The sequence below is a fragment of the Citrobacter sp. Ca225 genome (genome assembly GCF_030337175.1).
Lineage (GTDB): Bacteria > Pseudomonadota > Gammaproteobacteria > Enterobacterales > Enterobacteriaceae > Citrobacter_A > Citrobacter_A amalonaticus.
In genome coordinates, this window is the sequence record NZ_JAOWCD010000102.1 from 100,507 (window position 1) to 151,648 (window position 51,142).

The 51,142-nt window shown below is 53.1% G+C and carries 51 protein-coding genes and 1 pseudogene; 31 read left to right on the forward strand and 21 right to left on the reverse strand.

Annotated elements, in window-relative coordinates:
* Positions 1-105: 105 nt before the first annotated feature.
* Entirely contained in the window at positions 106-342 is a 237-nt protein-coding gene (locus OGW13_RS23595; RefSeq protein ID WP_080343205.1) for a DUF1435 domain-containing protein, read from the reverse strand.
* A gap of 244 nt (positions 343-586) precedes the next feature.
* Here OGW13_RS23595 and OGW13_RS23600 point away from each other — a divergent pair, with 244 nt between their 5' ends.
* On the forward strand, positions 587-1,651 hold the full coding sequence (locus OGW13_RS23600; protein ID WP_042999330.1) for a GGDEF domain-containing protein: 1,065 nt from the start codon (positions 587-589) through the stop codon (positions 1,649-1,651).
* Between the two features lie 112 nt (positions 1,652-1,763).
* Complete coding sequence (gene fhuF, locus OGW13_RS23605; RefSeq protein WP_044253918.1) at positions 1,764-2,552, forward strand: siderophore-iron reductase FhuF; 789 nt, start codon at positions 1,764-1,766, stop codon at positions 2,550-2,552.
* A 28-nt stretch (positions 2,553-2,580) separates the two neighbouring features.
* Here the strand turns inward: fhuF and OGW13_RS23610 are convergent, their stop codons facing one another.
* Positions 2,581-3,927 (reverse strand): PTS sugar transporter subunit IIC, encoded by a 1,347-nt coding sequence (locus OGW13_RS23610; protein WP_042999328.1) that lies wholly within the window; start codon positions 3,925-3,927, stop codon positions 2,581-2,583.
* A 235-nt stretch (positions 3,928-4,162) separates the two neighbouring features.
* Here OGW13_RS23610 and OGW13_RS23615 point away from each other — a divergent pair, with 235 nt between their 5' ends.
* The gene (locus OGW13_RS23615) at positions 4,163-4,621 is read left to right on the forward strand and encodes a YbaK/EbsC family protein (protein WP_287116547.1); all 459 of its coding nucleotides are present in this window, start codon (positions 4,163-4,165) and stop codon (positions 4,619-4,621) included.
* Positions 4,622-4,647: 26 nt separating this feature from the next.
* On the opposite strand, the gene bglJ is transcribed toward OGW13_RS23615, so the two are convergent.
* From bglJ to pobA, 4 genes are all read right to left on the reverse strand, one after another.
* A complete protein-coding gene (bglJ, locus tag OGW13_RS23620; RefSeq protein WP_044253909.1) occupies positions 4,648-5,280 on the reverse strand; it encodes a DNA-binding transcriptional activator BglJ in 633 nt (210 codons plus the stop codon).
* Positions 5,241-5,963, reverse strand: coding sequence for a helix-turn-helix transcriptional regulator (locus OGW13_RS23625; RefSeq protein ID WP_044253906.1), 723 nt, complete (start codon positions 5,961-5,963; stop codon positions 5,241-5,243). The genes bglJ and OGW13_RS23625 overlap by 40 nt, the downstream gene beginning before the upstream one ends.
* Positions 5,964-6,237: 274 nt before the next feature.
* Positions 6,238-7,113 (reverse strand): helix-turn-helix domain-containing protein, encoded by an 876-nt coding sequence (locus OGW13_RS23630; protein WP_287116566.1) that lies wholly within the window; start codon positions 7,111-7,113, stop codon positions 6,238-6,240.
* Positions 7,114-7,125: 12 nt separating this feature from the next.
* Positions 7,126-8,313, reverse strand: a complete 1,188-nt coding sequence (gene pobA / locus OGW13_RS23635; protein WP_042999323.1) for a 4-hydroxybenzoate 3-monooxygenase — start codon at positions 8,311-8,313, stop codon at positions 7,126-7,128.
* A 295-nt stretch (positions 8,314-8,608) separates the two neighbouring features.
* Here pobA and OGW13_RS23640 point away from each other — a divergent pair, with 295 nt between their 5' ends.
* From OGW13_RS23640 to opgB, 6 genes are all read left to right on the forward strand, one after another.
* Positions 8,609-9,385 carry a threonine/serine exporter family protein gene (locus OGW13_RS23640; protein ID WP_042999322.1) on the forward strand — a complete coding sequence of 259 codons (777 nt, stop codon included), beginning with the start codon at positions 8,609-8,611 and terminating at the stop codon, positions 9,383-9,385.
* The gene (locus OGW13_RS23645) at positions 9,376-9,849 is read left to right on the forward strand and encodes a threonine/serine exporter (RefSeq protein WP_042999321.1); all 474 of its coding nucleotides are present in this window, start codon (positions 9,376-9,378) and stop codon (positions 9,847-9,849) included. Before OGW13_RS23640 ends, OGW13_RS23645 begins: the two co-directional genes overlap by 10 nt.
* Before the next feature lie 96 nt (positions 9,850-9,945).
* Positions 9,946-10,485 (forward strand): primosomal protein DnaT, encoded by a 540-nt coding sequence (gene dnaT / locus OGW13_RS23650; protein ID WP_287116549.1) that lies wholly within the window; start codon positions 9,946-9,948, stop codon positions 10,483-10,485.
* A 2-nt stretch (positions 10,486-10,487) separates the two neighbouring features.
* Entirely contained in the window at positions 10,488-11,225 is a 738-nt protein-coding gene (dnaC, locus tag OGW13_RS23655) for a replicative helicase loader DnaC (protein WP_042321989.1), read from the forward strand.
* 60 nt (positions 11,226-11,285) lie between these two features.
* Positions 11,286-11,777 (forward strand): YjjA family protein, encoded by a 492-nt coding sequence (locus OGW13_RS23660; protein WP_042999319.1) that lies wholly within the window; start codon positions 11,286-11,288, stop codon positions 11,775-11,777.
* A 272-nt stretch (positions 11,778-12,049) separates the two neighbouring features.
* Complete coding sequence (opgB, locus tag OGW13_RS23665; protein ID WP_181627879.1) at positions 12,050-14,341, forward strand: phosphatidylglycerol--membrane-oligosaccharide glycerophosphotransferase; 2,292 nt, start codon at positions 12,050-12,052, stop codon at positions 14,339-14,341.
* Positions 14,342-14,398: 57 nt separating this feature from the next.
* Here the strand turns inward: opgB and OGW13_RS23670 are convergent, their stop codons facing one another.
* Positions 14,399-15,421, reverse strand: coding sequence for a zinc-binding alcohol dehydrogenase family protein (locus tag OGW13_RS23670; RefSeq protein ID WP_104446012.1), 1,023 nt, complete (start codon positions 15,419-15,421; stop codon positions 14,399-14,401).
* Positions 15,422-15,560: 139 nt separating this feature from the next.
* Here OGW13_RS23670 and OGW13_RS23675 point away from each other — a divergent pair, with 139 nt between their 5' ends.
* The 5 genes from OGW13_RS23675 to OGW13_RS23695 all read left to right on the forward strand — a co-directional run bounded on the left by OGW13_RS23675 (position 15,561) and on the right by OGW13_RS23695 (position 20,031).
* Positions 15,561-16,466 (forward strand): GntR family transcriptional regulator, encoded by a 906-nt coding sequence (locus OGW13_RS23675; RefSeq protein WP_042999316.1) that lies wholly within the window; start codon positions 15,561-15,563, stop codon positions 16,464-16,466.
* Between the two features lie 171 nt (positions 16,467-16,637).
* Positions 16,638-17,609, forward strand: a complete 972-nt coding sequence (locus OGW13_RS23680; protein ID WP_042999315.1) for a C4-dicarboxylate TRAP transporter substrate-binding protein — start codon at positions 16,638-16,640, stop codon at positions 17,607-17,609.
* 66 nt (positions 17,610-17,675) lie between these two features.
* A complete protein-coding gene (locus OGW13_RS23685) occupies positions 17,676-18,149 on the forward strand; it encodes a TRAP transporter small permease (protein WP_044264459.1) in 474 nt (157 codons plus the stop codon).
* Positions 18,146-19,417, forward strand: a complete 1,272-nt coding sequence (locus tag OGW13_RS23690; protein WP_044253891.1) for a TRAP transporter large permease — start codon at positions 18,146-18,148, stop codon at positions 19,415-19,417. Before OGW13_RS23685 ends, OGW13_RS23690 begins: the two co-directional genes overlap by 4 nt.
* A 98-nt stretch (positions 19,418-19,515) precedes the next feature.
* Complete coding sequence (locus OGW13_RS23695; RefSeq protein WP_044253888.1) at positions 19,516-20,031, forward strand: GNAT family N-acetyltransferase; 516 nt, start codon at positions 19,516-19,518, stop codon at positions 20,029-20,031.
* Here the strand turns inward: OGW13_RS23695 and tsr are convergent.
* The gene (gene tsr / locus OGW13_RS23700) at positions 20,028-21,692 is read right to left on the reverse strand and encodes a methyl-accepting chemotaxis protein (protein ID WP_042999311.1); all 1,665 of its coding nucleotides are present in this window, start codon (positions 21,690-21,692) and stop codon (positions 20,028-20,030) included. The two genes, OGW13_RS23695 and tsr, sit on opposite strands and share 4 nt — an antisense overlap.
* A gap of 165 nt (positions 21,693-21,857) precedes the next feature.
* A complete protein-coding gene (locus OGW13_RS23705; RefSeq protein WP_287116551.1) occupies positions 21,858-22,865 on the reverse strand; it encodes an Ldh family oxidoreductase in 1,008 nt (335 codons plus the stop codon).
* Between the two features lie 296 nt (positions 22,866-23,161).
* Here OGW13_RS23705 and btsT point away from each other — a divergent pair, with 296 nt between their 5' ends.
* The 3 genes from btsT to yjiA all read left to right on the forward strand — a co-directional run bounded on the left by btsT (position 23,162) and on the right by yjiA (position 26,595).
* The gene (gene btsT, locus OGW13_RS23710; protein WP_042321961.1) at positions 23,162-25,312 is read left to right on the forward strand and encodes a pyruvate/proton symporter BtsT; all 2,151 of its coding nucleotides are present in this window, start codon (positions 23,162-23,164) and stop codon (positions 25,310-25,312) included.
* Between the two features lie 107 nt (positions 25,313-25,419).
* Positions 25,420-25,623, forward strand: coding sequence for a YbdD/YjiX family protein (locus tag OGW13_RS23715; RefSeq protein ID WP_024130742.1), 204 nt, complete (start codon positions 25,420-25,422; stop codon positions 25,621-25,623).
* 12 nt (positions 25,624-25,635) lie between these two features.
* A complete protein-coding gene (gene yjiA, locus OGW13_RS23720; protein WP_200015862.1) occupies positions 25,636-26,595 on the forward strand; it encodes a GTPase in 960 nt (319 codons plus the stop codon).
* A gap of 93 nt (positions 26,596-26,688) precedes the next feature.
* Here yjiA and OGW13_RS23725 read toward each other — a convergent pair whose 3' ends face one another.
* The 4 genes and pseudogenes from OGW13_RS23725 to OGW13_RS23740 all read right to left on the reverse strand — a co-directional run bounded on the left by OGW13_RS23725 (position 26,689) and on the right by OGW13_RS23740 (position 29,593).
* Complete coding sequence (locus OGW13_RS23725; protein ID WP_287116556.1) at positions 26,689-27,753, reverse strand: DUF2955 domain-containing protein; 1,065 nt, start codon at positions 27,751-27,753, stop codon at positions 26,689-26,691.
* Positions 27,743-28,809: pseudogene (locus OGW13_RS23730) on the reverse strand (HlyD family secretion protein). The gene OGW13_RS23725 and the pseudogene OGW13_RS23730 overlap by 11 nt, the downstream one beginning before the upstream one ends.
* A 5-nt stretch (positions 28,810-28,814) precedes the next feature.
* On the reverse strand, positions 28,815-29,279 hold the full coding sequence (locus OGW13_RS23735; RefSeq protein WP_042999305.1) for a MarR family winged helix-turn-helix transcriptional regulator: 465 nt from the start codon (positions 29,277-29,279) through the stop codon (positions 28,815-28,817).
* 149 nt (positions 29,280-29,428) lie between these two features.
* Positions 29,429-29,593, reverse strand: a complete 165-nt coding sequence (locus OGW13_RS23740) for a DUF1127 domain-containing protein (RefSeq protein ID WP_071888362.1) — start codon at positions 29,591-29,593, stop codon at positions 29,429-29,431.
* 176 nt (positions 29,594-29,769) lie between these two features.
* Here OGW13_RS23740 and OGW13_RS23745 point away from each other — a divergent pair, with 176 nt between their 5' ends.
* From OGW13_RS23745 to mdtM, 4 genes are all read left to right on the forward strand, one after another.
* A complete protein-coding gene (locus OGW13_RS23745; protein WP_125339156.1) occupies positions 29,770-31,182 on the forward strand; it encodes an aminotransferase-like domain-containing protein in 1,413 nt (470 codons plus the stop codon).
* A 135-nt stretch (positions 31,183-31,317) separates the two neighbouring features.
* On the forward strand, positions 31,318-32,133 hold the full coding sequence (locus OGW13_RS23750; RefSeq protein ID WP_061069590.1) for an AraC family ligand binding domain-containing protein: 816 nt from the start codon (positions 31,318-31,320) through the stop codon (positions 32,131-32,133).
* Positions 32,134-32,181: 48 nt separating this feature from the next.
* Complete coding sequence (locus OGW13_RS23755) at positions 32,182-32,823, forward strand: LysE family translocator (RefSeq protein WP_054176780.1); 642 nt, start codon at positions 32,182-32,184, stop codon at positions 32,821-32,823.
* A gap of 325 nt (positions 32,824-33,148) precedes the next feature.
* On the forward strand, positions 33,149-34,381 hold the full coding sequence (gene mdtM, locus OGW13_RS23760; protein ID WP_162178929.1) for a multidrug efflux MFS transporter MdtM: 1,233 nt from the start codon (positions 33,149-33,151) through the stop codon (positions 34,379-34,381).
* A 30-nt stretch (positions 34,382-34,411) separates the two neighbouring features.
* Here mdtM and metC read toward each other — a convergent pair whose 3' ends face one another.
* Both metC and OGW13_RS23770 read right to left on the reverse strand, forming a co-directional pair.
* Complete coding sequence (gene metC, locus OGW13_RS23765; protein WP_042999301.1) at positions 34,412-35,602, reverse strand: cystathionine beta-lyase; 1,191 nt, start codon at positions 35,600-35,602, stop codon at positions 34,412-34,414.
* Between the two features lie 25 nt (positions 35,603-35,627).
* On the reverse strand, positions 35,628-36,866 hold the full coding sequence (locus OGW13_RS23770; protein ID WP_044253866.1) for a dicarboxylate/amino acid:cation symporter: 1,239 nt from the start codon (positions 36,864-36,866) through the stop codon (positions 35,628-35,630).
* Between the two features lie 224 nt (positions 36,867-37,090).
* Here OGW13_RS23770 and OGW13_RS23775 point away from each other — a divergent pair, with 224 nt between their 5' ends.
* The 8 genes from OGW13_RS23775 to OGW13_RS23810 all read left to right on the forward strand — a co-directional run bounded on the left by OGW13_RS23775 (position 37,091) and on the right by OGW13_RS23810 (position 44,134).
* Entirely contained in the window at positions 37,091-38,017 is a 927-nt protein-coding gene (locus tag OGW13_RS23775) for a LysR family transcriptional regulator (protein WP_044264488.1), read from the forward strand.
* Between the two features lie 50 nt (positions 38,018-38,067).
* Positions 38,068-39,351: a DUF445 domain-containing protein gene (locus OGW13_RS23780; RefSeq protein WP_044326773.1), complete on the forward strand. Its 1,284-nt coding sequence runs from the start codon at positions 38,068-38,070 to the stop codon at positions 39,349-39,351.
* A 9-nt stretch (positions 39,352-39,360) separates the two neighbouring features.
* Entirely contained in the window at positions 39,361-39,600 is a 240-nt protein-coding gene (locus tag OGW13_RS23785; protein WP_042999297.1) for a DUF2164 domain-containing protein, read from the forward strand.
* Between the two features lie 96 nt (positions 39,601-39,696).
* The gene (locus OGW13_RS23790) at positions 39,697-40,848 is read left to right on the forward strand and encodes a double-cubane-cluster-containing anaerobic reductase (protein WP_042999296.1); all 1,152 of its coding nucleotides are present in this window, start codon (positions 39,697-39,699) and stop codon (positions 40,846-40,848) included.
* 9 nt (positions 40,849-40,857) lie between these two features.
* Positions 40,858-41,625, forward strand: a complete 768-nt coding sequence (gene yjiL / locus OGW13_RS23795) for a putative 2-hydroxyacyl-CoA dehydratase activator YjiL (RefSeq protein ID WP_044326775.1) — start codon at positions 40,858-40,860, stop codon at positions 41,623-41,625.
* Positions 41,622-41,894, forward strand: a complete 273-nt coding sequence (locus tag OGW13_RS23800) for a putative Se/S carrier protein (protein WP_044326776.1) — start codon at positions 41,622-41,624, stop codon at positions 41,892-41,894. Before yjiL ends, OGW13_RS23800 begins: the two co-directional genes overlap by 4 nt.
* A gap of 197 nt (positions 41,895-42,091) precedes the next feature.
* Entirely contained in the window at positions 42,092-42,856 is a 765-nt protein-coding gene (locus OGW13_RS23805; protein ID WP_287116559.1) for an SdiA-regulated domain-containing protein, read from the forward strand.
* Between the two features lie 78 nt (positions 42,857-42,934).
* A complete protein-coding gene (locus OGW13_RS23810; RefSeq protein ID WP_287116560.1) occupies positions 42,935-44,134 on the forward strand; it encodes an MFS transporter in 1,200 nt (399 codons plus the stop codon).
* Here the strand turns inward: OGW13_RS23810 and OGW13_RS23815 are convergent.
* The 6 genes from OGW13_RS23815 to OGW13_RS23840 all read right to left on the reverse strand — a co-directional run bounded on the left by OGW13_RS23815 (position 44,118) and on the right by OGW13_RS23840 (position 49,342).
* Entirely contained in the window at positions 44,118-44,342 is a 225-nt protein-coding gene (locus tag OGW13_RS23815; protein WP_042999291.1) for a hypothetical protein, read from the reverse strand. The two genes, OGW13_RS23810 and OGW13_RS23815, sit on opposite strands and share 17 nt — an antisense overlap.
* Before the next feature lie 20 nt (positions 44,343-44,362).
* Positions 44,363-44,563, reverse strand: a complete 201-nt coding sequence (locus tag OGW13_RS23820) for a hypothetical protein (RefSeq protein WP_042999290.1) — start codon at positions 44,561-44,563, stop codon at positions 44,363-44,365.
* Between the two features lie 618 nt (positions 44,564-45,181).
* On the reverse strand, positions 45,182-45,601 hold the full coding sequence (locus OGW13_RS23825; RefSeq protein ID WP_042999289.1) for a hypothetical protein: 420 nt from the start codon (positions 45,599-45,601) through the stop codon (positions 45,182-45,184).
* A 245-nt stretch (positions 45,602-45,846) separates the two neighbouring features.
* Positions 45,847-47,196: an MFS transporter gene (locus tag OGW13_RS23830; RefSeq protein ID WP_042999288.1), complete on the reverse strand. Its 1,350-nt coding sequence runs from the start codon at positions 47,194-47,196 to the stop codon at positions 45,847-45,849.
* Between the two features lie 20 nt (positions 47,197-47,216).
* Positions 47,217-48,134: a hydroxymethylglutaryl-CoA lyase gene (locus tag OGW13_RS23835; protein ID WP_287116562.1), complete on the reverse strand. Its 918-nt coding sequence runs from the start codon at positions 48,132-48,134 to the stop codon at positions 47,217-47,219.
* Positions 48,135-48,145: 11 nt separating this feature from the next.
* Entirely contained in the window at positions 48,146-49,342 is a 1,197-nt protein-coding gene (locus tag OGW13_RS23840) for a CaiB/BaiF CoA transferase family protein (RefSeq protein WP_042999286.1), read from the reverse strand.
* A gap of 236 nt (positions 49,343-49,578) precedes the next feature.
* Between OGW13_RS23840 and OGW13_RS23845 the strand changes: the two genes are divergently transcribed.
* Both OGW13_RS23845 and OGW13_RS23850 read left to right on the forward strand, forming a co-directional pair.
* A complete protein-coding gene (locus OGW13_RS23845) occupies positions 49,579-49,989 on the forward strand; it encodes a PrpR N-terminal domain-containing protein (protein WP_287116564.1) in 411 nt (136 codons plus the stop codon).
* A 24-nt stretch (positions 49,990-50,013) separates the two neighbouring features.
* Complete coding sequence (locus OGW13_RS23850; RefSeq protein WP_000082736.1) at positions 50,014-50,994, forward strand: IS5-like element ISEc68 family transposase; 981 nt, start codon at positions 50,014-50,016, stop codon at positions 50,992-50,994.
* The last annotated feature ends 148 nt before the right edge of the window (positions 50,995-51,142 follow it).

The following is a 51,142-nucleotide window of genomic DNA, read 5'->3' on the forward strand; positions in this document are numbered from 1 at the left end:
TGGCGGAATTGGTAGACGCGCTAGCTTCAGGTGTTAGTGTCCTTACGGACGTGGGGGTTCAAGTCCCCCCCCTCGCACCAATTATCTTACCTTCCTCTCCAAAATTCATCCCTGATTCCAGTTCATCATCACCAGCATCATTCCGCCGATCAACACAACACATGATGGTAACAATACAAAGTGCCGCAAATGTTTGTGATAAAGCATAGCCGGTGTCAGCAGTAACCCGAATACAATAATGGTCTTCCATGCCCCGAGAGAAAGATCGGCAAACGCCAGCCCGGCAATCACGATCCCCGGCAGCAAGACTCCCCATCCACTGCCCAGCGCCCGTTGCAACATGGTTTCACCTCTCATACCGATAATGATAACCAATATCATATGATAAATTTTCTCATTTGTCAGTAATCCATAGACCACTTACATGAGCTTTACTTAAGTAATGATGACACGAATTATTTAAGGTGATAAATTGCACAGCGGTAAACATAGAGACACAATAATCTGAACTTAAGCGAGCATCTTCTCGCCCATTATTTGTGTGACCTGAACAGTGTAATTGTTAGATAAATAATGACGTTAAGATATGACTGCACAATCCTGGCAAACTCTGCGCACGAAAAAATACCAACTCTCTCTGCGACTCTTTTTGTTTCTCAACGCTGTTTCCGCGTTGTTTGCCGTAGCCTTTCCGATCTTTCCCAGTAAAACCATCTCCACACCAGGATCTCTCATCCTTGTGCTGAGCACTGCGTTACTGACATGGCATGTAAAGTATGCGAAGAAGCGGATTAATCTCCATGCTATCTCGCTACTCTTTGGTGGGTTATGGGCAGCGCACATTACGCTGAAATACCTGGCTCAGCAGAATCCTGACTATTCTTTTTTACTGGTTGCACTGCTAACGGTGTTATTTATTGGCTCAATTGCTTTTGCCAATAATATCATCGCTTTCACCCTTCATTCGCTGCCATCCTTATTCGTCTGTTTATGGCTAAACGGCCACGAACATGGCCTGCAGTTACTCTTTTTTATGGCCCTGCCCATGGCCGGTATCGCGATTCAGCATGTGATTCAAAAGCGCTATGACGACTTCGCCCAGCAACTGATGTTCAAACTGCTCGCCGAAAAAGAGACACTGACTGACCTGAGCATGCTTGACCCATTAACGGGCCTGTACAATCGGCGGGGACTCCAGCATAAGCTGAAAGCCGTGCTGGAACTCGACACGCATGAGCATTACGTTTTACTGATCGACATCGACCATTTCAAAGCCTACAACGATCACTATGGGCATATGATGGGCGATCAGGCGCTGATCCGCGTTTCTGCTGCGATCCGCAACGCTGTACGTTCACGTGATGTCGTCGCCCGGTTTGGGGGGGAAGAGTTTATGGTGTTACTGACGGCGATCGACCCACAAACCGCCCGCACGGTAGCGGAACGCATCCGACAGAATGTTTACGATCTCAAAATTCCCCATATGTTCAATGAAAGCGTCGCAACTCACGTCACGATCAGTATCGGTATTGCGCCTCTGGTGGGGAGCGATGTCGAAGGGGCCATTCTTCATGCCGATCAGGCGCTCTATAAAGCTAAGGATTTGGGTCGTAACCATATTTTAGTCAGTGACGATCCGGGTATCGCCTGACGCACGATGACGCATTCGTGCGCTGTTAAACGTCAGCTGACAAAGATCTTGCTATCGGTTATCGCTATCGTTAGGATTGGCAATCATTATCATTTAGATTGCTATCCAGACTATGGCCTATCGTTCCGCACCGATCATTGACGATGTCATCTGGCGAACGCATCTCCAGCCACCGATGCCCTCGCTGGCCGAAGCCGTACGCGCAACCATAGCCCAGACGCGTGAGCATCTGCTGGATTTTATCCGTCTGGATGAACCCGCACCACAAAGTGCGATGACGCTGGCACAATGGTGTCGCCCCAGCGAGCTTCAGTCTCTGCTGGCAATTTACTCCGATCATATTTATCGCAACCATCCCACGCAGTCGCGCGAAAATAAGCCGCTAATCTCGCTGTGGGCGCAGTGGTACATCGGTCTGATGGTACCTCCCCTCATGCTAGCCCTGCTCACGCAGGAAACAGCCATTGATGTCTCGCCCGAACATATCCACGTTGAGTTTCACGAAACCGGGCGTGCTGCGTGCTTCTGGATCGACGTACATCAGGATCAACTGGCGACAACGCAATCCCCGCAGGCACGCATGGAAACGCTGGTTAAGCAGGCGCTGACGCCGGTCATCCAGGCACTAGAGGCGACCGGAGAGATCAACGGCAAACTTATCTGGAGCAATACCGGCTATCTGATTAACTGGTATCTCACTGAAATGAAACCGCTGCTGGGTGAAACATTGTTGAATACGCTGCGCCAGACCTGCTTCTTTGAAAAGCAGTTGTCCTGTGGGGCTGACAACCCGCTCTGGCGCACAGTCGTCCCTCGTGAAGGCGTCTTGGTACGCAGAACATGCTGTCAGCGTTATCGTCTGCCGGACGTTCAGCAGTGTGGTGACTGTACGCTGAAGTAGTCAGGGAGCGTTCGCCCCCTGATGATAACTACGCAATCTGCTCGTTTTCCGCGTCTGAACGTTGTGCCTCTTCCGCCTCTTGTTCCAGCAGTTGCTTCTCGTACACTTTAAAGAACGGGAAGTAGATGACGGCTGAAACGATTGCCAGAAGCACCACCAGAATTGCAGCACGATAATCCCAGCCTAATGCCCACGCGGCTCCGACTGGCGCTGGCGCAGTCCATGGCACAACCGAAATTACACGACCAATCAGATCCAGTTTCATCGCCGCCCATGCCAGCACGGCGTTCACCATCGGCGCTAACAGGAAAGGAATAAAGAACACCGGATTCATAACAATTGGCGTACCGAAAATCACCGGCTCGTTAATGTTAAAGATACTGGGTACTACGCTCAGTCGGCCTATTGAGCGCAGATGTACGGAACGACTGCGCAGATAGCAAATCACCAGCCCCATCGTCGCACCCGACCCGCCAATCACGATGAAGAACGTCCAGAATGCCTCCATGAAAATATGCGGTAACGGTGCCCCCTGCGCCAGCGCAGTCTGGTTCATACCCAGGTTGGTCAGCCAGAACATTTGCAGCATCCCGGAGACGATCGCCGCACCATGAATACCGGCAAACCACAACAGATGGCCAATCAGTACCGCCAGTAAAATCGCTGGCAGAGAATCGGCAGCGGATACCAGCGGTTTGAAGATGGACATAATGGCTTGTGGGATGAGCATGTCGAACTGTGCCTGAATCAGCAGGCTGAGTGGGTATAATGTCAACACCACCACCAGCACCGGTATCAGCAGATCGAATGAGTTTTTGATCATCGGCGGGACCTGATCGGGTAAACGAATGCCGATGTTATGCGCTTTCAGAAAGCGCATCATTTCTACGCAGTAAAGCGCCACCAGAATCGCCGTAAAAATCCCCGTTCCGCCGAGGCTGTCCACCGGCAGAGTGCCTTTTGTTTTAGGCGCGGCGACCAGTAAGAACGCCATGATAGAGAGCATGGCGCACATGAACGGGTCCAACTGATATGACTTGACGTAATGTTTGCCCAGGTTATAGGCAATGGCGGCACAGATGTAGATCGACATGATCCCCATGGTCATATCAAAGGGGGTCAGGATCTGCCCTTCAAACTGCTTCGCCAGATCCAGCCAGGTCCGGGCAAAGCCCCAGGTGGTATCGGGTGAAAACGGAGGATAGGCAAATACCAACAAAAACGATCCGACAATCATAAATGGCATCGCAGAGATAAAGCCGTCACGGATAGCCATAACATGACGCTGTGAAGAAATGCGCCCGGCAATCGGGCTGACATAGTTTTCAACAAACCGGAAAATCACATTAAAGACTGCATGGTTGGTAGATTTCATAAGTGGCTCTTTTTATGTGATACAGAGGAAGTGACAGCTCCAGTATTAATCGCTCTTTCGAGGACTGCAACCGGTTACGGTAACCGGTTTCCGTGAATGTGAAGAGGATCGAAAAATCGCCTATGTTGCTGGTTTGTTACATTAAAATATTTACAGTACTGGAAGACTTATGCCAAATTACGCCAGCAGTTTTCTGAAGCGTTGAGGACTGTAGAAATGGTGTCAGGAGAATCAAATGAGTCTGCAATCGGTACGGCAATTTTTAGCCGAATATGCCCCGGATATTGAAATCATTGAATTAAATCAAAGCACCGCGACGGTTGAGCTGGCGGCAAAAGCGCATAACGTACAGCCCGGACAGATAGCGAAGACCCTTTCGTTGAAGGTTAAGGACGCCATCATCCTGGTCGTCGCCAAAGGCGATGCAAGACTGGACAATAAAAAACTCAAAAGCACTTTCGGTGCCAAAGCCCGTATGCTGAGCAGTGATGAAGTCGTCAACGCGACAGGACATCCCGTTGGCGGGGTTTGTCCTTTCGGGCTGGAAACCCCGTTGCCTGTTTATTGTGACGTCTCTTTACGATCGTTCACCGAAGTCCTTCCGGCCGCCGGTGCCACTCATAGCGCAGTGCGTATTACGCCAGAGCGCATGGCTGAGCTGACTTCCGCCACCTGGGTTGATGTGTGCCAGTAAACATCAACCCTTTGCTTTCGCGGCGATTAAAGCAGAATATCCGCCGCATGCAGTAAACTGGCGTCAGAATTGACGCCCAGTTTCGACATCACATTAAACTTGTGCGCCCGGATGGTTTTAATATTTCGCGCCAGTTCTGTCGCGATTTGCGGCATTGAATAACCGCAGGACATGAAGCGCAAAATCTCACGCTCTGTCGGGCTCAGCATACGACTCTGATTGAGATACCAGAGATTGCTGTTACTTTCGCTGATCCGCCGCGTACCGCCTAGCGCAGTAAATAACGCCTCCTGCAGCGCGGGGAGCGAAGCGGCTTTGCTCAGTACGCCATCCAACGGTAAGGGCGACAGTGCGCTGATTAAACGCGCTTCAACATCATCATCCGCGATCACCAGGCGACGCATGCCGGGATAATTTTCAGCCAGTTCGATCAGACTCATCAACCCCACCCGCCTGTCTTTTCTGATCGAGGAGAGAGAGAAAATAATGGCAGAAAAAGCAGTCGTACCCATCGCCTGTTGAAAATCATCCAGCGTCAAATAGAGGTGTAATTTATATTGGCTATCAAACGTTGCGTTAAATAAACTCTGAATACCAATACCACTCATAACACATTTTTCTATGAGTGCGACATTTCGCGTACAGTTTCTATTTTCCATTCTGCTGTCTCTCCATATACTGAAGGTAAATTCAGCTCCCTGGCTCCCTGAGAACTGTTAATCCATGCGTACATTTCCGCATTGCTGTGTATTGATAATCGGCGCATCGCGCTATTTTTTTGGGCGCTGATGGTTTTGTTACTTTTTTTAAGCAATGCCGCAATCTGATTAATCCCCCAACCTTTCCCCAGCAGGCGCAGTACTTTTCGCTCTGATAGCGTTAAAAGAATGGCGTGAGAACCAAATTCCAGAGGTTCTAATTCTGGGGGTGACAACAGCATTTTGCTGATTCGGTCAGGGCTGCTGTGTCCCGAGCGGATAGTACTTACCAGACTCTCAATCGGTTCGACATCAGACAGCAGCGTACTGGAGGGGCGCATCAACAATTCGACCGCCTGCGCGTAATACGCGCGCGACACCATGAAAACCCAGTGGATATCACGGTATTGAGAAAGAAGTGCGTAGAATCGCTCGCAAACAGCGCGCGGGTGATGGCAGTCACCGGTTAAATCCACGATCACCAATTCCGTCCGACGCAATTGTAGTGGTGTGAGTTCTTCTACGACACTACAGATGGTGAGTTCATACTCCGGGAAATGCAGTTGCATAACCCCGTGGAGTCCCGCTTGTATCACGGGAACTTTACTGATGACAATTCCGTTTTTGCAGCATCCTGGCAACATATATCCTCCATATTCATATGCTTTTATCTTTCTGTTATTAATGAATCGCATTTGAATTAACACATACAATTATGCAATACAAAAAACAAAACAATAGACAATATGAATTGTTTATCCCTGGTATTTTAACGTTAATTCCGTAAAATGCGGTTATACAACTATCACGGGGTATAATACAAGTCGATATTGTCGATAGATACGTCGCATTCCAGAACAGGATATTAAACATTCTTATTTTATATATGAATTTTTTATTTATCCAAATTTGGACAAGCTATTTATTCTTAATATATTCCCGGTATGCCTTCGGAGACAACGCGGCGTGTTTTTTAAAGAAGCGGGAAAAATAGGTAACATCGCTGAATCCCAGATAGTCGGAGATCTGGCTTACCGTCATGCTGGTATATTGCAGGCTACGTTTGGCTTCGAGCATCAACCGCTGATGCAAAACGCTTAATGCACTGCAATGATGAAATTCACGGCATAACTGATTCAGGTAATTTGTGGAAAGCCCGATTCGATGCGCGTATTCTGCAAGGGGAAGATGTTCGCGATAGTGGCTCTCAATCTGCCGGGCAAAAAGGCGTATTGCGCTACGCCGGCGCGCCAGGGTGTCATTCGGTGGCTGAACCGGCAGACGCTGCCGACGAAGCCAGACCAGCAGCGCGCTCAGCAATGAAAATAGCATCATTTCCCGCGCCTCGTTATCCGTCTGATACTCCCTCTGCAAGGCGGAAAACAACGTGCGGATGTGGCTGCGAGACTGAGCCACCGGCACGCACTGAGGGGTAGTGAGCAATGACAACGGCTGTGGGAACTGAGACTCCAGGCGGCCAATCAGCGGTAACGCCAGAGAAAGAACGTAACCTTGCGTTCCGGGGGAAAAGCGAAAACCGTGGACACAAAGCGCAGGGACGACCTGAATACAGGCATCACGCATCACCGTCGTCTGCCCCTCGATTTCAATCGTTGCCTCCCCCCGATGCAAGTAGAGCAACTGGACGATCTCCGCATGCTGATGCACCCGAATATGCCACTCATATAAACTGCTGCGCTGATGAATTGATTCGCAGTGCAGCAGGTCGGGAGTGGGCCATCCCTGGTGTTCACCATACAATTTAAAAACAGGGACAATGTCAGCCGGTGGCATCATTTTTCCTCATTACTCACCAATCTTTTCGTAAGGCAGTCCGACATAGTTCTCCGCGATTGTCGTCAGTCCCGCTTGCGAGCCCAGATAGTACTGACGGTCCGCCTCCTGCATCTTGCGATCAAAATCGCTCTTTCCCTGAAAATCATGCAGCAGATGGGTCATAAACCAGCTGAAACGCTCCCCCTTCCATACCCGGTTCAGGGCCAGTCGGGAATAGGTCGCCAGCAGGTCGTTACGCCCGTGCTGATAGTACTGCGTCAAAATACGCCATAAATAATTCACATCAGACGCGGCCAGATTCAGTCCCTTTGCACCGGTCGGCGGCACGATATGCGCCGCATCACCAACCAGAAAGAGCTTGCCATATTGCATCGGTTCCACCACGTAGCTACGTAATGGCGCGATACTCTTTTCAAGTGAGTGACCAGTCACTAACTTCATGGCCAGTTCATCAGGCAGACGCCGTTTCAGCTCGCCCCAGAAACGTTCATCGCTCCAGGAGTCCACCTGCTCGCTGAGCGGGACCTGCAAATAGTAGCGACTTCGTGTTAGTGAGCGCTGACTACAAAGTACAAATCCGCGCTCATGATGCGCATAAATCAACTCCGGATTGACTGGCGGCGTATCGGCCAGCAGCCCCAGCCAACCAAACGGCCAGATGCTTTCGTATTCGCGAATGACATCACGCGGAATACTTTGTCGGGAAACGCCGTGGAATCCATCACACCCGGCAATGAAGTCGCACTCAATGCGGCACTTCTCCCCTTCTTTCTCAAACGTGACAAAAGGACGGTCACTTTTAGCATCGTGAATGTCTACCTGCTGAACGCCATAAATCGTAGGCGCACCACAGTCGCTACGCGCTTGCATCAGGTCCCGTGTGACTTCCGTTTGTCCGTAGACCATCACGCTTTTGCCGCCGGTCAATTCACTCAGCGCGACGGGAATGCGTTTGCCATCAAAAATAAACTCAACGCCATGATGTACGAGACCTTCGCTGTCCATGCGCTGCGCCACACCAGCTTCCCGCAAAAGCGAAACCGTCCCACTCTCGAGGATCCCCGCCCGGATGCGCCCCAGCACATACTCCGGCGTCTGACGTTCAATGATGAGTGTGCGGATCCCCACCTTATGCAGTAGTTGTCCCAGTAGCAGGCCGGAAGGTCCTGCCCCAATAATTGCGACCTGAGTTTTCATCACATTCCTCATCTGCATCGTTGATTATTTGTTTAATCAATGTTGAATAAAAGTTTCAAATTGCATTTTTGATAAGCAGACACAGAAAAAGAAGGGCTAAATGCGGTTAAAAATTGCACTTTTCACCGATTTAGCAAAACTGTGGCGCAGTTCAAATTCCGGCCACCGTAGAGCGGGTTCTTTTTTCAACAGAAAGATTGATCTCAGCCGGAGCCAAAAAACGCGCACTTCGTGATACAAAGATGTCTTTCGTCATTCGACAGTACGTAACGCGTCTTTTCAGCCAGGGCGAGTCATGCAAGAAGAGCAGTCATTACAGCGAACGGTTACACGGTTATGCATTCAGTGTGGGCTTTTTTTACTGCAACACGGCGCGGAGAGCGCGTTGGTTGATGAACTCTCTACCCGACTTGGACTGGCATTGGGGATGGACAGCGTCGAAAGCGCTATCTCCTCCAATGCTATCGTTCTGACCACTATTAAAGATGGGCAATGCCTGACCTCCACGCGAAAAAACCAGGATCGCGGCATTAATATGCACGTGGTCACTGAGGTTCAGCACATTGTCATTCTCGCCGAACACAAGCTGCTGGATTACAAAGGCGTCGAGAAGCGTTTCAGCCAGGTCAGACCCCTGCGCTATCCGCGCTGGCTGGTCGCGTTGATGGTCGGCCTCTCCTGCGCCTGCTTCTGTAAGCTGAATAACGGCGGTTGGGACGGCGCGGTGATTACCTTTTTTGCCAGCATGGTGGCGATGTATATTCGTCAAATCCTGGCGCATCGCCATTTGCATCCACAGATCAACTTTTGCGTCACGGCTTTTGTCGCGACCACCATTTCCGGTCTGATGTTACACCTTCCCGCCTTTAGCCAGACGCCCACGGTGGCGATGGCCGCCAGCGTCCTGCTGCTGGTTCCCGGTTTTCCGCTGATCAACGCGGTGGCGGATATGTTTAAAGGACACATCAATACCGGCCTGGCGCGCTGGGCGATCGCCAGCTTGCTGACGCTCGCAACCTGCGTGGGCGTGGTCATGGCGCTGACACTTTGGGGGCTTCGCGGATGGGTATAATCGATTTCATTCTCGCGCTGATGCAGGACATGCTGCTTTCCGCGATCCCGGCACTGGGGTTTGCGATGGTCTTTAACGTCCCCCACCGCGCCCTGCCCTGGTGCGCGCTGCTCGGTGCGCTCGGTCACGGTTCGCGTATGGTGATGATGACCGCCGGGTTTAATATTGAATGGTCAACGTTTGTTGCCTCGCTGCTTGTCGGCAGCATCGGCATCCAATGGTCGCGCTGGTATCTGGCGCATCCCAAAGTGTTTACCGTTGCGGCGGTGATCCCGATGTTCCCCGGAATTTCAGCCTACACGGCAATGATCTCTGCGGTGAAAATCGGCCACTTCGGCTACAGCGAACCGTTGATGATTACGCTGCTGACCAATTTCCTGAAAGCCTCGTCGATTGTGGGCGCGCTTTCGATCGGACTCTCCGTGCCCGGCCTGTGGCTCTACCGAAAACGCCCACGCGTTTAATCGCCGCGGCAGGCGCATCCCTGCCGCTCCTCCTCATCGGTGTGTTACTATAGAAGCAGTGTCCCTTCTCGGTTGTAGTCGGTATTGAGAAACGTTATGTCATCCAGAATTTTGACCCCGGACGTCATTGGTATTGACGCCTTATTACACGATCACCAGACGGTGCTGGCGAAGTCTGAAGCTGGTGCGGTAGCGGTGTTTGCCAATAACGCTCCGGCCTTTTATGCGCTGACCCCCGCACGCCTGGCGCAACTGCTGGCGCTCGAAGAAAAGCTCGCCCGTCCTGGGAGCGATGTGACGCTGGATGCACAATTTTATGAAGAACCGCAACCGGTGCCGGTCGCCGTACCGCTGGGGAAATTCGCCATGTATCCCGCCTGGCAGCCGGATGCCGACTTTCAGCGTCAGGCCGCACTGTGGGGCGTGGCGTTAAGAGAGCCGGTCACCACCGAAGAGCTGGCCTCGTTCGTCGCCTACTGGCAAGCGGAAGGCAAAGTGTTTCATCACGTGCAGTGGCAACAAAAACTGGCGCGCAGCGTCCAGATCGGCCGCGCGAGCAACGGCGGCTTGCCGAAGCGTGATGTGAATACGGTCAACGAACCAGATAATCAAATTCCACCGGGCTTTAGAGGTTAACCATGAAAAACGTTGGCGATCTGATGAAACGTCTGCAAAAAATGATGCCCGCCCATATCGAACCGGCGTTTAAAACGGGTGAAGAGCTACTGGCATGGCAGAAAGAGCAAGGTGAAATTCGCGCCGCCGCACTGGCTCGCGAAAATCGGGCGATGAAAATGCAGCGCACTTTTAACCGTTCCGGCATCCGTCCGTTACATCAAAACTGCTCTTTCGATAACTATCATGTGGAATGCGAAGGCCAGATGAATGCGCTAAGCAAAGCGCGTCAGTACGTGGAAGAGTTCGACGGCAATATCGCCAGTTTTATCTTCTCAGGCAAACCGGGAACGGGGAAAAACCACCTCGCCGCGGCAATCTGCAACGAGCTGCTGCTGCGCGGAAAGTCGGTACTGATAATCACCGTGGCGGACATCATGTCGGCGATGAAAGAGACGTTCAGCAATCGCCAAACCAGTGAAGAGCAGTTGCTCAACGATTTGAGCAATGTTGATCTGCTGGTCATTGATGAGATCGGCGTGCAAACCGAATCGCGCTATGAAAAAGTGATCATCAACCAGATCGTCGATCGTCGTTCCTCTTCAAAACGCCCGACCGGCATGCTCACTAACAGTAACATGGAAGAAATGACCAAACTGCTGGGTGAACGCGTGATGGATCGCATGCGACTGGGCAATAGCCTGTGGGTGATCTTCAACTGGGACAGTTTTCGCAGTCGGGTAACCGGCAAAGAGTATTAAGACCATTCTTAGACTGAGCGGCGCTATACTCCGACCAGGGTTTATACACGAGTAATCACAATGAAAACGACAAAACGTTTGCTGTGCTGCGTAATCGCGGCCAGTGCCTGCTTCGCCGCCAATACTTTCGCCGCCTCCTGGCAAGACTCGCTCTCCAGCGCCGCCAGCGAACTGAGCAAGCAGAGTACCACCTCATCGCAAAGCGGCACCTCGCTCTCTTCCCTGACCAGCCTGCTGAACGGCGGCAACCAGGCGCTGAGTGCGAACAATATGAATAACGCCGCCGGGATTTTGCAATACTGCGCGAAGCAGAAGCTGGCGTCCGTTACCGATGCGGAAAATGTGAAAAATCAGGTACTGGATAAGCTTGGCCTCGGCGCTACCGAGCAAAAGCAGGACACCAACTATCTGGACGGCATTCAGGGTCTGCTCAATACCAAAGACGGTCAGCAGCTTAACCTGAACAATATCGGCAGCACGCCGCTCGCAGAAAAAGTGAAAACCAAAGCCTGCGACCTGGTACTCAAACAGGGTATGAACTTTATTTCCTGATCCCCGACGCCGCGTTTTGGTCGTTTTCCGCCAGTCGCGGCGCTTCTCCCCCCTTTTCGCCCTTCTTTCATGCTCATCCCAGGCATGGAGGGAAGTGACGGCGATCAAAAAAGCCTCTTTCTAAACCAATTCTGAATAACAAGGTAATTAAATGTCACTAGAATTGCAGCTAAGTGACAACCCCATTACATTGTACTTTCTGTAAACGCTAATCTGCCAGTCGAAGGCCTGGTTTAAAGCCTAATCACAAGGCTATTTGTGAGGATCGTCCGTTGTCTGAGTTACTCTCCATCGCGCTGTTTCTTGCCTCTGTATTGATTTATGCCTGCAAAGCGGGTCGCAACACCTGGTGGTTTATCGCTACCCTGACGGTGCTGGGACTTTTTGTGATTCTGAATATCACGCTCTTCGCCAGCGACTATTTCACCGGTGATGGAATTAACGATGCCGTACTCTACACGTTGACGAACAGTCTGACAGGGGCCGGTGTCGGCAAATACATTCTGCCGGGCATCGGCATTGCATTAGCGCTTGTGGTGGTCTTTGGCACGCTGGGCTGGGTGCTGCGTCGTCGTCGCCATCATCCCCACCATTTTGGTTACAGCCTGCTGGCACTGCTGTTGGCGCTGGGCTCCGTCGATGCCAGCCCGGCATTTCGTCAGATAAGCGAGCTGGTTAAATCTCAAACCCGCGAGGGCGATCCCGATTTCGCGGCCTACTATAAAGAACCGGCGAAAAGCATCCCCAATCCGAAACTGAATCTGGTGTACATCTACGGTGAAAGCCTGGAGCGTACCTATTTCGACAATGAGGCCTTCCCGGAACTCACCCCGGAACTCGGCGCGTTGAAAAACGAAGGCATGGATTTCAGCCATACCCAGCAGTTACCGGGTACAGACTACACCATCGCCGGAATGGTCGCTTCCCAGTGCGGCATTCCCCTGTTCGCGCCGTTTGAAGGCAACGCGTCAGCGTCAGTCTCCAGCTTCTTCCCGCAAAATATCTGCCTCGGGGATATCCTGAAAAACTCCGGCTATCAAAACCACTTTGTGCAAGGGGCAAACCTGCGTTTTGCCGGGAAAGACGTGTTCCTGAAGTCCCACGGCTTCGATTATCTGTATGGCGCCGAAGAGTTAAAAAGCGTCGTCGCCGATCCGAATTACCGCAATGACTGGGGCTTCTATGACGATACGGTACTGGATGAAGCGTGGAAGAAGTTCGAAGAGCTCTCCCGTTCCGGCCAGCGTTTTTCGTTGTTTACCCTGACCGTCGATACCCATCATCCGGACGGCTTTATCTCACGTGCCTGTCAGCGAAAACGCTATGATTTCGACGGTAAACCTAACCAGTCTTTTAGCGCCGTCAGCTGTAGCCAGGAAAATATCGCGGCATTTATCAATAAAATCAAAGCATCACCGTGGTTTAAAGATACGGTGATCGTGGTCTCTTCGGACCATCTGGCGATGAACAACAGCGCATGGAAATACCTGAACAAACAGGACCGCAACAATCTGTTTTTCGTGATTCGTGGCGACAAGCCTCAGCAGGAGACGCTGGCGGTCAAACGTAACACCATGGATAACGGCGCCACGGTGCTGGATATTCTCGGCGGCGATAACTTTATTGGCCTGGGGCGTAGTAGCCTGTCAGGTCAGTCGATGTCGGAAGTGTTCCTCAACAGCAAAGAAAAGATCCTCGCCATGAAGCCGGACATCATTCGCCTGTGGAACTTCCCGAAAGAGATGAAAGATTTCACCGTCGACCGGGATAAAAATATGATCGCCTTCTCCGGCAGCCATTTCCGTCTGCCGCTGCTGCTGCGGGTGTCGGATAAGCGCGTCGAGCCACTGCCGGAAAGTGAATACTCCGCTCCGCTGCGCTACCAGCTTGCCGACTTTGCCCCACGCGATAACTTCGTCTGGGTCGATCGCTGCTACAAGATGGGCCAGTTGTGGTCACCGGAACTGGCGCTCTCAACCGACTGGTGTGTCTCGCAGGGGCAGCTTGGCGGCGAGCAAATCGTCCAGCATGTTGATAAAGCGCAGTGGAAAGGTAGGACGGCCTTTAAAGACACAATGATCGACATGGAACGCTATAAAGGCAACGTCGATACCCTGAAAATTGTCGACAACGACATCCGCTATAAAGCCGACAGCTTTATCTTCAACGTGGCAGGCGCGCCGGAAGAGGTGAAGCAGTTCAGCGGGATTTCTCGTCCGGAATCCTGGGGACGCTGGTCTAACGCGCAACTGGCAGAAGAAGTGAAGATCGAGTACAAACAGCCGCTGCCGAAAAAATTCGATCTGGTGATCACCGCGAAAGCCTTCGGCGACAATGCGAATCGCCCCATTCCGGTGCGCGTAGGCAAGGAAGAGCAGACGCTGGTGCTAGGTCACGATGTCACCACCACCACGCTGCATTTCGACAACCCGACAGAGGCCGATACGCTGGTGATTGTCCCGCCCGATCCGGTCCCGACCAACGAAGGCAACATCCTCGGTCACTCACCGCGTAAGCTGGGGATCGGAATGGTTGAAATCAAAGTGGTCAGCGCTCAGGGCTGACCACCGACAATAAAAAAAACAGCGCCCAACACCACTCCGGGCGCTGCATGGCAATCGTCAGAACGTAATCACTCCTTTGATCAACGCCCGGTTGTTAATCACATCCTGTTCGAAGATCTCCGCAAGCTGGCTGAACGGATAGCGATGCGTAAGCATCATTTCAGCGCTCAGTTTGCCTTCTGCCATCAGTCGTCCCACTTTCGCAAAATCCTCCGGCGTGGCGTTACGACTGCCCATCATGGTGGTCTCTTTCTTGTGAAATTCCGGGTCAGAGAACTGCAAGTCGCCTTTAAACAGCCCGACAAAAACGATGGTGCCGCCGTGGCGGATCAAGTTAACGCTATTGTTCATGGCATGCGGGTTCCCCGTCGCATCGAGCACTTTCTGCGCCAGTGAACCGCCAAACAGCGCGCGCAGTTGAGCCTCAAAATCTGCCGCAGAGGGATCCACTACCGGCAGGTCAAGACGAGAAGCAACGTGTTCGCGACGTGCAGCGCTGGTATCGGCCACCACCACCTGCGCCCCTTCTGCTTTGGCAATGGCCGCCGCGCCGATCCCAATCGGTCCGGCTCCAACGACCAATACCTGCTCACCGGGGGCGATAGCGGCACGGCGTATCGCATGCGCGCTAATCGCGTAAGGCTCGATCAACGCCGCAGCCTGAGGATCAATCCTCTCCGCCAACAGCAGATTGGTCGCCGGCACGCTGAGATACTCGCTAAACCCCCCGTCCTGATGCACGCCGATCACCGAGATCTTCTCGCAGCAGTTCGTTCGTCCTCCCAGGCACGCCGGACACTGCTGACAGGCGACATACGGGATCACCGCTACCTGTTGACCCACTTTAAACTGCGTCACCTTCTCGCCGAGCGTCACAATATCCCCACATATTTCATGGCCTAACACGCGCGGATAACTAAAAAAAGGTTGATTACCTCCCCAGGCATGAATATCGGTTCCGCAAATACCGACAGACTTAATTTTAATTAGCGCTTCCTGTTTATCCGGAATTGGAATTGCGCGTTTCTCATGAATTAATTTTTTGGGTTCCTGGCAAATCAACATATTCATTGTGGACATCGTTATGCGCTCCTGTTTCTTTGTTGCTTCAGATATTGATGAAAATAGAAATAGCCGCGTAACGAGAAAGCTAATTTGTGAAACTCTGCGCATTAAAATGTTTTAAATCGGGTTTTAATGCAGTCAAAAGGAGATCCCGATGAGCCGTTCGCAAAATTTACGTCACAATGTTATTAACCAGGTGATCGATGATATGGCTCGCGGCCACCTTCCTTCACCGTTGCCGTCGCAAAGCGCCTTAGCTGAGATGTACAACATCAGCCGTACCACCGTGCGCCACATGCTGAACCACCTCAGCGAGTGCGGCGTGCTGACTCTGGTCGGCAACGACCACGTCATTACCCGAAGCCCCGAACATGATGATGGTTTTGCCTGTACCACCGCCTCCATGGCCGAGCAGAACCGTATTTTTGAGCAGGCGTTTTATACGATGATTAACCAACGCCAGCTTCGCGCTGGCGAGACGTTCTCTGAACTTCAACTGGCCAGAGCGGCTGGGGTCAGCCCGGTGGTGGTACGAGAATACCTTTTAAAATTTGGACGTTACGATCTCATCCAGAGCGAGAAACGCGGCCAATGGAGCATGAAAAAGTTCGATCAGTCCTATGCAGAACAGCTTTTTGAGCTGCGTGAGATGCTGGAAACCCATGCGCTACAGCATTTTCTCAATCTGCCGGATGACGATCCGCGCTGGCTGCAGGCCAAAATGCTGTTGGAACGCCACCGTACGCTGCGCGACAGCGTCGGCAGCGACTTCCGTATGTTCTCCCTGCTGGACCGTGATTTTCACGCACTGCTGCTCTCCGCTGCCGATAATATATTTTTCAATCAATCACTTGAGATTATTTCAGTAATCTTCCATTTCCATTACCAGTGGGATGAGCGCGATCTTAAACAACGCAATATCATCGCCATTGATGAGCACATGACCATCCTCAGCGCGCTGATTTGCCGCAGCGATCTCGATGCGCTTCTTGCACTGCGTAACCACCTGAATACGGCGAAGCAATCGATGATTCGCTCTATTCGACAAGAAAACGAGTAAATTAAAAACACATTAAAAACAACAAACCTTTAGCAAGAGCACGATTTCATACAACGCATACAGCACCATGATGACTTTCTGCTTACTTTCTGATTAGGCAGGATTCACTCTGAATTTTTTCGCCAGTAAAAAAGTTGGTTTTATTCGTTGACCCCTGGGAGCAAGTAGAAAATGAACAAGATAATAGCCGTGCTGATTACTGTTTGTACTTTTTTTCTGCCATTCACCATTCAGGCTAAACCGCTTTCTATTAAAGTCGCATATGAGAATAATCCAGGCGAGCCATTAGATGTGGTGATGCGCTACTGGGCTGACATTCTGAATAAAAAAAGTAATGGAGAAATAACCCTGGTTCTCTATCCCAGCTCACAGCTAGGGTCAAAACAAGATGTGACTGAACAAGCCATGATGGGAATGAACGTCATCACGCTCACCGACGTGGCTTTCCTTGCCGATTATGAACCTGATTTAGGTATTTTGTTTGGACCTTATCTGACTGACGATCCGCAAAAACTCTTCAAAATCTATGAGAGCGACTGGTTCCGTCAAAAAAATGAAGACCTGAAGAAAAAAGGGATTCATGTGGTGATGAACAATTATCTGTACGGCACCCGTCAGATTATTTCTAAAAAACCGATTCGCAAAGTGGAAGATCTGGCGGGGATGAAAATCCGCGTACCAAATAATGTCATGCAAATTAAAGCCATTCAGGCAATGGGCGCCACGCCAACCCCTATGCCGCTGGGTGAAGTTTACCCTGCACTGACTCAGGGCGTTATTGATGGCGTTGAAAACCCGATTTCTGTTCTGCAAGGACAAAAACTGTTTGAGCAGGCGAAATATCTGTCGATGGTCAATTACCTGACCAACACCTCGGTATGGATTGGTGGCGAAGCCTTTTTCAGTACGCTCTCTCCTGAGCAGCTGGAATTGATTCACTCAACGGGTTATGAAGCGGGTCTCTATAGCCAAAAATTAACGATTGAACGCGACGCCGAAATGCTGAAGGCCATGGAAGCGGAAGGCGTCGAAGTAATTTACCCGGATACTGAAGCATTCCGCCAGAAAGCTCGCGACGTGTACACGCAATTCCCGGAGTGGACGCCGGGTTTGTATGAAACCATTCAACAGCAACTGCAATAAATACAGGCCCAGATCGCCCTAAACCTTTTTCTCTCAAGGCCAGGGCGACTCTCTGAAGGAGGATTAATGCGTTTCTTTGGCAAGCTTGTAGAACTGAGCGCAGCACTGGCACTGTTTATCCTGGTGATAATGACCATTGCCGCCGTATTCATGCGCTATTTTGTCGGACAGCCCATTCAATGGACCGAGGAAATGTCCGGACTGCTGATGATTTGGGTAGTGATGTTGGGGGGCGTGGTGGCTGAGCGCGACCGGGCGCATCTGACGATTCCTTTTGTCGTCGATATGCTCCCGCATAAAATCAAACGCATTATTGCCTCGCTGGTTGCCGTGCTGTCCATCGGATTGCTGGTTTATATGGCCTGGCTGGGTTATCGACTGGCGGAAATGGCGCAGTACAAGGTCACGCAAATCTTAAAAGTGTCCTGGTTCTGGATTGATGTCGCCGTTCCGGTCGGTACCCTGGCAACGGCAGCGTACACGCTCTACTGGTTAATTAATGACATTAAACAGGCCGATGTCGGTGAGGAAAAACAATGAGCTGGTTATTAATTATTCCACTAATGATCGTGTGCTTATTTCTGAATATTCGTGTTTATCTGGCAATGTTTATCGGCATTATTGCCTATTTCCTCTTCTTTTCCACGGTTCCGATTGAAATTGCGGTTCAGCGGTTGATTGCGCCAACCCAAAGCCCATCCCTGCTGGCAATACCCTTCTTTATCTTGTTGGGTACGCTGATGAGTTATACCGGTATTGCAGAACGTATCCTGCAGGTGGCGAATATTCTGGTCGGTAAAATGCGGGGCGGACTCGGTGTCGCTAATATTCTGGTCAGTACCATGATGGGAGGGGTCAGCGCCTCAAACCTGGCCGACGCTGCGATGCTGTCACGCATGATGGTCCCCGAGATGGAGCGTAAAGGCTACAACCGCGCCTTTGCAGCGGCGATCACCGCCGGGGGATCGCTTGTCACCCCGATTATCCCACCGGGAATTGCCCTGATTATTTATGGGCTGGTGGCAGACGTCTCCATCGGAAAAATGTTCATGGCTGGTCTGATTCCGGGTCTGCTCTGTGCGGTGTTGTTAATGTTTACGGTTTATCTGGTTGCCCGTAAAACCAACGCTAAGCCCTCACGCGACACCTGGCCTACCGGTAAGGAAGCGCTCTTCTCGCTTGGGCAGGCATGGCCCGCTCTGTTTTTGATTTTTGCCGTCGTCGGGGGGATTCGCGCCAACATCTTCACCCCAACAGAAGCCGGTGCGGCAGCGGTGCTCATCGTGTTGATTATCGGTTTCTTCATTTATCGTCAAATGACTCTCGGCCATGTCGTGAAAGCGCTGGGAGAAACGGCACGGGCAACGGCATCGGTCATGTTAGTCATCATGGCAAGTGCCGCGCTCGGTTGGATCTTCTCAATGGAACATGCTGGCGTCGCGGTGGCGAACTTTGTCACGACGCTGACAGAAAACAAATACATATTCCTGTTAATTATCAATATTCTTTTGCTAACACTGGGGATGTTTCTTGAAGGGAATGCCATTCTGCTGATTCTGGTTCCCTTGCTTAAACCTGTCGTGGCGCATTTTGGAATCGACCCGGTACACTTCGGTATCATCATGATTTTCAACCTTTCTATTGGCGCCTTCACGCCGCCGGTTGGCACCGTCATGTTACTGGTCTGCAATATTACGCAGGTTTCTGTCGGACAGTTTTTCCGCCAGTCTCTACCGTTACTGGGTACCTTGTTACTCATGCTGATGTTGGTGACCTACATACCGGCTATTTCGTTATTTCTCGTCTAACCTGTTAACCCCAAAGTGTCCCCGCTCGCGGGGACTTTTCCCTGTGACCGGACAGCGCGTTATACTGCCCTCATTGTCACCTTATTCCCGGTATCGTTATGGACATTACGGTTCGCCCCACTACACTGGCAGACGCTGCCGTTCTGCCTGCGATTGAACGCTCAGCAGGACAGCGTTTTTTAACGGTGCCAGCGCTGGCATGGATCGCGGACGATCACATTGTTAGTGCGGAACTGCACCGTGAATATGCCGCTAAAGGATTGAGCTGGCTGGCGCTGGTTGACGATCGGCCCGTTGGATTTCTGCTGGGCGAAGCGATGGAGACGTCGCTGTATATTGCCGAATTTTCGCTGCATCTGGCGTGGCAAGGTAAAGGCATTGGCCGCCAGTTAATCAACACCGTCGCGCAATGGGCATGCGAGCAGGGCTTTACCTCCCTGACGCTCACCACGTTTCGCCATGTCGCCTGGAACGCACCGCTGTATCAACATCTGGGATTTGAAATACTGGAAGAGAACGCGTTGCCGGCGGCATTACGCCAGAAGCGAGAGGAAGAAACGGCGCATGGCATCCCGTTTGAATCGCGTTGTGCCATGCGCCTGATGCTTAATTAAAACGTTTCCCAGTTATCCCCGGTTTCCGCTACAGCGGCTTTACGCGGTTGAACCGTTGTGGAAACGGACTTCACGCTGGCAACGTCACGCGCACGCTGCTGTTCCTGCTGGATACGAAACACGGCGACGGCCTGCGTCAGACGGCTGGCCTGCTCTTCCAGCGCCGCAGCGGCGGCGGCTGACTCTTCCACCAGCGAGGCGTTCTGCTGAGTTACGCGATCCATTTCCGCCACGGCCAGACCGACCTGGTCAATCCCACGGCTTTGCTCATCGGAAGCCGACGCGATTTCGCCCATGATGTCGGTCACGCGGGTTACCGCATTCACAATTTCATCCATGGTTTCACCGGCGCTTTCTACCAGCGTAGAACCGACGTCAACACGACTCACGGAGTCTTCAATCAGGCTCTTGATCTCGCGCGCTGCCTGCGCACTGCGCTGCGCGAGGTTACGTACTTCACCGGCAACCACCGCAAAGCCGCGTCCCTGTTCACCTGCACGTGCCGCTTCGACCGCTGCGTTCAGCGCCAGAATGTTGGTCTGGAAGGCAATGCCGTCGATCACGCTGATAATGTCAGCAATTTTCTGTGAACTGGAGGCGATATCGCGCATGGTTTGCACCACGTTATCCACCACTTTTCCGCCTTTTTGCGCCGTTTCGGACGCGCTCAGCGCAAGATGGCTGGCCTGACGGGCGTTTTCGGCGTTCTGCTTAACGGTCGCCGTCAACTCTTCCATGCTCGCCGCCGTCTCTTCCAGAGAGGCCGCCTGCTGCTCGGTACGGGAAGAGAGATCGTTGTTACCCATCGCGATTTCGCTGGCGCCGCTGTAAATGGCGTTCGCGCCGTTACGCACATCGCCCACGGTACGCACCAGTTCACCCTGCATGTGGCGCAGGCTTTCCGCCAGTTGGCCCATTTCATTGGTGCCTTCTACATCAATCCGCTTCACCAGATCGCCGCTGGCAATGTGACGAATGCTCGCGATCAGGCGGTTCATTGGCGCGATCAGCGACAGTTTGATGCCAAACCAGACGGCAATAATGACCACCAGCACCGCCAACAACACGCTGCCCAGAACCCACATCGCCTGGCTGTAAGAGCTGTTGTTGTCCTCTACCGCCAGGTCATACAGACGGTCGTTCTGTTGCAAGTAGTTCACATACTGCTTCTCAAAACCATCCTGATACCCCTGGGTTGGCTGATCGAAAAACTCGTTGATTTTCCCGGCCCCCAGCAACTGGATCAGTTCGGCTAACGCGTTGTGATAGATATCGTAATTGCGTTTAATTTCCGCCGATGCCGCTTCACTTTGACGTGGGTCACGCGGTAACGCTTCATAGTCCGCCCAGTTTTTCTCCGCCTGTTTCAAAGAGGCGCTGGCAATCTGCATCAGCTCCGCAACGGTCGCGCCGCTGCCGATATTGTTCTGATCCATCATGTAGCGGATACCCGCACGGTTAAGGGTGTTACGCGTTTGCAGCAGAGCCACCCAACTGCCGTTCAGCGTAGACTGCTGCTGGCGAATAGTTTGCAGAACGGTGAAATTCTCTTTGTCATTTTTCAATGCGTTAAAGAACAAACCGCCCGAAGTGAGTTGTAAAAGGCCAAATAAAGCCAGAACCAGCAATAAGCTGGTCACAATCTTGATACGTTTTAACATGTTTTCTCTTTCCGCTAGACAGATACTCTGGTTGTCGGCCTGGAACGAGAAAACTTTATGCAATCGCGAGGGGTATCACAGGAAATTTGTTCAATTAACTGGCAAAAAATGCGATTACCCTCTACCCGAACGGGAATCAGGCGAGGATGCCTCGCCCGTTCTGCCTTATCTCAGTGCGGAAATGTCCTCAAACAGGGAACGGGTAATCGTCACCCCTTCCAGCAACGATTTCTCACGCGAACTGAAGCGTCTTTCTCCTGGTAAGCGTGCGCCTTGCTCTTGCATTGCGGCAAACAGGGTTTCGGCGCGATCCATATGATGATGCGCCTCATCCCCGAGGAACCGGGACGGGTCAAGTGCCAGAATCAGCTCGCCGCCGTATGGCAGACCGCCTGCCCCCTCATCCCAGGCCAGCGATTCCGCACTGGTCATATCACCGATGAGCGGCCCTGCCAGCAGTTCAACCATTGCCGCAAACGCCGAGCCCTTGTGTCCGCCAAAGGTCAGCATCGCGCCATTTAATACCGCCTGCGGATCGGTTGACGGTCGCCCTTCGCTGTCGATACCCCACCCTTCCGGAATCGCTTTTCCAGCTCGCAGATGCAACTGGATCTCGCCGCGCGCCGCCGCGCTGGTCGCCATATCAAAAATGTAAGGCGGTTTGCCTTTGCGCGGCCAGCCAAACGCGATGGGATTAGTGCCAAACAGCGGACGCGTACCGCCTGACGGTGCGACCCAGGCGTGACTTGGCGTACAGGCGTAGCCCACCAGTCCGGCGTCCGTCAGAGGTTCAATATCTGCAAATAATGCGGAAAAGTGAACGCAGCGGTTGATCGCCAGCGCCGCAATTCCGCATGCGCTGGCTTTACTGATGAGCAACGGCAGCGCCTGTTCATAGGCCACCAGCGAGAACGCGCCGCCAGCATCTGCTTTGACGATAGCGGGCGCCTGATCGAAAATCTGCGGACGGGCATCAGCGGAGACTTTTCCTTTACGCAGGGTCTCGACGATCCCCAGCACGCGCCATAACCCGTGAGACGCGCAGCCGTCGCGCTCGCCCGCCGTCACATTGCGTGCGATAGCATCCGCATGCTCCGCGCTAAAGCCGTTGCTGCTCAGCACCTCACGCGCCAGCGTGTAAGCCTCAGATAAAGTGAGGTTTACTGTTTCCATGTTGTTCTCCTTATGATGTTGTCGGCAATAAGCGTAGTCGGTATTCACCCTTCGTTGGCGGATTTTTCTTTGTGATCTCAGTCACATAATATTCGCTGGCCAGCGATCCTCTTTACCGCTTACTGACACTTCTGACCGCTTAACTCACCATTTGACCGCTCACTTATTTACCTTACTTTACACGCGCGACTCTCTGGCAAGATCGTCACCAACATAGCAGTCAAATTACCTCTTCAAACGCAACCCAAACCAAACGGCTTCGGCCAATTATTCATCTTATAAAACCAGGTTTTACTATGGATACGAAAAAGATATTCAAGCACATACCCTGGGTGATCCTCGGGATCATCGGGGCATTCTGCCTCTCGGTTGTCGCCTTACGCCGGGGTGAACACGTCAGCGCCCTGTGGATCGTGGTCGCTTCCGTGTCGGTATATCTGGTGGCTTACCGCTACTACAGCCTGTACATCGCCCAGAAGGTGATGAAGCTCGACCCTACACGTTCGACACCTGCGGTCATCAATAACGATGGCCTGAACTACGTTCCGACCAACCGCTATGTCCTGTTCGGACACCACTTTGCCGCAATCGCGGGCGCTGGTCCGCTGGTCGGTCCGGTTCTGGCAGCGCAGATGGGTTACCTGCCTGGTACCCTGTGGCTGTTGGCGGGTGTGGTGCTGGCGGGTGCGGTCCAGGACTTCATGGTGCTGTTTATCTCTTCTCGCCGTAACGGCGCGTCGCTTGGCGAGATGATTAAAGAAGAGATGGGCTCCGTGCCGGGGACCATTGCCCTGTTTGGCTGCTTCTTAATTATGATCATCATCCTCGCGGTACTGGCGCTGATCGTCGTAAAAGCGCTGGCCGAAAGCCCGTGGGGGGTCTTCACCGTTTGCTCCACCGTACCTATCGCGCTGTTCATGGGGATCTACATGCGCTTCCTGCGTCCGGGGCGTGTGGGTGAAGTGTCGGTGATTGGTATTGTTCTGCTGGTTGCGTCTATTTACTTCGGCGGCGTGATTGCTCACGACCCGTACTGGGGCCCGGCGCTGACCTTTAAAGACACCACCATTACCTTTGCACTGATCGGCTATGCGTTCGTTTCTGCACTGCTGCCAGTATGGCTGATCCTCGCTCCACGCGACTATCTGGCCACCTTCCTGAAAATCGGCGTGATCGTCGGCCTGGCGCTGGGTATCGTGATCCTCAACCCAGAGCTGAAAATGCCGGCCATGACCCAGTACATCGATGGTACCGGTCCGCTGTGGAAAGGTGCGCTGTTCCCGTTCCTGTTCATTACCATCGCCTGTGGTGCGGTCTCTGGCTTCCACGCCCTGATCTCTTCCGGTACCACGCCGAAACTGCTGGCCTGTGAAACAGACGCCCGCTTCATCGGTTACGGCGCGATGCTGATGGAATCCTTCGTGGCGATCATGGCGCTGGTTGCGGCGTCCATTATCGAACCGGGTCTCTACTTTGCGATGAACACCCCACCGGCAGGCCTGGGCATTACCATGCCGAACCTGCATGAAATGGGGGGTGAGAACGCGCCGCTGATTATGGCACAGTTGAAAGACGTGACCGCGCATGCGGCGGCAACCGTCAGTTCCTGGGGCTTCGTGATTTCGCCAGAGCAGATCCTGCAAACGGCGAAAGACATCGGCGAACCGTCCGTTCTGAACCGTGCTGGTGGTGCACCGACGCTGGCGGTAGGTATCGCGCACGTGTTCCACAAAGTGTTGCCGATGGCGGACATGGGCTTCTGGTACCACTTCGGTATTCTGTTTGAAGCGCTGTTCATCCTGACCGCGCTGGATGCCGGTACCCGTTCTGGTCGCTTTATGTTGCAAGACCTGCTGGGCAACTTCGTGCCGTTCCTGAAGAAAACCGACTCTCTGGTTGCCGGTATCATCGGTACGGCGGGTTGCGTAGGCCTGTGGGGTTACCTGCTGTATCAGGGCGTGGTCGATCCGCTGGGCGGCGTGAAGAGCCTGTGGCCTCTGTTCGGTATCTCTAACCAGATGCTGGCAGCCGTGGCGCTGGTTCTGGGTACCGTGGTACTGATTAAAATGCAGCGCACCAAATACATCTGGGTGACCGTTATCCCGGCAGTATGGCTGCTGATCTGCACCACCTGGGCGCTGGGCCTGAAACTGTTCAGCTCCAACCCGCAGATGGAAGGCTTCTTCTACATGGCTAACCAGTACAAAGAGAAGATTGCCAACGGCGGCGAACTGACCGCACAACAGATTGCTAACATGAATCACATCGTTGTGAACAACTACACCAACGCCGGCCTGAGTATTCTGTTCCTGGTGGTGGTGTACAGCATCATCTTCTATGGTTTCAAAACCTGGATGAATGTGCGCAACGTCGACAAGCGTACCGATAAAGAAACACCGTACGTTCCGATTCCTGAAGGCGGCGTGAAGACCTCTTCACATCACTAAGCTGATGCCGGGTAACGCTTCGCGTACCCGGCCTACAAAATGCTTTAAGCGTAGGCCGGATAAGGCGAAAGCCGTCATCCGGCTTTAATCATTCACGAGGCGGCACAATGTTTGGTAACTTAGGTCAGGCAAAAAAATATCTCGGCCAGGCGGCAAAGATGTTGATTGGTATTCCAGACTACGACAACTATGTCGAGCATATGCAAACCAACCATCCGGACAAGCCGTACATGAGCTATGAAGAATTCTTCCGCGAGCGCCAGCAGGCGCGCTACGGCGGCGACGGTAAAGGCGGCATGCGCTGCTGTTAGAAGGAGAAGTGAATGACCCCGATTGCAGTCACCCTACTCACCGGTTTTCTTGGCGCAGGTAAAACCACCCTGCTACGCCACATCCTCAACGAAGAACACGGCTACAAGATTGCCGTTATCGAAAACGAATTCGGCGAAGTGTCCGTGGACGATCAGCTAATTGGCGATCGCGCCACGCAGATCAAAACCCTGACCAACGGCTGTATTTGCTGTACACGCTCCAACGAGCTGGAAGACGCGCTGTTAGACCTGCTCGATAACCTCGATAAGGGCGCCATCAATTTTGATCGTCTGGTGATCGAGTGCACCGGCATGGCCGACCCCGGCCCGATTATTCAAACCTTTTTCTCCCACGACGTGATTTGTCAGCGCTATCTGCTGGACGGCGTGATTGCGCTGGTTGATTCGGTCCATGCCGATGAGCAAATGAACCAGTTCACCATCGCCCAGTCGCAGGTCGGCTATGCCGATCGCATTCTGCTGACTAAAACCGACGTCGCTGGCGAAAGTGAAAAGCTTCGCGAACGTCTGGAGCGCATCAACGCCCGCGCCCCGGTGTATACCGTTACGCACGGCGATATCGATCTTTCTCTGCTATTCGACACCAACGGTTTTATGCTGGAAGAGAACGTCGTCAGCACCAAACCGCGCTTCCACTTTATCGCCGACAAGCAGAACGATATCTCTTCCATTGTGGTGGAACTGGATTACCCTGTGGATATCGGCGACGTCTCCCGCGTGATGGAAAACCTGCTGCTGGAATCCGCCGAAAAACTGCTGCGTTACAAAGGTATGCTGTGGATTGAAGGCGAACCGAACCGTCTGCTGTTCCAGGGCGTACAGCGACTCTATAGCGCCGACTGGGACCGCCCGTGGGGCGACGAACAACCGCACAGCACGCTGGTGTTTATCGGCATTCAGTTGCCGGAAGACGACATCAGAGCCGCCTTTGCGGGGCTGAAGAAGTCGTGATTCCCGTGCCCGATGGCGCTACGCTTATCGGGCGCCCTACCCCGTAGGCCGGATAAGGCAAAGCCGCCATCCGGCATTGGCTCGATAACCCCCTTATCCCTCCACCACAAACCGCATCGCCGCAAAGCAGTTCAGTATTCGGTGGACCAGAAAGACCATCGTCAGCGTTGCCAGCAGCGCGACGGTGACTGAGGTGATGCGATACAGGTCGCTGAACACTAAATCGCTGTTCGGGTGCAGGTTCTGGCCGAACATAATACCGATTGTGGTGATGCTGGCGAACCCCACGCCTGCACCCACTTTTTCCATGACGTGCAGACGGGCGCTAAAAGCCAATCCAAGACCGATCAGCGGCATCATTAACAGCATGTGATTACTGAAATCATAAATCAGTAACTGCACCACCAGAATATAGAGACAGGCCAGTACCACACCGACGACGCGCCAGAGGGAACTCAGGACCGCGCCGCGATAGTGCATCGGAAAGAGGATCAAAATCCCCGCCATCAGCGCTGACAGCGAATCGCTCAGATCGCAAATCTGGAAGATCACAAAGATCATCGTCGCCACGGTGCCGGAAAGCAGCGATTCGTGGCGAATGCGGGCGTCGTCTTTCTCAATGCGCGGCGGCGAGTTACGCGGTTCCACATCGGGGATCAAATAGTGCAGCAGCGCACTCAGCGCTACCGCCATCACGCAGGCTTCCATGTTGGAAAACATCAGCGTGTGCCAGTCTGTGGTGGGATAGCTCATAAAATTGAGCATCGTACTCTGGCAGACCACACCCATTGACCCCAGCAGAAACAGCGGCCCCTTGCTCATAAAGCGAAAGCGCATCACGTAAAGGCCAAACACCACCAGCGTCATGATCACTGGCCACTGCGAGAGATAACCGACAATCAATACCATTTCGACGCAGTTCACCGCCGCACTGAACACAAACTGCCGCGCTACGTGGCGGTTAAACACCGGTACCAGCGACATCAGCATCAACGGATAGACCACGAAGAAAACGCCGTACTGGACGTTGTAAAAGGTCGAAATACTTAGCGCGATCGTCCCGGCAACGGCTATCCGTAGAGTCTGGCGAAAGTCGTTGGCTGTATAGACGATGTTGTCATGTGGCGTGAATACGCGCGCCAGGGTGTTAATAGACATAATGCAGCCAACTGACCAGGCGGATTTGCGCGCCAGCAAAAGTACGGGCAAAGGGGCCTTCGCTGTTATACAACTGCACCGTGGCGCGGGCACCGGTCGGTAACGGTTTGTCCAGTGGTTCACTCAGCGTCACGTGAATACGCATCCGCTGCGCATCGCGCACCCAACGGGTGGATTGCTCTGGCTGCGACAGTTGACCGTTGACCTCTTCCTGTCCGGCGAGGATCCCCGCATCGCTGCTGGTCACACGCGCACGGAACACTTTACCCGGCATGGCATCAAACACCACGGCGGCATCGGTATTGACGCGGGTATGGCGCAGGCTCTTCTCGCGGAAATCGGCCACGATATCCGTCTGATTACTGACCAGCGCCAGCAGTGGCGTGGCGGCGGTAGCGTAAAGCCCGGCGTTAAGCTGGAGATTACTCACCGTTCCGTCCGTCTCTGCGCGCACTTTTGTCCATGCCAGATTCAACTGCGCCTCTTCCAGCGCGTTGCGATACTTTTGCAGCGTCACGTTATGGCTGTCTTCGCGCTCGCCGCGTTGGATCAGCAGATTCTGGATGTTGGCATGCAGCGCGGTTACCGACTGTTCGCTGGTCTGCCAGGTCGTCCGCACCCTGTCGAGATCCGCCTGCGAGACGTTTTGCATCGCGCTTAGCCGCTGATAACGATCGAACGTCAGTTTGTCATTACGCGCCGTATATTCAGCAGTACGCAGGTTGGCGCGGGCAGAAGCAATCTGTGCATCCAGTTGCTGATTGCTCAGTCTGGCCTGCGCAAAGGCGATTTGCGCGGCCTCGACTTTGTTGATAAATGGCGTGGGATCCAGCTCGTAAAGCAGATCGCTTTTTTTACCATGCTGTTGTTCTGCACGTAGACGTGCGAAACATACCCGGAAACGCGTGCTGAAACCGGCGTAACTGTACGCATCACCGTGGAATCTGGCGTCAGCGGGATCCAAATATCGGCAACGATAAACCAGGCGAATATGGCAAGGAAAGCGGCAATACTCACCCTTACCCAACGGGCAAACTTCTGTTCTGGGGTCATCATAGTTTTTAGTGTTGATTATCTTCTTCGCGGATTGTCCGCAGATTGCAGGCGATTACATTTAAGGTGGCGCTGAAGGAAGCGAGATCCGCTTCAGGAATGGTACGCGTGACGCGACATTGATAGGCTTCAATCATCCGGTTCAACTCTACCAGCCGGGCACGGCCTTCCGCAGTTAGCATTAGCAGACGGATGCGTTTGTCATAAGGCGATGTGGAACGCACCAGATAGCCCTGATTTTCCAGTTGTGTGAGCGTGCGCATCAGCGGTGGCAGTTCAATACCCTGCACCTGTGCCAGTTCACTGACCGAAACGTTATCGCCCAGTTGATACAGTTGCATCAGCACCGTCCAGCTGGACTGGGTCAGGCCGGTATCGGTAATAGCCGCATCAATAATGGCCCGCCATTGACGCACGACCATCGCCATACGCATCCCCAACGGGCGGCGGGCAAACAGCTCATCTTCAGTCATGTCTCTTTCCTCTCTAAGCGAAAGGAAAATAATACTTATCAGGATAAGTATCAAGAAACACACTGTCTGTAAGCATGAATTGATAAATTTTATGAATGTAACAAAGGCCGGACGGGTTCAACCTCCAGCCTCTGACTGCTACAGTCACGCTATTCAATCTGATCCCGGCGTAATCCCAGATCCTTGAGTCGCTCATCACTCATCTGTTGCAGGATCCGTCGGGTTTGCGCCTGCAGATGCCATTTTTTAAACGCTCGCCAGATCAGGACAAAACCAATAAACGGCTGCTTTGCTTTGTTTTCATGAAATTCCATACTCCACCCCCTCTCATACCAGAGCCTGTATTCTGGCGGTTTTCGAGTGGATCAATACAGATTCAAAAACAGCTTTTATTTAACATACAGATTCGCTAATACTGTCTCTGCATCGCACATTTTGCACCTGTCTGTACTGGTTTTTACATCTGTATGGCATCTTCGAGGGATACAGCATGACGCGTTACCAACATCTGGCCAACCTGCTGACCGAGCGTATTGAACAAGGGCTGTATCGTCACGGAGAGAAATTGCCGTCAGTACGCAGTCTGAGTCAGGAGCACGGTGTCAGTATCAGCACCGTACAGCAGGCGTATCAGGTACTGGAATCATTGCAGCTCATTACGCCGCAGCCCCGTTCAGGCTACTTCGTCGCGCCTCAGAAAGCGCTGCCGCCGGTCCCGCCGATGTCGCGTCCGGTACAGCGTCCGGTTGAGATTACCCAATGGGAGCAGGTACTGAACATGCTGGAAGGCCATCACGACCAATCGGTTATCCCGCTTAGCAGCGGTATTCCGGATGTTAGCCAACCCAGCCTGAAACCACTCTGGCGCGAACTCAGTCGCGTAGCACAACACAATCTGAGTGCGGTTCTGGGCTACGATGAACTGGCTGGCAGCCTCGCACTACGCCAGCAAATCGCCCGGCTGATGCTGGATGGCGGATCGGTGGTTAACGCCGACGATCTGGTGATCACCAGCGGCAGTCAAAGCGGCATGTCACTGGCCCTGCTGGCCGTCTGCCAGCCAGGAGACATTGTCGCTGTGGAATCCCCGGCTTATTACGGCACCATGCAATTGCTGCGCGGTTTAGGGATCAAAGTGATTGAGATCCCGACCGATCCGGATACCGGCATCAGTATTGAAGCGCTGGAGCTGGCGCTTGAACAGTGGCCGATCAAAGGCGTTATCCTGGTGCCCAATTGCAATAACCCGCTCGGTTTTATCATGCCGGACGCCCGTAAGCGGGCGGTGCTGGCGCTCGCCCAACGCCACGACATTGTGATTTTCGAGGATGATGTTTACGGTGAACTGGCGACAGAGTATCCCCGCCCCAGAACCATTCACTCCCGGGATATCGACGGTCGGGTTATCCTTTGCAGTTCATTCACTAAATCGGTCGCCCCTGGCCTGCGCGTCGGCTGGGTCGCTCCGGGTCGTTATCACGACAAATTACTGCATATGAAATATGCGGTCATTGGCACCAACGTTCCCGCCACACAACTGGCGGCTGCGACGTTTGTCCGGGAAGGACACTACCATCGCCACGTCCGGCGTATGCGCCAGATTTATCAGCGTAATATGGAGATTTATACCTGCTGGGCGCGGGAATATTTTCCCTGCGGCATCTGCGTTACGCGACCAAAAGGCGGTTTTATGCTGTGGGTCGAATTGCCGGAACAAGTGGATATGGTTTGCGTTGCCAAACAGCTTTGCCGCCTGAAAATTCAGGTCGCGCCGGGCTCACTGTTTTCCGCATCAGGGAAATACCGCAACTGCGTGCGCATAAATTGTGCGCTCCCGCCCAGCGAGAAGCACCGGGACGTGATGCAGAAGCTGGGCGAGGCGATCAAAGTCGCGATGGAGTAAACATTCGACTTACCGGACGGCCTGAACGCGACACAACGTATTCAGTGAATCACACTCTGCAGCTCTTCTGCGGAAAGTCCGGTAAGTCTTTGTACCGTGATATAACAAAGCATGACTATGCCGGAGGCACTAATTGTGACCCACACCCGAGATATTCCACAATCGTTCTGGCGCGATGAGCGACTTGCATGGCTGGAGCTGCGCAGCACCTGGCGCAGCCATCAGGCCTATAAGCGCCATCATCATCCGCAGCTCTCCATTGGGGCCATTCTGGAAGGTGAAACCTGCTGTGTCAGCGATGGCAAAGAATACCGTTTGCAGGCAGGCGATCTGATTGTGATCCCACCGCATGTGCCGCACAGCTGTAATCCGGTCGATGGACAGTGTCGCAGCTACCATATGCTCTACCTGGACGCGGACTGGTGTGTTGCCCAGTTGCCCGAACAGACAATCCCTGCACCGTTTTTCGCCCCGAACCCGGTGATCCGCGATCCACAACGCTTTCAGCGCTTTCTCGACCTTGTGGCGTTAATGGAGAAACAACAAACCGCGCCGCTTATCGATGCCGTCCGTCTCCTGCTGCGCGCACTCCCCTTGCAGTCAGGAAATCCGCCGCGCACGCGAGCGACCAGTCAGTCTCTGAAAGCGCGGCTGCACAACAATTTGCTCTCTCCACCGTCGCTAGATGATATCGCGCAAGAGTTCGGCATGCGCAAAGAGACGCTGATTCGCACCTTTAAGCAGGACACCGGTCTGACGCCGGGCAGCTATCTGAACATCGCGCGGATCGATTTTGCCAGGACGCGACTGCGCGCCGGAGACGATATCGCCGACGTCGGTTATCAGAGTGGTTTTGCCGACCAGAGCCATTTCCACCGCACCTTTGTCAGCTATACCGCCGCCACACCGCGTCAGTATGCGCGGGGGCGATCAATATCAGACAATAATTAGCGTTTCACCGGGCGTAGCGTGAACTCAGGTTTACACACTGAGGTCACTATGGAACCGTTGTCTGTACTCTTTCCCCCTGCCTTTCCCGCCCTGGCGCTGGCTCACTTTGTGGCGCTGCTCAGCCCCGGACCGGATTTCTTTTTACTGGTGGGCTACGCCGTTCGCTATCGACTGCGCGGCAGTGCCGGGCTGTGCCTGGGGATCGCCACCGGTAACGGCATTTATATCCTTCTGGCGATTGCCGGCTGGGGGATCCTCCGTCAGCTTCCCCAGCTCTTCACGTTGATCGCACTGTTGGGCGCACTTTATTTACTGTGGATCGGCAGCCTGCTGCTACGCAGTCGTCCGCAAACGCTGACGGGCGCAGATGCCCAGTCCACGCGTCCGGGATTGGGCAAACAAGTGCTGCTGGGGCTGGGTTCGTCGCTGCTCAACCCGAAAAACGCCTTGTTCTATCTGGCGCTGATGACCGCCCTGCTTGGCCCGTCAGTGACGCTGGTGCAGCAGGCCGTCAGCGGGATCTGGATGACCAGCGTCGTACTGTGCTGGGATCTGTTGATTGTGATGGGGATTGGCCTGCCGTTTATCCAGCGACGGCTAAGCCACGGGATCGTGTGGATCGAACGTCTCGCCGGGGTCGTGTTGATCGCCTTTGGCTGCGGGATCGTCTGGCGCTTTCTCTTCCCGTAGCTCATTGAGATACTGAATGAATTCAGCCCATTCTATTGACTAACATCAAATTATAATGACACTTAAGGTGTATATTTTCCGTTCAACTTACTTTTCCCGAGGTGTGATGTGCTGATAACCATCTGTAATCGCTACACATTCTGACAAGCGTCAGAATGTGTTCCCCTGTCTGTGATTCTCATGGGCAGTGCTTTTGATTACATGAAATTCAGTACATCCGCAGTCTGCTGTTCTCTCTTTTCTGCCTGATGTCCCTGTGACAGTATTGAATTTCGTTGTTCCCGTTAAGGGGTTCTCCACATGGAGTTCGTTTTGTATGCAATGGATTATTGAGTTTTTTAAGCGGCACGCCACGACGCTGTTCTTTCCGATGGCGCTGATTCTGTACGATTTTGCCGCCTATCTGTCGACGGACCTGATTCAGCCGGGCATCATCAACGTCGTGCGTGAGTTTGACGCCGATGTCAGTCTGGCACCGGCGGCGGTCAGTCTCTATCTCGCCGGAGGGATGGCGCTGCAATGGCTGCTGGGGCCGCTTTCCGACCGGATCGGTCGTCGTCCGGTATTGGTCACGGGGGCGCTCATTTTTTCCCTCGCCTGTACCGCCACGCTGTTCACCACTTCAATGACACAGTTTCTGGTCGCGCGCGTGGTGCAGGGCACCAGCATCTGCTTTATCGCGACGGTCGGCTATGTCACGGTGCAGGAGGCGTTCGGACAAACGAAAGCCATCAAGCTGATGGCAATCATCACCTCTATCGTGCTGGTAGCGCCGATCATTGGCCCGCTTTCCGGTGCGGCGCTGATGCACTTCGTCCACTGGAAGGTGCTGTTCGCCATTATTGCGGTAATGGGTTTTATCGCCTTTATGGGCCTGTTGCTGGCGATGCCGGAGACGGTCCAGCGCGGCGCGGTGCCGTTTAGTGCGATCAGCGTCGTACGCGATTTTCGCGATGTCTTTCGCAACCGCGTGTTCCTCTTTGGCGTCGCCACGATCTCGCTAAGTTACATCCCAATGATGAGTTGGGTCGCCGTTTCCCCGGTGATCCTGATCGACGCGGGTGGCATGACGTCCTCCCAGTTCGCCTGGGTACAGGTTCCGGTATTCGGTGCGGTCATCGTCGCCAACATGGTCGTTGCTCGTTTTGTAAAAGATCCGACCAACCCGCGCTTTATCTGGCGTGCGGTGCCCATTCAGCTCAGCGGCCTGTTTGTACTGATCGCCGGGAACCTGCTCTGGCCTCACGTGTGGCTGTGGTCGGTGTTGGGCACCAGTCTGTATGCGTTTGGCATTGGGCTAATCTTCCCGACGCTGTTCCGCTTCACGCTGTTTACCAACAACCTGCCGAAAGGAACCGTGTCGGCCTCGCTGAACATGGTCATACTGGCGGTGATGGCCGTTTCCGTCGAAATCGGTCGCGGACTGTGGTTTAACGGCGGTCGGATCCCGTTTCACCTGTTGGCGGTCATTGCGGGAGTGGCGGTGGTATTCACGTTGAAAGGGTTGTTAACGCGGGTACGCCAGTATCACGCAACGGAACTGGCAACAGAGAAGTAAAATCAGGCCCCGCCATGCGGGGCCGTTTTTTTAAGCAATGCGGGCAAATCCGGCTTCAAGGTCGGCAATCAAATCGCCGACATCTTCCAGACCGATATGCACCCTCACCAGCGTCCCGCTGAAATCAACCTCACCGGCCGGGCGAATGCTGTTCAACTCTTCCGGTTGGTTCGCCAGAATCAACGACTCAAATCCGCCCCATGAGTAAGCCATGTGGAACAGCGAGAAGTTATCGAGGAAGTTCGCTAACTGTTCATCCGTCAGTCGCTTTTTCAGCACGAACGAGAACAAACCAGAACTGCCGCTGAAATCACGCGTGAAGTATTCGTGGCCCGGACATTCCGGCAGTGCCGGATGATTCACCCGCGCCACTTCTGCGCGTGCCGACAGCCAACGGGCAATCTGAATGCTACTCTCCTGATGCTGCTTCAGACGCACCGACAGCGTACGCAGGCCGCGACTGCCGTTATACGCGGTATCGGCATCCAGCGTTTGCCCCATCAGATACGAGTTTTCACGCAATTGGTCCCAGCAACGGGCGTTGGATACCGCCGTTCCCAGCATGCCGTCAGAGTGACCAATCGTGTATTTGGTGCCAGCCTGAATCGAGATATCCACGCCGTAGTCCAGCGCCTTAAACAACACGCCAGCCGCCCAGGTGTTGTCGATCATAATGACGATCTCCGGGTTCACCGCACGAATAGCCTTCACCATTCCCGGCACATCCTGCACTTCCATGGTGATCGAGCTCGGTGATTCAAGGAACACCACTTTGGTTTCTGGGCGGATCAGATCGACAATTCCGGCGCCGATCATCGGATCGTAGTACGTCGTTTCGACGTTGAATTTGCTCAGGATCTTATTGCAGAAATCCTGTGTTGGTTCATATGCCGCCCCGGTCATCAGCAGATGATCGCCACGTTGTACAAACGCGAGGATCGCGTTTGTCACCGCCGCCGCACCGCACGGATAGAGCGCACAGCCGACGCCGCCTTCCAGTTCGCTCATCGCTTTCTGAAACGCGAAGTGGGTATAAGTGCCGCGACGACCATAAAACAACTCACCGTTTGCGCGATTGGCGGTGGCGAATTTTTTGTCCTTCACGGTATCAAACACCAGCGAAGAGGCGCGCTGGATAACCGGGTTTACCGCGCCCTGGGTATAGCGTTTATCGCGTCCGGCGATGACCAACTGGGTTTCGAGTTTCACTGAATCTTTCATAACCTTCTTATCCTTAATCCGTGCGTTAAACCTCGGCGGCCGTCGCCGTCGCATTCATCTCTGCATTCACCGACTTTTTCCCGGAGAAGCGTTCTACAATTTGTGCCGCATTCAAATCATGAATCACGTTAATTAGCGTCGCCGGGGCATCGGTAATGGTACCCAGCACCACCAACATCGGAATGGTTTCCATCGGCAGTCCCAGCGTGGTGACGATAAAGATCTCCCCAAGGAACGCCCCGCCCGGTACGCCGCCGACGATAATCGCGGAAAGCACGGCGATCAGCATGGTCAGGAAGAAGGTTTCCGTGGTGAATGGGATCCCCAGCACCGAGTAAATAAAGACGATCTTCAGCGCCGCAATCATCGCCACGCCGCCTTTGTTCAGGTTGACCAGCAGTGGGATCGAGACATCCACAATTTCCGGGTTAATCCCCATCGCTTTGCCCGCGCGCAGCGTCACCGGCAGCGTGCCCAGCGAAGAACAGGTACCCAGCGCCGTGACAGAAGGCTCAATGGCGTGACGCCAGAATGCCTTCACCGCCGGTACGCCGCCGCCAATGTAAGAGTAGAGAATAGAGCCGAAAATGTAGTAAGCCAGCGTGGCAACCATGAACAGACCAATTGCCCGGGCAAAGGTGAGCAGCAGCCCGGAATCCTGGCTGGCCATCGTCGCCGCAAAGTAGCAACCGAGCCCCAGCGGCGCGACCTTCATGATGATCGACACGATCTTCATAATGACGGTGTTGGCATCGTCCAGCAGCGAGGCAATACGTTTACCCGCCTGTTCTGACTGACCAATCGCGATCCCGGCAATGATCGCCATCACGATCAGCGCGAGAATATTCGACTTAGAAAACAGACCAATAAAGTCATTGGTGGTGATCATGCTGACAAAATCCATCTTGCCGCTGCCCGCCTGTACGGACTGCGAGAGATCGATAGTGACCCCCTGCGCCGGGTTGTACCACAGGGCTAACGCCACGATGCCGGCCGCCGGAATAAACGCCATCGCGATGGAAACGATAAAGATAATCGCCATAATTCGCCCTAAGCGTTTCAGGTCGGTCATACTGGCGATAGAGGACATTACGCTGATTCCCACCAGCGGAACGATAATCATAAATAACAGGTTCAGGAAAATCTGACCTATCGGCTGGAGTTTACTGGCAAACGCGGGGGCTAAAATCCCTAATAAACCACCTGCCACCAGAGCAAGTAATAAAATAATTGACGATTTGTAGGGTTCGAGTCGTGTCCACATAATCGGTACCTTTTATAAGAATGGAATTAAATGAGAGTAAATTCACAATTTGGCGACGTTCTGTTTTTGCCTCCTTACTATTTGTGACGCACCTCACTTAAGTTGTTATTTTTTCATTTTGTGCGTATGTCGTTTCCTGTGATTCAATAGTTACATGTTTCAAAACCCAATGTAACGGCCTATTCGTACCGTTTTTGCAAATCACTTATGAGCAAAAGGAAACAATGAGCGCACCCATTTCTCTCAAGCACTTAGAGTTTTTTGTCCGGATTGTGGACTGCGGAGGTTTATCTGAAGCCGCGGTGCAACTTAACGTGTCACCGTCCGCGGTCAGTAAAAGTCTGGCGGCAATGGAAGATACGCTGGGGACAACATTAATTAAGCGCACGACCCGCAGTATTACGCTGACCGACGCCGGGCAATATTTGTTTAACCGGGCCAATAAATTACTGAAAGAATTTGATGAAACGCTTAATACTACCTCTGGTTATTATCATAATCCGCAAGGTGAATTACGCATTACCTGTTCGATTGCCTTCGGCTATTCCCGACTGGTCAATCTGGTGGACAAATATCGCACCCAATACCCGGATGTGAACCTGTATATCGATCTCAACGATAACTTCGTCAATCTGAACGACACGGATTTCGATATCGCCCTGCGCATCTCCACCGCCCCGCCGCAAAACTATGCCACGCGTAAACTGGTGCCGATCCGCTGGGCGTACTGCGCCTCCCCCGGTTACCTCGCGAAGAAAGGGATGCCGCTGCGTCGTACCGATCTGGTCGATCACGATTGTCTGGTTTATCCTGGCCTGACCCCAGTTCTGAAGGTTGCCGACGAGCAGGATCGCCTGCATCAGCTAAAACTGCATATGCCGATCCAGGCCAACAGCAGCCTGGTCCTGCTGAAGTCGGTGCTGGAAGATCAGGGCGTGGCCTATCTGCCGACCTATCTGATTGGCGATCATATCCAGAAAGAGGAGATCACCCCGCTGATGCTCGACGGCACGATCGCCTGCGAAACGCACACCCTTTACGCGCTCTATTTCCCCAGCAAATACAGCAATCCGAAGGTGCGTTCGTTTATTGATTTTTTGGTCGCGGAGTTAGGGACACTGCCAGCGTGGGACAACTGGATCCCCGGCTGATCCCCGGTTGTTTTTGCACTATCCCTCCGTCTGGCTCTATCCTTAAGCGTATGAATAAAATTGCTGAACTCAAACGCGCCAAACTGCTGGCGCTTTCGTTACTGCTGATCGCGGCCACTACGTTCGTCATCACCCTCTTCCTGCCGCCTGGTTTTTGGGTCAGCGGGATCAAAGCCATTGCCGAGGCGGCGATGGTCGGTGCCCTGGCGGACTGGTTCGCGGTGGTGGCGCTGTTTCGCCGCGTCCCTCTCCCGTTCATTTCGCGGCACACGGCGATTATTCCCCGCAATAAGGACCGCATCGGCGAGAATCTGGGGCAGTTTGTGCAGGAGAAATTCCTCGACACCCAGTCCCTGGTCGCGCTGATCCGCCGCCATGAACCCGCGCTGCTGATTGGCAACTGGTTCAGCCAGCCGGAAAACGCCCAGCGGGTCGGACAGCATCTGTTGCAGATCATGAGCGGTTTTCTGGAACTGACCGACGATGCCCGTATCCAGCGCCTGCTAAAACGGGCGGTGCATAAGGCGATTGATAAGGTCGATCTCTCCGGCACCAGCGCCCTGATGCTGGAAAGCATGACCAAAAACGATCGCCATCAGGTTCTGCTCGATACGCTGATCGTCCAGTTGATATCCCTCCTCCAGCGCGACAGTTCGAGGACCTTTATCGCCCGGCAAATCGTCCACTGGCTGGAGACCGAGCATCCGCTGAAGGCTAAAATTCTGCCTACCGAATGGCTGGGCGAGCACAGCGCGGAGCTGGTATCGGAAGCGGTGAACTCGCTGCTCGACGACATCAGCCACGATCGCGCGCATCAAATCCGCCACGCCTTCGATCGCGCCACGTTCAGGCTTATCGACAAACTGAAAAACGATCCGGAGATGGCGAACCGGGCAGAAAGCATCAAAGATTACCTGAAAGAAGATGAAGCCTTTAACCGCTACCTCGGCGAGCTGTGGGCGGATTTACGTCAGTGGCTGAAGCAGGATATCAACGCCGACGATTCCAGAGTGAAGCAGCGAATCGCCCATGCCGGACAGTGGTTTGGCGAAACGCTGATCGCCGACGATGCGCTGCGCGCTTCGCTCAACGGCCATCTGGAGCAGGCCGCCCATCGGGTGGCGCCGGAGTTTGCCGCCTTCCTGACCCGCCACATCAGCGATACGGTGAAAAGCTGGGATGCCCGCGATATGTCGCGGCAGATTGAACTTAACATCGGGAAAGATTTACAGTTTATCCGCGTCAACGGCACGCTGGTGGGCGGGACGATCGGGCTGGTCTTATACCTGTTATCGCAACTTCCCTCACTGCTGCCCGCACTGTCCACTTTTTAAGGAGAAAAAATGGCTGACATTACCCTTTCCCCGGCGCAGCGCGACGGTCTGCGCGATGCGCTCAGAGACTACTGCCGCGATCATTTCGAACTGGAGCTGGAACAGTTCGACGCTGAGTTTTTTATTGATTTCATTAGCGAAAAACTAGGGCCTGTGTACTACAACGCGGGCATTGAGGAGGCGATTCGCACGCATCTGGCCTGGAGCGAGCGCATCCAGGAAGAGATGGATCTGAAGAAGATTTTATAATGCCTTACCTGGCGGGAGATCAATAAACCCATAACATTGACATGGTTATAATGCGAGCACTTTTAACATCTCCCGTGTCACGGGGAAGGAAAATCCATGTCGCTTATCACCGATCTGCCCGCCATTTTCGACCAGTTCTCTGAAGCCCGCCAGAAAGGCTTTCTCACCGTGATGGATCTCAAAGAGCAGGGTATCCCGCTGGTGGGAACCTATTGCACCTTCATGCCGCAGGAGATCCCGATGGCGGCGGGTGCGGTGGTGGTCTCGCTGTGCTCAACGTCGGATGAAACCATCGAAGAAGCCGAAAAAGATCTACCGCGCAACCTCTGCCCGCTGATCAAAAGCAGCTACGGTTTCGGCAAAACCGACAAATGCCCCTATTTTTACTTTTCCGACCTGGTAGTGGGTGAAACCACCTGCGATGGCAAAAAGAAAATGTACGAATATATGGCGGAGTTCAAAGCCGTTCACGTCATGCAGTTGCCAAACAGCAGCCAGGATGCCGCCTCACGCGCGCTGTGGAAAGCAGAAATTCTGCGTCTGCAACAGGCTGTGGAAGCACGCTTTGGGACGCCGGTTACCGAAGCGGCACTGCGTGACGCCATTGTCCTCAAAAACCGTGAGCGTCGTGCACTGGCGAATTTCTATCGTCTCGGGCAGCTTAATCCCCCTGCATTGAGCGGCAGCGATATCCTGAAAGTGGTGTACGGCGCGACCTTCCGCTTTGATAAAGAAGCCCTTATCGACGAACTGAACAGCATGGCTGAACGCGTGCGCCAGGCATGGCAGGATGGTAAACGACTGGACGCCCGTCCGCGTATTCTGATCACCGGCTGTCCGATCGGCGGCGCGGCAGAAAAAGTGGTGCGCGCCATTGAGGAAAACGGCGGTTGGGTGGTGGGATACGAAAACTGTACCGGCGCGAAGGCGACCGAGCAGTGCGTCGCGGAAACTGGTGACGTATACGAGGCGCTCACCGACAAATATCTCGCCATCGGCTGTTCGTGCATCTCTCCAAACGATCAGCGCCTGACGCTGCTCAGCCAGATGGTGGAAGAGTACCATGCAGACGGCGTGGTGGACGTGATTTTGCAGGCCTGTCATACCTATGCCGTTGAATCACTGGCAATTAAGCGCCATGTTCGCCAGCAACACAACATTCCTTATATCGCCATTGAAACCGACTACTCTACCTCGGATGTCGGCCAGCTCAGCACCCGCGTCGCGGCCTTTATTGAAATGCTGTGAGGAGCAGGCGTGACGTATTCGATAGGAATTGATTCCGGCTCGACGGCGACCAAAGGCATTTTACTCACCGGCGGTGTGATTGAGCGCCGTTTCCTGTGCCCGACGCCATTCCGCCCTGCCGATGCCATCCGCGAGGCCTGGGAGGTTCTCGCGGAAGGTCTGGAAACGCGCCCCTACCTGACCTTAACCGGCTATGGCCGCCAGCTGGTTGATTTTGCCGACAAGCAGGTGACGGAAATCTCCTGTCACGGACTGGGTGCGCGGCTGCTCGCACCTGCCACCCGCACGGTCATTGACATCGGTGGACAGGATAGCAAGGTGATCCAACTGGATGACGACGGTAACCTCACCGACTTTCTGATGAATGACAAATGCGCGGCGGGCACCGGGCGCTTTCTGGAGGTCATTTCGCGCACCCTGGGCGCCAGCGTGGAGCAACTCGATACCATTACCGCTGGCGTTGCGCCGCACGCCATCAGCAGTATGTGCACTGTTTTTGCCGAATCCGAAGTGATTAGCCTGCGCTCTGCGGGTATCGCCCCGGAAGCGATCCTCGCGGGGGTGATCAATGCCATGGCGCGGCGCAGCGCCAACTTCATTGGTCGACTCTCTTCAGAAGGGCCACTGCTGTTTACCGGCGGCGTCAGCCACTGCGCAGCGTTTGCCAGGATGCTGGAAGCCCATGTCGGTATCCCGGTAAACACCCACCCGGACGCGCAGTTTGCCGGCGCCATCGGCGCGGCGCTGATCGGCCAGCGGCAGAGAACGCGCGGATGACGGAATACCTGTTTTTATTTCATTCGACGGTGGGCGTGATCCAGACCCGCAAAGCGTTGCAGGCCGCAGGCGTGACCTTTCGGGTCGCCGACATTCCCCGCCAGTTGCGCGGGGGCTGCGGACTGTGCGTCTACCTGCATTGCCAGCCCGGAGAACAAGATCGGTGGGTGATCCCCGGTCACACCGAATCGATCTACCGCCTTGAGCAGGGCGACTGGCAATGTGTGGCAACCTTCGACGCGCCAGCACGTTGCCCCGCGAAACCATGATAAATATCACTATGCAATTATCACCCGTTTAAGGATTCATTAAGATTAATCTTTATACTTTCTCCCTTAATGTCTTTGTTTTTATTTAAGGAAGAATAATGAGATTGTCCGCCCGATATCTGAATTCACCTCTGCGAATCATGCTTCTTCTTACTTTACTCATTGCGGGGGCGAGTTATGTCATATCGGGTAACGCCATGCCCGACAATGACAATAACTCCCTTGCCGATTATCGCGCGACGATAGACGCTAAACAGATCGCGGGCGTGAAAAAAAATGTCTCCTCACTCACCTGGTCCGATAAAACGAATACGTTGTTCAGCACAATCAATAAACCCGCCGCGATTATTGAATTAACCCGCCAGGGTCAACTGCTGCGTACCATCCCACTCGATTTTATTCGCGATCTGGAGACGATCGAGTTCATTGGTAACGACACATTTGTCATCAGCGATGAAAGTGACTATTCCATCTACGTGATTACCCTCAATGCGCAGTCACAGGTCAACATCGTCAAAAAGTTAACGCTTAATCTCTATGAAACCCCGACCAACGACGGTTTTGAGGGCCTCGCCTGGTCACGTGAAAAAGAGACATTCTGGTTTTTTAAAGAAAAGAGACCGATTGGGATCTATAAAGTGACGGGGCTGCTCAATAATGACAATCTGACCATCAGTAAAGACCATGCGCTGCAACAACAGCTAGATGTGCAGGATATTTCAGGCGCGGAGTTTAATCCGCAGCGGAACAGCCTGCTGATCCTATCTCACGAATCACGAGTGCTCAAAGAGGTCAGAACCGACAGCAACGTTCTCGGCGTCATGCCGCTAACCGAAGGTCACCACGGGTTGGCGCACACCATACAGCAGGCTGAAGGGATCGCGATGGATAACCAGGGGACGCTGTTTATCGTGGCAGAGCCCAACCTGTTTTACCGCTTCACGTCTGAGAGCGCACAATAATACCGCCATCGCCTTACCCATTTGTTATAAATTTGTTACTCTCGCATTTCGCTCACGACAAATAACAATGGGTACGGCATGAGCCAGCAACCGCACATCGCAGACCGGTATTCACTGCGCACCGCCCTTTTCGGGATGATGGTCCTCGCGCTGGGCATGGGAATTGGCCGTTTTCTCTATACCCCAATGCTGCCCGTACTGCTGGCTGAGGGGCGCTTCACGTTTTCCGAACTGTCGTGGATAGCCAGCGTCAACTATGCGGGATACCTGGTCGGCAGCCTGTTGTTCTCGTTCGGGCTTTTTCATCTGCCGGGACGTTTACGCCCTATGCTGTTGAGTTCAGCGGTGGCGACCGGCGCACTGATCCTCGCGATGGCGCTATTCTCCAATCCCATGGTGGTGATGCTGGTGCGCTTTTTGGCGGGAGTCGCCAGCGCCGGGATGCTGATCTTTGGCTCCACGCTGGTGCTGCAACATACCCGCAATCCTTTTGTCATTGCCTCGCTGTTTTCTGGCGTCGGCGTCGGGATTGCGCTGGGTAACGAGTACGTGATTGCTGGTCTGCACTTTGCGCTCTCCTCCCACGCGCTGTGGATCGGGGCGGCGGCCTTCTCGGCCGTCCTGGCGATATTGCTGATGCTGCTGCTTCCGTCCCACGCCCACGCGCTGCCTGCCGCCACCCAGACAAAAAGTGACCCGCAACCGATGCGCTGGTGGCTACTGGCACTGCTCTACGGACTGGCAGGATTCGGTTACATCATCGTTGCCACCTATTTACCGCTAATGGCGAAAGGGGCGGGTTCTCCACTGCTGACGGTTCATCTGTGGACGTTGGTCGGTGTCTCAATTGTGCCGGGCTGCTTCGCCTGGCTGTGGGCCGCGAAACGCTGGGGAGTGCTGCAATGCCTGACGGCAAACCTGGTAATTCAGGGGGCCTGTGTGATCCTGACGCTGGCCAGCGGCTCTCCGCTGTTGCTGGTACTGAGCAGCGTGGGGTTCGGCGCAACGTTTATGGGCACCACCTCGCTGGTCATGACCCTCGCGCGACAGCTTATTGTGCCGGGAAACCTCAACCTGCTCGGGTTTGTGACGCTGACCTACGGTATCGGCCAGATTCTGGGTCCGCTGTTAACCACGCTGTTAGGCAGTGGCACGCAGGCGATTACCGATGCCACGCTGTGCGGCGCGCTGGCGTTATTTATCGCCGCGACGATCAGCGCCCTGCAATTCTATAAACAAAAGCGTTTGTTGGCGTGCCGCATCAAAGACATGCGCTGACCATAATGCGGGGGACCTGGTGGATCCACTCCAGTAATTCGTAAAGCAGCGAAGCCGTGACGATTTTACTGGTTGTCGCGGTTGACCAGGGAAAGAGCGTTACGCTGAGTTCCCACGTCATGAGCGAGACGGTTGTCACGACCAGGGTCAGTCCTAATGCGGTGACAGTAATACACGCCATGGCGCGCCAGAGAGGTAAAAACATCATCCTGTAAAATCCGCCCGCACTTATTCACGGCCGCCTTCATTGGCGGTGCGATGCAGCATGAGCGCTTCGGCAATAATGTCCTGTTTGCTTTTACGCGTTTCTAACGCCAACGCCCGAACGTAGTCCCATAGCGTAGTCTCAACACGGGCGCTTAACAGCACCATATCTTTAGAACGGGTTCCCCTGGCTTTACGGGTATCGGGATAATCGCGGGAAGGCATCGTCGGCTCCTGAAGGCTATGTCGTCTTAACTGGGGAGGAATATGCAGTTGGTCGAATAACAAGTCAACGTACAAAATTTCAGCAGCCGGGTGATAGAAATGTTAAGAAAACGCCTTAAAATGGAACGCTGTTTCAAGTGAAAGATAGCCCGTAGCAGGCTAATGATGTCAGGGTTTATTTACATGTTCTGATTAATTCAGTGCATTTCAGCCCCTGCGCTTCCGGCAAAACATTCACCACGATTATTGAAAATTCCTATGCGCCAATAAGTTACTTCCAGGATAAATGTTTACTTTGAAGGCAATAACTGGCTTTTTTAGAGAGAGTTACGACGATCTCTTTCAATAATTTTCGCTAACGTCACTTCTTTTCTTTGTTATCAGACGTCTTACCACCGCCACCATAAACGCAATAAAGGTAAACAAGTCGTAAATAAGGACATTTTTTAACGACGCAAATTAAGTGCGTATCAATTGACATGGATCAATTTTAAAAGCTGAATTTTGCCAGCTTTTGGTAAGAATCTGATGAAGCGCACAAATACCGACTGCTTTTGTACACTAAATTTTACGCCACCAGACATGCCTGTCATCCGCGGGTGATATTGACTTTACTTTTCATCGCCACACTTCCAGCACGACGGAACCAAAGTTATTCCAGTACATCCCCGACATATCATTTGCAAACACCACTAACTCACCGCTGCGGGGCGCAATCCAGCCATTATTGAGCCGGGTGCCGTCGCCAATCACAAACATGGTATCGGTTGATTTATCAATAGTACCAATCAGGGTAAACCAGGTCGCAGATTCGTGGCGGCAACGCAGCCAGAGTCGGGCAAAATTCAAATAGCCGACGGTGTAACCGTTCGCGTCACAATAATGCCCCATATCGCACCACTTTCCGGTGACATGAAAGAAATACCTGACGCCCTGCTCAACAAACAGCTCCGTTTCAACCCATTTATCGCGTGAGCGAATTTGAGTTCGCTTCACCCGTCGTGAAGCCAGTGGCGGAACGCACATTCGATCAACCATACATCATCACCTTTGCGCAAACACAGTTATGCAGGCCGCCAAAGGCCGCCCGGATAAAACGATGACGAACAGGAGGGGTAACACTAATTTTTATGAACTCTGCGGCCGCGCTCCATAACAGGAAAGTTGTAATCAGCGCGTGCCGTTTCATACCTTTCATTGACCTGACGCGATAGCGCCTACAGATGCGCCGTTCAACGTGCGGGTAAGCAGTCCACGCGCTTACCCGCACAGTATCCTACGGGTTACCGGTAGTTGACCTTCATATTTTTCGACAACGGTTCAATGACCGTGGAGACCAGAATAAAGCACAGAACACAGAACCCGGTCATCGCCATGAATACCGCATCCCAGTTGTAAGCATCCAGAATAATACCCACGATCAGCGGCATACACATGCCACCCAGTTGCCCGCCCATGTTGATCACGCTGTAAGCGATCGGATAAATGTCTTTATTTGCCCGCCCCATCGCGTAGACCGAGTAAGCCGAATAGCCCAGCGACAGCATCAGCCCCAGCAGGAACAGCATCAGCGACAGAACGATTTTGCTTTCTGGCGCATAAACCAGCGAGTACATGGTGAAAATCGTCGCCCCGGCGCTAAGCAACATCAACGGTTTACGACGCTTGTTCAGCACCCGGTCAGAGAGCACGCCGCCAATAAAGTTGCCCATGACCGTCCCGAGAAACGGTGCGGCTGCCAGTGCGGCAGAACTCGTCAGATCGAATCCGCGTTCGGTGATCAGATACTTGGGCAGCCATGACATCAGCACGCTGACAATCCCCACCATCGAGAAGTATCCCAGCGCGACGCCATAAATATCCCAGCAGCGGAAGACCTGTTTTGAACAGGAGAGTTCTTCAACCTGCTTTGTGCGAATTAGCTTGTCGAGCCAGCAGTAATTGAACTCAGGAACGACCGGTGCGGCGGCTTCCTGAGTCGTCGCCGGAAGCTGTTCTTCGCGGATGTAAGCGACCTCTTGCTCATTCACGAAGCGGCTCTCTTCCGGCTTATTGCGAACCATCAGATACCAGAAGATCGCCAACAGCAACCCCGGAATGGCAAAGAAGACAAAGATATAGCGCCATCCCCAGACGGTGATGATCCAGGCGCACAGCGGCGGGACGATCAGTGGACCAAACTTGGATCCTGCCAGAAACAGCCCGGTTGCCGTCCCTTTTTCCTTCGGGGGAAACCACTGGTTGATAGTCACCGTCGAGCCAATAACCACCGGTGACTCACAGACGCCCACCATAAAACGCAGGATCTTCAGCAGGAAAATGTTATTCACCATCCCCATCAACCCCGTAAATACGGAGGTTAATAACATCCCCATCGCAAATGCATTACGCATGCCGAACTTCTTAATCAAGTACCCGGCAGGAATTTGAAAAAACGCATAGCCGGCAAAGAACAGGCTGATTAACAGTCCTGCCATGGTATTTGAGATTTGAAATTCTTCCTGAATAAACGGAATAGCAAAGCCGATATTTGCGCGATCGGCGTTAGCTACGGTGTAGGTTACAAAAATAAAACTCATGACCCACCATCTGTAATGGGTCATCTTCGGCTTCCCGATATTATTATTCATCATGTCTGTTTCCGTATCAGAGGTCAGATTTTTTCGCTGCAAAAATCAAATTCACTGTAGGTTCTGGCTCGCGAAAGACTGCTCAACAACGTCGGTTCAATCGTGCTGCGGATCAGGTTTGCGATATCCAGCAGGTCAGGCAGTGAGATACCGGTATCGAACCCCATTCGGTTAAACATATTCACCGCATCCTCGGTGGCGGCATTACCGGCGGCCCCAGGCGCAAACGGGCACCCGCCCAGTCCACCGACAGCGGTCTCAAAGCGCGTTATGCCCGACTGAACACCAGCAAACATACAGGCCAGCGCCATACCGTGGGTGTTATGCAGATGCAAACCAATGTCCATTTTGGGGAATTTCTGCTGGATCCCGCGCAGTACAGATAATGTCTGAGTCGGATTGGCGACGCCGATGGTGTCGCACAGGGTTACCGCCGAAATCCCGAGATCATCGGCAAACTTGATCATATCCATCAGCGTTTCACGACTGGTCTCGCCAATAAACGGGCAGCCAAATACCGTCGCCAGCGACAGCGTAATAGTCATATCCGGGAACGTGTGGCGAATTTTATAAAGATCCTCCAGCGACTCGGCATGCGTCAGGTTAATGTTGGCCTTGTTATGCGCCGGACTGACCGAAACCACATAGTTAATATTTTTAATGCCGGCCTCACTGGCGAGACTGGCCCCCTTCACGTTCGGTACTAACACTGACGGAATAATATGCGGATGCGTGTTCAGAACATGCTGAATAACCTCACGGGCATCGCTCATTTGTGGAATCGCCTTAGGGCTAACCATTGAGGTGATTTCCATCGCGCCGATCCCCGACTCGACCAGACGATCGATAATTTTTATTTTTAAATCGGTAGGAATAAACGCTTTGATGTTCTGAAAACCATCTCTTGGCCCGACTTCAGTAATCTGGATAAATGTCGACATGGCAGAACCCCTTACAGAACGCCGGAACGAATAAGCTGCTCAATTTTTTCATCTGAATAGCCCAGACGTTCTTTAAGCACTTCGTAATTATGTTGACCAAGCGTGGGCGCAGGCATTCTGATGGTCGCCTTGTTGTTCGTGAATTTAACCTGATTGCCGGTCATGGTAATTTTCCCGGCGACGGGGTGTTCAATATCGACAAACATTTCGCGGGCACCAGCAATATGCGGATCCTGAGTCACGCGGTCGATGGTATTGATCGGCGCAGAAGGTATACCGGCATCCAGTAGCATCGACACGATGGTGTCGATATCTAAATCGCGGGTCCAGCATTCGATAATGTCTTTCAGCTCGGCGTGATGAGCGACGCGGTCGAGGTTAGATTTAAATTTCTCATCTTCCAGCGCGCTGATTTGCAGAACGTTTTTCAGCAGGCCATATAATTTGTCGTTGCCGCAGGCAATAATGACGTAACCGTCACGCGCCTGGAAAGAGTCATACGGATAAATCGCTTCATAGCGGTTACCAATACGTGTCGGAATACGTCCTGTATTAAGGTAAATAATGTTGATAATTTCCAGCGACGACACCATCGAATCGACCAGCGCAATATCCACTTTTTCGCCGACACCGGTTTTCAGGCGATTGACGTAAGCGGCAAGCACGCCAATAGCGCAACTCATCCCCCCGACCACATCCGCAATAGCAGTCCCGGTGCGCGTAGGCGGCGTATCAGGCCAACCGGTGGTGCTCATCAGTCCGCTCATGGCCTGGCCGATGATGTCGTAACCCGCGCGTTTCGAATACGGGCCGGTATGACCAAAGCCGGAAACGGCGCCGTAAATAATCGCTGGATTCACCTTACGCAAATCCTCATAGCCAAGTCCCAGTTTTTCCATCACACCCGGACGGTAGTTTTCCAGAACCACATCGCTGTCGCGAACTAAATCGAGAAATATCTGCCGACCTTCTTCAGATTTAAGATTCAGCGTCATTCCGCGCTTATTGCGGTTTAAATTCATAAAGTAGGCGCTTTCGCCATTAATTTGCGGCGCGTTGGCCCGTGAATCATCCCCTTTCCCCGGCAATTCGATTTTAATCACATCCGCGCCAAAATCCGCCAGCATCATTCCGCAATAAGGGCCAGCCAGCACCCGGGTTAAATCCAGCACACGAACACCGCTTAATACACCAGACTGTTTGTTCATTCCTTCCCTCACTTTTTTATTAGATAGAGCACAAGGCCGCTTGCCTTATAGATTGTCTAATCCAATATGTGTGCCAGGAATGAATAAATCGGAAGTATTTAATCTAACCAAATGAAACAAATAGATTTATTGCATTTTGCTATTTATCTGAGAGAAAGAAAAATGGCTTTCAATTTTGAAATTCATAACAGTTGTGATATTGGTTTGTGATAGCCACAAATTTTCCATGGTGATTTATGTCACATAAAACGTTACCGAATCTGGCCTTAATAACCCCCTATCCGGCACTGGCAGCCGTGGTGACTGAGCAGTGCGCCGGTATTTTTAACTGCCATGTTTTTCACGGAAGCCTGGAAAAAGCCGCGGGGATTGCGCGAAATCTCGACCCTGATTTTTATGACATCATTATCAGCCGTGGCGGTACGGCGGACTATATCGATCGCGTAACCAAAATTCCGGTAGTACGTATTCTCACGTCCGCGCTGGATTTGCTTAAATCGCTCACGCCACTGAAAAAACATCCGCATAAAATCGCCTTTTTCAATTATCAGAACTATTTATCTGACGTAAATCTGGTGGCAACCGCACTGGACGTGGAGATAGGGAAGGTGCGAATAAGTCCGAGATGTGAGATCATCGTGTTGTAACCTGAACCCAGAATGAGTAACCGGATGAGCCAGCAACTGACTTTTGCCGACAGTGAGTTTTCCAGTAAACGCCGCCAGACCCGCAAAGAAGTTTTCCTTGGCAGAATGGATGACTTGCTTCCCTGGGACAAATTACTTGGCGTTATCGAGCCTGTGTATCCCAAGGCCGGTAATGGTCGCAGGCCCTATCCGCTGGAAACCATGCTGCGTATTCACTGCATGCAGCAATGGTACAACCTGAGCGATGAGGCCATGGAAGATGCCCTCTATGAAATCGCCTCCATGCGCCAATTTGCTCGCCTGTCACTGGATAAAGCCATTCCAGACCGCACTACCATCATGAATTTCCGGCATTTGCTGGAGCAGCATGAACTGGCCCGCAAAATCTTCAGTACCGTTAATCACTGGCTAGCAGAGTGTGGCGTTCTAATGACCCAGGGCACCTTGGTGGATGCCACCATCATTCAAGCCCCCAGCTCTACCAAAAACAAACACAACAGCCGTGATGAAGACATGCACCAGACCAAGAAAGGTAACCAGTGGTACTTCGGCATGAAAGCGCACATTGGCGTGGACGCCAAAAGTGGCCTGACCCACAGTCTGGTGACCACGGCGGCTAACGAGCACGACCTCAATCAGGTTGGCAAGTTACTGCATGGCGATGAAGAATTTATCTCAGCCGATGCTGGTTATCAGGGGGCCGAAAAGCGCGATGAGCTCAGCGATGTCAGCGCAGACTGGCTTATCGCCAAGCGTCCCGGCAAAGTGAATGCATTGAAGCAACACCCGCGCAAGAACAAGCTGGCCATCCGTTACGAATACCTGAAAGCGAGTATCCGAGCGAAGGTTGAGCATCCATTTCGGATAGTAAAATGTCAGTTTGGTTTCGTCAAAGCCAGGTACAAGGGGCTGGCTAAAAATGACAGTCAACTGGCGATGTTATTCACCCTGGCGAACCTGGTTCGAGTTGACCAATTGATACGGGCACAGGCGAGATCTACCTGAAATGAGGAAATTAGCCTGAAACAGGGCCAAAATCAGCCACGAAGAGACGATTTTGGGCTGAAAATTGGAAAATTGAGCCACAGGACGTCGATAAAGGACGGTTTGGGGCGTCATATCGGGAGCTGCGGACCACTTAATCGCAACTTCC

Coding starts and splice junctions, on each gene's coding strand:
- OGW13_RS23610 (WP_042999328.1), bottom strand. CDS start 3,927: ATGAAATCTACCAACCATGCAGTCTTTAATGTGATTTTCCGGTTTGTT.
- OGW13_RS23810 (WP_287116560.1), top strand. CDS start 42,935: ATGAGCCAGCAACCGCACATCGCAGACCGGTATTCACTGCGCACCGCC.
- OGW13_RS23615 (WP_287116547.1), top strand. CDS start 4,163: ATGAGTCTGCAATCGGTACGGCAATTTTTAGCCGAATATGCCCCGGAT.
- OGW13_RS23715 (WP_024130742.1), top strand. CDS start 25,420: ATGTTTGGTAACTTAGGTCAGGCAAAAAAATATCTCGGCCAGGCGGCA.
- OGW13_RS23790 (WP_042999296.1), top strand. CDS start 39,697: ATGTCGCTTATCACCGATCTGCCCGCCATTTTCGACCAGTTCTCTGAA.
- OGW13_RS23595 (WP_080343205.1), bottom strand. CDS start 342: ATGTTGCAACGGGCGCTGGGCAGTGGATGGGGAGTCTTGCTGCCGGGG.
- OGW13_RS23675 (WP_042999316.1), top strand. CDS start 15,561: ATGAGCCGTTCGCAAAATTTACGTCACAATGTTATTAACCAGGTGATC.
- metC (WP_042999301.1), bottom strand. CDS start 35,602: ATGAAAGATTCAGTGAAACTCGAAACCCAGTTGGTCATCGCCGGACGC.
- OGW13_RS23660 (WP_042999319.1), top strand. CDS start 11,286: ATGAAAACGACAAAACGTTTGCTGTGCTGCGTAATCGCGGCCAGTGCC.
- OGW13_RS23755 (WP_054176780.1), top strand. CDS start 32,182: ATGGAACCGTTGTCTGTACTCTTTCCCCCTGCCTTTCCCGCCCTGGCG.
- OGW13_RS23805 (WP_287116559.1), top strand. CDS start 42,092: ATGCCCGACAATGACAATAACTCCCTTGCCGATTATCGCGCGACGATA.
- OGW13_RS23705 (WP_287116551.1), bottom strand. CDS start 22,865: ATGGAAACAGTAAACCTCACTTTATCTGAGGCTTACACGCTGGCGCGT.
- dnaT (WP_287116549.1), top strand. CDS start 9,946: ATGTCATCCAGAATTTTGACCCCGGACGTCATTGGTATTGACGCCTTA.
- OGW13_RS23785 (WP_042999297.1), top strand. CDS start 39,361: ATGGCTGACATTACCCTTTCCCCGGCGCAGCGCGACGGTCTGCGCGAT.
- OGW13_RS23770 (WP_044253866.1), bottom strand. CDS start 36,866: ATGTGGACACGACTCGAACCCTACAAATCGTCAATTATTTTATTACTT.
- yjiA (WP_200015862.1), top strand. CDS start 25,636: ATGACCCCGATTGCAGTCACCCTACTCACCGGTTTTCTTGGCGCAGGT.
- OGW13_RS23640 (WP_042999322.1), top strand. CDS start 8,609: ATGCAAGAAGAGCAGTCATTACAGCGAACGGTTACACGGTTATGCATT.
- bglJ (WP_044253909.1), bottom strand. CDS start 5,280: ATGGAAAATAGAAACTGTACGCGAAATGTCGCACTCATAGAAAAATGT.
- OGW13_RS23735 (WP_042999305.1), bottom strand. CDS start 29,279: ATGACTGAAGATGAGCTGTTTGCCCGCCGCCCGTTGGGGATGCGTATG.
- btsT (WP_042321961.1), top strand. CDS start 23,162: ATGGATACGAAAAAGATATTCAAGCACATACCCTGGGTGATCCTCGGG.
- OGW13_RS23695 (WP_044253888.1), top strand. CDS start 19,516: ATGGACATTACGGTTCGCCCCACTACACTGGCAGACGCTGCCGTTCTG.
- OGW13_RS23600 (WP_042999330.1), top strand. CDS start 587: ATGACTGCACAATCCTGGCAAACTCTGCGCACGAAAAAATACCAACTC.
- pobA (WP_042999323.1), bottom strand. CDS start 8,313: ATGAAAACTCAGGTCGCAATTATTGGGGCAGGACCTTCCGGCCTGCTA.
- dnaC (WP_042321989.1), top strand. CDS start 10,488: ATGAAAAACGTTGGCGATCTGATGAAACGTCTGCAAAAAATGATGCCC.
- OGW13_RS23825 (WP_042999289.1), bottom strand. CDS start 45,601: ATGGTTGATCGAATGTGCGTTCCGCCACTGGCTTCACGACGGGTGAAG.
- OGW13_RS23745 (WP_125339156.1), top strand. CDS start 29,770: ATGACGCGTTACCAACATCTGGCCAACCTGCTGACCGAGCGTATTGAA.
- tsr (WP_042999311.1), bottom strand. CDS start 21,692: ATGTTAAAACGTATCAAGATTGTGACCAGCTTATTGCTGGTTCTGGCT.
- OGW13_RS23775 (WP_044264488.1), top strand. CDS start 37,091: ATGAGCGCACCCATTTCTCTCAAGCACTTAGAGTTTTTTGTCCGGATT.
- OGW13_RS23670 (WP_104446012.1), bottom strand. CDS start 15,421: ATGTCCACAATGAATATGTTGATTTGCCAGGAACCCAAAAAATTAATT.
- OGW13_RS23845 (WP_287116564.1), top strand. CDS start 49,579: ATGTCACATAAAACGTTACCGAATCTGGCCTTAATAACCCCCTATCCG.
- OGW13_RS23685 (WP_044264459.1), top strand. CDS start 17,676: ATGCGTTTCTTTGGCAAGCTTGTAGAACTGAGCGCAGCACTGGCACTG.
- OGW13_RS23835 (WP_287116562.1), bottom strand. CDS start 48,134: ATGTCGACATTTATCCAGATTACTGAAGTCGGGCCAAGAGATGGTTTT.
- OGW13_RS23820 (WP_042999290.1), bottom strand. CDS start 44,563: ATGCCTTCCCGCGATTATCCCGATACCCGTAAAGCCAGGGGAACCCGT.
- fhuF (WP_044253918.1), top strand. CDS start 1,764: ATGGCCTATCGTTCCGCACCGATCATTGACGATGTCATCTGGCGAACG.
- OGW13_RS23780 (WP_044326773.1), top strand. CDS start 38,068: ATGAATAAAATTGCTGAACTCAAACGCGCCAAACTGCTGGCGCTTTCG.
- OGW13_RS23630 (WP_287116566.1), bottom strand. CDS start 7,113: ATGCCACCGGCTGACATTGTCCCTGTTTTTAAATTGTATGGTGAACAC.
- OGW13_RS23815 (WP_042999291.1), bottom strand. CDS start 44,342: ATGATGTTTTTACCTCTCTGGCGCGCCATGGCGTGTATTACTGTCACC.
- OGW13_RS23850 (WP_000082736.1), top strand. CDS start 50,014: ATGAGCCAGCAACTGACTTTTGCCGACAGTGAGTTTTCCAGTAAACGC.
- OGW13_RS23840 (WP_042999286.1), bottom strand. CDS start 49,342: ATGAACAAACAGTCTGGTGTATTAAGCGGTGTTCGTGTGCTGGATTTA.
- OGW13_RS23645 (WP_042999321.1), top strand. CDS start 9,376: ATGGGTATAATCGATTTCATTCTCGCGCTGATGCAGGACATGCTGCTT.
- OGW13_RS23690 (WP_044253891.1), top strand. CDS start 18,146: ATGAGCTGGTTATTAATTATTCCACTAATGATCGTGTGCTTATTTCTG.
- OGW13_RS23830 (WP_042999288.1), bottom strand. CDS start 47,196: ATGATGAATAATAATATCGGGAAGCCGAAGATGACCCATTACAGATGG.
- OGW13_RS23800 (WP_044326776.1), top strand. CDS start 41,622: ATGACGGAATACCTGTTTTTATTTCATTCGACGGTGGGCGTGATCCAG.
- OGW13_RS23740 (WP_071888362.1), bottom strand. CDS start 29,593: ATGGAATTTCATGAAAACAAAGCAAAGCAGCCGTTTATTGGTTTTGTC.
- OGW13_RS23680 (WP_042999315.1), top strand. CDS start 16,638: ATGAACAAGATAATAGCCGTGCTGATTACTGTTTGTACTTTTTTTCTG.
- OGW13_RS23625 (WP_044253906.1), bottom strand. CDS start 5,963: ATGTTGCCAGGATGCTGCAAAAACGGAATTGTCATCAGTAAAGTTCCC.
- OGW13_RS23725 (WP_287116556.1), bottom strand. CDS start 27,753: ATGTCTATTAACACCCTGGCGCGCGTATTCACGCCACATGACAACATC.